The following is a 57,671-nucleotide window of genomic DNA, read 5'->3' on the forward strand; positions in this document are numbered from 1 at the left end:
TTCCTGTAACGCTTTAAGTTCCTTAAGATGTTGTGCATCCATTCCTCCGTATTTCTGCTTCCACTGGTAGAAAGTAGCTGCTGAAATTCCATGCTCACGACAAATATCTTTTGTCGCTTTCCCAGATTCATATTCTTTCAGAATATTGATAATCTGATGTTCTGAAAATTTGCTCTTTTTCATAATGTTTAACAAACTAAATTTAATAATTTTAATTTGTCTGAAAAACAGGGAAGTTTACCAAAACAATTAATAGGCCGATTAAATATTTCATAACTGATAGTTTCTTACTCAATACATCACTTTGATTTTATCCTGCTCTTATGAATATATCCTTCTTTTCCTTCTTTAGTTTTCACTAAAAACCAATCACCTGTATTATTCAGAACCTCAATATGTTCTCCTGATTTTACCTTTTGCAAAACCTCTGAGGAAGTATTTTTATCTTTTCTTAAATTGGTATAACCATCTGGATCTTGAATCTTCCAATATTCTTTTTCTACCTTGATTATATAGCTTTTAAAAAAAGGTTTATATTTCACATTATAAAGTAAAAGTTCATTCTTATCAAGATTAGTAATTGTGATTTCATTCATGTAATTATATAAATTATAATAAACAACTGTTTTACTCTTCCATTCTGTATCGTATGAGGGAGAAAAAAAAGCTTCAATTTTACTTGATTTTTGTTCTATTTGCTTTTTTAATTGTTCAATTGTAAAACGGTCTATAGAGTTTTCACTTATCAATAGTGCGTCCTCGTTGATTTGAATTTCAACTATATTGTCTTTAAAGTATTTTTCATTTGTTAAGAAAGCAGAGGGTAAACTTTGAATAATATATTCAGTAAGCTGATCTTGTTTGTATTTGTATTCTCCTTTAATAAAAAAATAAGGTTTATATAAAAACAATTGAAATAAATATAATTCATAATTTTCTAGGTAATACCCTAAATTCTCATTATTAAAAACTTGTGACAAGAGGTTATAAGATCTTATGTCATCAAGCTGTTGTACTCTGACTAACAATAATTTAATGAAAAATATCTGTTCATATTGGTTTTTGTCAAAATTTCGATTACTTAGATATTTAAAAAAGTCTTCTCTAAATGTCTTATCTTCTAGTGAACTTATACTTATTTGCTCTATATATTCTCCATTGTATTTATACTTATTAAAATCTAAACCATCTATAAATGATTTAGAAATATTTATCCCATCTTTTAACTTATCATCTATATGTACTATTTTTTCCATTTTTTTATTTTTTTCAATACTTGTATTTTTCTTGTCTTTGCATCCTACTATCAAAGGCAAAAAAAATAATAAAAAGAGTTTAATATATTTTTTCATACTATTTTTTTATTGTTACTTTTCCAGGTTTAACGTTTGGATTACTTTTTTTATAACCCACCCACCAATCATATAACGCTTTTGCATCACTATCCCAAACTCTTATACATCCTTGTGTTCTTTTTAACTGTTTTATTTCATATCCTTCCTGTCTCCCACCATGAATCCTAATAGCACTCCTTTTGCTTTTTGCTGCTTCATCATTATTACCATGAATTGGTTCAAAAACTAAACGTGGATGTGGTCCATAAGATTCTCTGTTCTCTTTATCAGAAGAATAAAATGGGGTACTCTCATTTATTTGAAATTCTCCGAAAGGAACGTCAGCATTAGTTTTCATATGATCCTCACCTGCTATTCCTTCTAATAGACAATCTTTAATAGTTAATACAATTTCTTGATTATGATTATATACAAAAATTTTTCCCCTTCTACAATTAGATCTAACTTTCGTTTTTTCTAAATGTGTACACTTATTTCCTGTGTACTGTTCAGTAATTATAATATTCCAAGTTCCTTTATCCAAAATAGGTTTTGTCTCGGATTTTTCTTTTTCGCACTCAAACGTTTTTGCAGTATTTAATTTTCCTTCTTCATAAAATTTTGTAATATTCTTCTCTATTTCCCAAATATAAGTTTTACCTGGACCATCATATTTATTTTCACCGTTTTCATACCATATTTTCATTTCATCATATAATTCTTTAAATGCTTGTACTTTACCAGAACTCTTTTTTACTTTTATATTCTTATGGATTTTCCCTTCATATAAAAAAGATGGATTTTGTCTGTAGCCGTAATGCCTGGATTTACTTAAATCTGTCAATTTCCCATTTTTATTATATACCAAAGGGTATTGATTATCAAAAACAACATGGTTGGGTTGATTTCCTCTTCCAACATCAACGGGCATTAATATTGATAAATAGAAATCTGTAAGGGTGTTTATTTTATCTTTCTTTTTTGCTAAATATTTCTCAACATAATCTAATTGCTGTATTGCCGTCATTTTTAATAAATCAGCTCTTGTTGTTCCAACGGATTCTGCCGCAGAATCTCCAAATTGTATTAATCCAACGTAATTTTTTCCTTTTCCTGCGGTTGGTGAAAATGTTCTTCCTGTTTCCAGCGCCATTCCTGCCATTAATAGATTAGGATCTTTACCTAATCTTTTAGCTATTTGTACAACCTTTTTTCTAAATTCACAACTCACTTTTCCTCCCCAAATCAAGTCTTTATACTGTTCTTTACAAATACAACTAGAAGGAGTTTTCCCTTGCTTCGGTTCTTTCACCATCGTTGCACTTCTCCCACTTGGTACTTCTGTAGGAGTAGCATCAGCACTCACAGGCATCACCGCAGATTTTACAGAAGTATCATTGTGTATCACTTCTATAAAATAATCCTGTCTGCTACTATCAGTTCCAAATTCTTTGGCTTTGTCAAACATTTGTTTTGTTAGCTGTACTCCTATAAAACTAGTATCACCTGCCAATACCCAATCCTTTTCATATATCAAATCATTACTCCATGTGAAATTATCTTCTTCCCATATTTTTACCTTCACTTTTTTGCCTTTCATCTCTTTTGCTGTAATCTTTATTTTTACAGTAGTTCCTACTTTGGAAGAATGAAGCCTGTTTCCGTTTCCATCAACAAATTCAGCACTTAGGATCTTTCCTTCTGGATCATCACTTTTTTTTCCGCCCGTAGTTACTGGGAATTTCGCTGAATTCCCATCAGGTTTAGGTTTGGGTTTTTCTGGAGCAGGAGTTGTTTTAGGCTTTGCTGGTGAGGGAGTATGCCCTTTAGGAACCTCTCTTTTTCTTGGAGGTTCTGGATTATGAGTAGGGTTAACTACATTGATGTTAGGACTTGCTTTTTGTATATGTTTACTCACTACATCAGCCGTTACATAATATTCGTGAGTGGCTCCCTCGCTTTTATCACCTGATGCAGTGCGTGCATTCGCAATCATTACAGCCATTGTGTAAAAAGGTAATCTGAAAACAGCTTCTGCCATTCCTTTTTCATTCACTCTACCCATTACAGGAACAGGATTGATTTTGTTGAAGGCATTGATTAAAGGATCGTGCCCTTTTCCCTGAGCATCATCTTCCCAAAGGGTAAAAGCAATATTCATCTCGAACATTTCTACACAATATGCCCTTGCAATAATAGTGTCTTTATAGCTCAGTTTCTTACCTTTTGGAATAGGTTTATAGTTGGCATCCAGAAGTTCCACTCTGGTTATTTTAGCTTCTTTAGCCCTTTGTGGATGTACAATCAGTTCTCCATAGTCTTCGCCCTGACGTACAATGATCTTTATTCCCTTATGAAATAAACTCTTCTGTCCGAAAATATAAGGAACCATTTGACCCTCTTTATCGCTTCCGCCTTTTCTCCAGCCTGTTTTGGTCTGTACCATCACTTCCCAATGGGGTTTGGGTACTTGTAAAGGGTTTTTAATAGGTTGTAAAGGATTCAGCCAGCCATTTATTGTAGAAACAGAATACATTTCCTGTTTTCCTATCACGGGTTTATCGTTTCCAATGATTGTTAATTTTCCCATATTTGTGTTTGTGTTTATTCGCAGATGTTTACATCTTCTTCCTGTTCATCCTGAAATTCTTTATAGTCAAGCAACGGGTTCATATTCTGTTGCTGTTTTGGATCTGCATTCCTAACATTCTGTTGGGTAACCTCCGCAGTTTGGCCATGTTCTTTTATGGTAATTTTCCCTCCTGTTGTACACATCAATTCGGAAAGTTCCGTAATACAACTTTTGTTCATAACCTTTACTTTCTCATAAGATTTCTGCCATTTTCCAGCAGGAGCAAAAGCACAAGGTAAATAACCGCCTGAGCTTGGTTTCAGCTTGCACTGCCCAAAGCTGGGGCCAGATGGTGTGAATTGTAGATCATCTTCTGTAACGGCTAAATAATCCGCTTGTCCTTCTTTGTTATTCCAATAATGTTTCTGGTGAGAGGTTACTTTAAACTGTGGAAACTGATTCCCTTGATTGCATTGGGCTTTTCCTTTTTGAATCACGAAATATTTACCATCGTGAGGGGATGAATTTTCTGACATCGTATTGTGATTTTGGTGGTTTTCAAATCTAATAATTATCTGTAATTCTTTCTAATAAAAAAACTTCTCTTTTGATGTTTTCATTCCCAAAATATTGAAATCTTGCTTCAATTTTATACAATGATAAATTTTCTCGATTAAAAAGATATTCTGCAAAATGTTCACAATCTATAGGTTTCTTTTCTATATCTGTTTTCTCATCGAACTTGGAATCTGTAAAGTGTAATCCTTCCAGATTTCGATTATCAATAGAGATTCCTTTTTGCCAAATCCTTACTCTTTCATCATCTACAATATCTTTAGATGATAATATGTTTTGAAATTCAAATCGTATCGGCTGAACATCAAAGATCCAGGGATAAAAATCATAGTAAACATTTGAATTCGTCCAGCTTCCTAGTTTAGTTCTGTAGAATTCACTAAACATAAAAGAGTTAAATAATGTATTTTTAAACTTGTGTGAAATGATTTCGGAGCTTCCTACAATACCTTTCATCTTTTCAATATAATCAGAGGAATATTGATCTGGAAAAAAGTTCTTTATGGAATCCAATTCAGAAACAATATCTTCTGTTTTCTTTGTTAGTACTATATCAATAAGCTTCCCCTCAGTATCTATAATATATCGAATCGGATAGATAACCTCTATGCACATTTTTGCAAGCGTATCTACTTTGGTATCGGAAGTATCCTCATTTTTTCTGAAATCAAATACTGAGAAGAGAAAGTGATAATGCCCATTTTTAATTCCTTCAAGATCTAATCTTACTTTGTTTTCATATTTCGCAAGGATTGTATCATCGGAATAGGAGATCTGGGTAATTTGATAAGTACCTTCCCAGAGCTTAAAGTCAAAAGGGAATTTTCCTTTAGCCGGAAAATCATAAAAGCTTTGATTATGATCTCTGATTTTTTTGTTGAGCTCAAAGATTTCAGTTGATGATGGAATATAGATTTTCATTCCCTGAACAATATCTCCCTCAAAACGTTCGGACAAAGAACAGTTTCGGTTATGAAACTCTTTTAAATACTCAGGATTTTCAAGCTGTATCTCATTACAGAGGTCAGCAAGAGTCTGTCCTGACTTAGTGTAATAAATCATCATTGGGGTTTGTGTTTTTTATTTCACTAAATTTAGATAAAATATAATACTTAGAAGTAAAGGTTAACGCTAAATTTTGAAAATTGTAGTAAAACTACGATTCGAATAATAAAGTCTAAATACTTTCTAAATAAAAAAAGCCTCCTACTTCTGATCACACAAATGTAGGAGGCATCGTCTTTTCTATTAAAAAAACGAAAATTATTCAAATTTTACGGTCTGGTCACAGATTAAAATTGATATATAAAAGCATTAATATTCATTCCTGCTCCTACCGAAGCAAACAATACAACATCACCTTTTGTAAGCTGATGATCTTCTAGCTCTCCTTTTAAAATCATGGCCAGCAAAGACGGAATTGTTGCTACACTGCTGTTCCCCAACTTATGGATAACCATTGGCATAATGTGTTCAGGAGTTGAAGTATTATACAGTTGATAAAATCTGTTAACAATTGCTTCATCCATTTTCTCATTAGCCTGATGAATAATAATCTTGTCCAATTCATCAATTGAGTATCCACTATCATCCAAACATTTTTTCATTGCTTCCGGAACATGCAGAAGAGCAAATTCATATATTTTCCGGCCATCCATTTTAATATATTTGGTATCCGGACATTTCTCATTATTATAGGATTTACCAAAGTATAAATAGTCCTTTTCTGTGAAGGTGAAAGATGCTGATAAATGAGATTTTATTCCAGATTCATTATCTGTATTAGTTTCAAGAACAGCAGCTCCCGCTCCGTCAGCATAGATCATACTATCTCTGTCATGAATATCCACCACACGGGATAATGTTTCAGCTCCAATTACCAGACAACGCTTGGCAATACCTGCCTTAATAAAGGCATTGGCCTGTATTACTCCTTCAATCCAACCTGGACATCCAAACAAAACATCATAGGCAACACAGAAATTGTTTCGTATTCCCAATAAATGCTTCACTCGGGCAGCAAGACTGGGAACTGTATCAGACTGGACAGTGCCAAAACGTACATCTCCAAAATTGTGAGCGAATATAATATAATCCAGTGTTTCAGGATCTATTCCTGCAGCTTCTATGGCAGCTTGGGCTGCTTTAAGCCCTAAATCTGAAGTAACTTGTGTACTTTTAGCATATCGCCTTTCTTCAATACCTGTAATCTTTTTTAATTTCTCTGTTATTAAGGCATTATTATCTTTTAATAAAGCTCCATTCTCATTGAGGAAAATATGCTTGTCAAAAAATAAATTGGTGATTGTTTCTGACGGGATATAGTTCCCCACTCCAATAATTCTGGTCATCATCTTTTTTATGTTGTTCATCCTGTTTTTATAGTACTTCAGGAATAATTCGATAAATATAACGATAATACTTATCAATATAGTATAACAAAAAGATAATTCTGATGAATTTACAAATACCACTACTTATACAAAAAGAGGGCTCCAAAATCGGAACCCTCTTTTTGTATTTTCAAAACTGAAAATTATACTTTCATAATTTCAGCTTCTTTCGTTTTAAGATGCTCATCGCAAAGCTTTACATACTTATCTGTATACGTCTGGATTTCTTCTTCCACACCTTTCACAACGTCTTCAGAAACTCCCTCAAGTCTTTTAAGCTCTTTCAAACCGTCTTGTCTTGCATTTCTAACTACGATTTTTGTCTGCTCAGTTTCGCTTTTAGCCTGTTTTGCTAACTCTTTTCTTCTTTCCTCTGTTAAAGGTGGTACATTAAGAATAATGTTTTCTCCATTGTTAGAAGGTGCAAAACCTAAGTTTGAATTAATGATCGCTTTTTCGATTGCGTTAATCGCTGTTCTGTCCCAAGGTTGAATAGAGATGGTCATTGCATCTGGAATAGAAACATTGGCAACCTGGTTGATGGGAGTCATTGCTCCATAATATTCAACCATTACATCCTGAACCATTGATGTAGAAGCACGTCCTGCTCTGATTCTTTGAAATGCATGGTCAAGGTGTTTTACCGCAGCGTCCATGTCCTGTTTTACAGATTCTAATATTAAATCTAATTCTTCCATTATTATAGTATAGTTTGATAAATTACACATTATTAAATCTCACTGAATATCAATATTTTAACAACTTAAAACACCTATAAAACCAGTGTTTTCCAACTGTTTTTTACTGTTTTTTTTACTATTCAGTGGTGCAAAAATAATGATTTTTGATATAAGGAAGCATAGCTTATCTATTTTTATTGAACATTCCATTGGATATTATCAATTACACAACATGAAAAAAGATAGAATGATCTGGTAATATAATTACTGAGAATATATTTTGGCTATTCCACTTAATGAGAAGTTATTTTTAATTCCATACTTTTTACTGAGAAAGAAAACACCAAACAAAACGTTGAAGCAGATCAATAAATGTAAAAACAATATTAAAATAAAAACACCTGTTATGGTACATTATCATAACAGGTGTTTATTATATTTTTTTACAAAGTTGATTATAAATCAACCAAAGTACCTACATTTTCGCCTTCCACTATTTTTACTAAGTTTCCGTCTTTATTCATATCGAATACAATGATAGGTAATTTATTTTCGTGGCTTAAAGTAAAGGCAGTCATATCCATTACTTTAAGGTTTTTCTCAAATACTTCATCGAAAGATAATGAGTTGTATTTTACAGCATCAGCATTTTTTTCAGGATCGCTGTCGTAGATTCCGTCTACTCTTGTACCTTTAAGGATTACATCTGCTCCGATTTCAATAGCTCTTAATGTAGCAGCTGTATCTGTTGTAAAATAAGGGTTTCCTGTACCTGCACCAAAGATCACTACTCTTCCTTTTTCAAGGTGTCTTACTGCTCTTCTTTTGATGAAAGGCTCAGCTACCTTATCCATTTCTATTGCAGACTGAAGTCTTGTTTTAATTCCAGCATCCTCCAATGCTCCTTGTAATGCCATTCCGTTGATTACAGTTGCTAACATACCCATGTAGTCACCCTGTACTCTGTCCATTCCTTTCGCTGCCCCTGCTACACCACGGAAAATGTTTCCTCCTCCAATGACGATCGCTACTTCACAGCCTTTTTCAACTACTTTTTTAATCTCTGCAGCATATTCCTGCAGTCTTTCGTTGTCAATACCGTATTGTCTGTTCCCCATTAAGGCCTCTCCACTAAGTTTCAGAAGGATTCTTTTATATTTCATCTTTTATTTTTAATAAACTTTTTACTTGAGTTGGTTTCCCAAAAATTTGATTTTGCAAATATAATCATTAAAAATATTGATAAAAGAAAAATATTTAATTAGAAATAATGTAAGAAATATTTTGAAAAGTACGAAAAAGGATTATTTTTGCATTAATTATAAATTGAGTTGAAGAAAATTATCATTTTTTCATTATTTCTATCAGGAATTGTTTCTTATGCGCAAACAGGAACAAATGTGTATCCGTTCTTAAATGTACCTGTATCTGCAAGACAGGCTGCCTTGGGTGGAGATGCAATTTCGATAAGAGATTATGATGTTTCCTTTGCTATTGCAAACCCAGCCCTATTAAATAAAGATTCCGATAAACAGCTTTCTGTAAACGCTACTGCTTATCTTGCCGATTCCAAATACGGAACCATTGCCTATGCCAAAGACTTTGAAAACGGTCACATGGCTACCATCAATGCAAGGTATATGAGCTATGGAAGTATTCCAAGAACCGATGAAAGCGGTTTTCAGGATGGAGAATATAAAGCTTCAGATGTTGCCATTGGTGCCGGATATGCTTACCAGTTTGAAGAAGACTGGACAATTGGCGGAGGATTGAATTTCGTTACCTCAAAAATAGACAACTATACATCTTCCGCAATCTCAGGAACTGCGGGAATTACCTATCATAATAAAAAGAATAAAGAAGTTCTTTCCCTAGTATTAAGAAACTTTGGTTTCCAGCTAAAGTCATTTAACGGAACTCGCGAGAATCTTCCATTTAGAATAGACATAGGATATACTAAAATATTAAAGAACTTCCCTCTTGCTATTACCATTACAGCACACGATCTTCAACAATTTAATATCTCATCCGAATATAATGTAGAAGGCCAGAAAGTGAATGCCGGAAGAAAAATTGCCGATCACTTCTCTTTGGGAGCGGAATTATTCCCGGAAAAAAACTTTAATATCAGATTGGGATATAATGTAAAAAGAGGAAATGAACTTGCTGTAGCTGATCAGAGAAACTTTTCAGGACTTTCCGGCGGATTTGGAATTAAAGTTTCAAGATTCCGTATAGATTATGCCCACATAAGATACCATAACGCTTCGAACGTCAACCAGATAGGTATCTCTATGGATCTTTCCAGCCACAGAGGAGAATAGAAAAATTCTTAAATACCTCTTAAAATTTCTTATTAGTTCTTGATTTTCTAAAAAAAATCTTGAAATTTGCAGTATGAAAAAACCTGTAATAGCTATCGATGGGTACTCGTCTACCGGAAAAAGTTCTATCTCCAAAATCATTGCTGATAAGCTAGGACTTATTCATATGGATACAGGAGCACTTTACAGAGGAGTTACCTGGTTTGCCCTACAAAATTGCCTGAATGAAGAAGGTAAAATTGATCTGAATATTTTATTTTCATCTTTAGATCAGATTCATCTTGAATTTAAAAATAATGACGGAACACTTGTTCTTTATCTTAATAATGTAGATATTTCCAAGGAGATTCGTACCAATGAGGTTTCTGATAATGTAAGTCTTGTCGCAAAACAAAAAGAAGTGAGAGATTACTTATTACAATCTCAGCGTTCTATAGCAGAAAAAGGCGGTGTTATTATGGACGGACGTGACATAGGGACAGTCGTTCTGCCAAATGCGGACTATAAATTCTTCCTTACTGCCAGTATTGACGAAAGAACCAACAGAAGATTTCTTGAATTAAAAGGCCTGGGCATTGAGGCCGATAAGGAACAGGTAAAGCAGAATCTTATTGAAAGAGATAAAATTGACAGTGAACGTGAAATTGCCCCATTGAAGCAGGCTGACGACGCTACAGTAATCGACAACTCTGAGCTTACTAAAGAAGAAACCATAGAACTGATTCTTTCTTACATCGAAAAGATTTAACAATTTTTAATAGGCACAAAGCCTCCTTTGGTATACAAATTGTAAGTTTTACTAGTGTAAAAACTAATCTATTATTAACTATTAAAAAACTTAAAATGTCTAAAAACGGAAAAAATACAGCAGGTATATTGGCGGGACTTCTTGCAGGTGCTGCAGCAGGTGTAATCTTAGGAATGTTATATGCACCGGAAGAAGGTAAAGAAACTAGAAAAAAAATCAAAAATAAAGCCAACGATCTGAAAGATCAGGCAAAAGACAAATACGGAGAGGTTTCTGAAAAAGTGAAAGACCAATATGGAAATATTTCTTCTACTTTTAAAGAAACAGCTAATAACGTAGCACATACTGTGAAAGACGGATATGACAAATACAAAGATCAAATTGTTTCTAAAACTGCAGATGTAGTAAAAGATGTAGAGGCTGAACTGAATGATCTTAAATCATAAGTAATTTATCTTTTTTAAGTAAATTACAGAAAGGAACTTTTGTGCGAAAGTTCCTTTTTTTGTAACTTTAAAAAAAAACAATGATAGAAACTATTAAAGAATACGCCTCAAAAAGAATCGATCTTCTGAAAATAGAAGCTACAGAAAAGTCGTCTCTTTCTGCCGGGCTCATTACCTACTTTGTAGTACTGCTTGTTGCTTTTGCTTTTTTTATTATCCTTTTCAATTTTGGAATCGCTTTTCTTATTGGCAAAGCACTGGATAATTATTCCTACGGTTTCTTAATTGTAGCGGCGTTTTACGCTTTAGTAATGGCTTTTGTCATTTCATTCAAAAATAAGATTGTGAATACTGTTGCAGATCAGGTTATTAAATTTTTAAATCATTCAAGCCATGAGTAGAAAATATGAAAGTATAGAAGAATTAAGAAGAAAGAAAAAACTGCTTAAAGGTGAAATTAGTGATCTGGAAAACCTTCTTACTTTTAAGAATACCAAAGAAAGCCTTAGTGCATTCACCAATGGTTTAAGTGATCAGTATCTTCAGGAAAAAGTAGACGAAGACGGTGATGAAAAAGTTGTCCTGCGAAAGGACGTTATTGCCAAGCAGCTTACTTCAGAAGTGAAAGATCTTCTGATCAGTAAAAATACGGCTGTAGGTCTTGCCAGTACAGCTTTTAAAGGAAATATCGCAGACAGTATTATTAAATTAGGTGTTACTGCTATTGTTGGCAACTACGCCAAAAAGAATATGAAAAGTTCTAATTGGAAAAATAAACTGGTAGGTGCTGCATTGATTTACCTCGCTCCTATTGCCTTGAAATATGTCAGAAAAAAACTGGAAGTATATCAAAAAAACAAAAGCGTTTCCAGTATGGAACAATTGATATAAAAGATTTTATAGACGTTAGATATCAGATTTCAGATCTATTAATTGGGTAATCAATCTTCCCACACAAATAATCTCTGAAATCTGATATCTGAAGTTTAAAATTTATTTAGAAAATAGCTGACCTAAAATAATTCCGGCTGCCATTGATACATTCAGGCTTTCTGTAGACTGGGATTTTCCAAACCTTGGAATACTGATGCATTTTTGCAGTTGTTTTTCTGTTTCAGGTCTCATTCCGTTTCCTTCATTTCCAAGAATCAGATTGATTTTTTCAGGTTTCTCAAAGGTATAGATGTTTTCTCCATCCATATCAGTTCCGATATTTACATTTTCAGTGTTAGAAAGATATTCCACAAGATCTGTATACACGACATTAACTCTTGTAAACGATCCCATAGTCGCCTGAATAACTTTTGGATTATAAACATCTACTGTATCTTCACTACAAATGATCTGTTCTATCCCAAACCAATCTGCCAATCGGATAATGGTTCCTAAATTTCCCGGATCCTGAATACCATCCAAAACAAGCTGTATTTTCTTATCTTCCCATCTTTCTTCCTCAGCCAGATAGCAAACGGCAACAGAATCTTTTGGGGTTTTAAGAAAACTAATTTTTTTTAACTCATTTTCAGAGATATGAGTAATAGGGATATCAGTATGATCCAATTTTTGTGGATCAGTTGATAATATTTCTTTAACTTTAAAGTTAGAATTGAAAAGTTCACAAATGATTTTATTACCTTCAACCAAAAACAAATTGTATTTTTGTCTGAACTTCTTTTTATCTAAAGATTGTAAAACTTTTATTGTATGAGCTGTAAGCATTATAAGAATTCTCCTCAAAAATATTATAAAATTATTTCATTTGCAACATTTGTTGGTCTCCTTTATGCTTGTAGTACCACAAAAAAAGTTCCAGATGGTGAATATCTGCTTACTAAGAACAACTTTGAGTTCGAAGATAAGAAAGAATTTTTTGATGAGGAATTAAAGGATTACGTACAACAAAAACCTAACAAGAAACAGTTTCTTTTCATGCCATTAGGCCTTATGTTCTATAATATGGCCAATCCAAAATACGACACGATTCTTAATGAATACATGACGTATCCGAGTGAAATGAGAAATCAGAAACTGAGAGATTCATTATTTATCAGATACAATATGAAAAACAGTGTTGGAAAAAATCTTTTTTTCGACCGACTATTGCATAGCTGGGGATCACCACCTGTTATTTTGGATCAGACAAGAAGTGAAAAAAGTGCAGAATCTATCAAAAAGAGACTCACATACAGAGGGTTTTGGGATGCAGAAGTGAAATATAAACAAAATATGGACTCTGCTTCTAAAAAAGCAACCGTAAACTATTTTGTTAAACACAATGAACCTACCTATATTAAAGATTATTTCTTTAATATTCCTGATGCGGGAATAAAACAAATCTATAATTATCATCTCAATAAAACTCTTGTAAGATCAGGTAAAATCCTTGATCAGACTGTTCTTGAAAAAGAAGTAAACAGGATTACAGACTTAATGAAAGAATCCGGGTATTACAGATTTAATAGTAACAATGATGAAGTTTATTTTGTCGCAGACTCATTAAAGAGCAAAAAACAAGTTCCTCTGACCTTGGAAATTCATAAAGATTCCTTAGACCGTCCTTATAAGAAAGCTACTTTTGGGAATATTGATGTCGCTATCGTAGATGATGCTAATGATTTCCCTAAGAACACTGTGAAAGACAGTTTAAGAAGAATCAGATTCCATAAAATGAATGATAAATATAAAACATCATCACTATGGAGAACCATTATTGTAGATAGTAAACAACTTTACGATCAGCAAAAATTGGATGTAACCAAGAGGAATCTCTTGACTATGAACAATTTCAGTATTGTAAAAGCAAGAGACTCACTAAGACGCGGAGGCATGACTTCCCCTAACGATAGCATTGTAGATGTTTTATATATATTGAAACCTCTTCCTAAATATGAGCTGAAAGTAGGAACAGACCTTAATTATTCCCAGATTCTGAATCTTGGAGTCTCACCGTCTGTAGATCTTACGACTCGTAATGTTTTCAAAGGTGCGGAAAACCTTTCTACAAGTCTTTCCGGTACTTTTGGATCTATTGCCAGTACAGAAAATACAGATAAAAGAGTATTAGCTTATGAAATATCAGCACAGGCATCCCTGAACTTTCCGAGACTTTTATTGCCTTTTAATTATTATAAATTTATTCCTAAAAGATACACCCCTACTTCCTCTATCCTGTTAGGTGCTTCCATACAAAATAACATTGGATTGGGAAGGGTCAACTTTAATACCGGATTAAATTATCAGGCGAATGTAAATGAACAGGTATATCATAAACTTACCTTATTCAATACCCAGATCAGTTTAACAAAGAATAAAAATGCTTATTACGATTACTTCGTCAATGATGAAGTCGTAAGACAGTCAATATTTGCAGACTATTACGCTAAAACAGGTGTTGATCTTCAACAACAAGTAAATTCTGGACAAATTAGCATTGATGATGCCTCTCAAAAGATCATCGATAATGTTGATTACCGTGCTGCACTTGATTCACAAGGATTAGATTTACTGACAACCTTTAGAGGAAGTCTTATCAATAAAGAAAGACAAACCCAGGATGTCTTTATTTCTTCTATGATCTACAATTTTGTGTATAATGAAATTGGAAAGAAAGATTACCCTAATGCCTTTTATTTTAATGGAAAGGTTGAGCTTGCCGGTAATATTTTAAGTCTTTTCAATAAGAAAAGCAATGACGGAGGAGTTGTTTCGGGACCGCAAAAAACAATTTTCGGAATTCCTTATGCTCAATTCGTAAAATTCGATATTGATACTAGAAAATATTTCAAATTCAATGGTAATCAAACCTTAGTTCTCCGCCAGTTTATTGGGATTGGTATTCCTTATGGGAATTCTGATGATATGCCTATTATTAAATCTTATTTCAATGGTGGTTCCAATGATATCAGAGCTTGGGTAGCGTTTGGAGGATTAGGCCCTGCCGACTCTCAGGTAGACGAAAGAATTCGTGCTTACATGACTAATGATATAAAGCTGACCACCAATATTGAATATAGAATCCCTTTTAATAATATGTATGAAGGGGCTATATTCACAGATATAGGAAACACCTGGAGTCTTCGTAATCACAATGACGCTCACCAGGATCAGTTCAGATTCAATAAATTCTTAGGACAAATGGGGATTGGTAGCGGATTCGGATTAAGAATCAACGTGGCATATATTACCTTGAGATTAGATTTTGCTTATAAAATCTTCGATCCAAATAAACCTGAGGGAGACCGTTGGAGATTCAAAACATTACAGCCTTTCAAACCTACGGTTAATTTTGCTTTCGGATATCCTTTCTAATCCGGAGATACTCCAAGAATAAAATATACTACAGCAATAACACGGGCGAGGATTTCCCTCGCCTGATTTCTGTAGAAACTTTCAGGTTTTGTTACATCCTGTGCATCAAATCCCAATGCATTCATATCATTATTTCTTGCAAAAAACAACGCGCGAAGGTTGTGGTATCCCTGAGAAACAATAATGACATTTTTCTTCTTATACACATCTTTACAACGAAGAATACTCTTGTAGGTATTAAAACCTTTCGGATCTTCAACGATAATATCTTCAGGAACTCCTTCCTGATAGATCAGATAATTTTTCATGGCAGCCGGCTCATTGTACCCTTTGCTCTTTTCACCACTTACAATAATTTTCTTAATTTTTCCATGGTGATAAAGAAGAGCCGCCGCATCCATTCTCTTAGTAAAATAAGGATTGGAAAGACCTGATCGCATTTTTGGGGAAGTTCCCAGCACCAAAGCGACCTCTCTTGGTGGGATCTTTGAAATTTTGGTATAGGTTCGTCCGTTGGTGAGTCCAAAAACCCACACATTACAGAAACATATCATTAAAATTCCTAATTCTAATGATACTCTTCCTAAGTTAAATATGTTCCTAATAATTCTCAACTAAGATCAAAGTTAAGCTTTATTTTTTTACTTTTCACTATTGACATGCAAGCTAATATATGTCCTTGTCCTTCCTCTTTTTCGGTAAGGTATTCATTCTCCAGCAGTTCCACTTCTCCTTCTTCTAAAGAACATTCGCAACTTCCGCAGATTCCTGATTTGCACGAATAAGGAACCGGAAACTTCTGAAGTAAAAGTTGCTGCAGAATTTTATCCTTATTATCAGGAAGTTGAGTTGTATATTTTTTTCCCAGCATTGTAAATTCCACTTCTATATTTTCAATAAGTGGAAATTCTTTTTCTACAGGATAAATATCATCATTATATTCTTCAAAAAGTTCAAAATGAATATTTCTTTTTGGAATTCCGTGGTGATAACAAGCATTTGCCAATGTTTTAATCATCTCTCCCTTTCCGCAAATCAATACTTCATCCACAGCATCCCAAATCGTAGATTCTTCGTCTGTATCATCTAAATGGAGAATCTGATTGATAATTAAGTTGAGTTTCTTTTCATCCAATCTGCCATAGAAGAACTGATCAGCAGTTTTTTCCTGTGAAAAGAAGTAAAAAATCTGAAGTCTGTCTCCACAAGTTCTGGCAAGATTGTCCAGCTGATCTCTGTATATCAGATCCTCTGAACTTTTATTTCCAAAAAATAAAAACAGTCTTGTTCTTGGTTCGTTATGGAGGATATTTTTAAAATGACTTAATATAGGAGTAATTCCAATACCGGCAGCAAAAGCAACAATGGTTCTGAATTCGCTGGGCTTAGAAACTATGGTAAATCTACCTGCAGGTTCACTTACCATTAATTCATCTCCTTCCTTATAGTTTTGAAACAGCTGAGAAGTAGCTCCATCAGGTGAATTAACTTTTATTCCTAAACATATTTTGCCCTCATAAGGAGCTGAAGTCATTGAATAATCATTAATAACCTCTTCCCCATGTGATTGAAATTTTACACTAACGAACTGCCCAGCTTCAAACGCAAAGTTTTCTTTCCAATTCTCCGGAATATCGAATTCCAGAGAAAAAGTATTTTTGGTCAGCTCTACCTTTTTCGCTATTTTTAACGGACGAAACTGTATCAGTTTCCCTTTATAGATTTGTTGTTCCATACTTCAATTCAAAAATAGATAAAAAATAATTTATGAAGAAGATAATTTTATCCACGTTGATTCTGACTGCTCTTTACAGCTGTAAAAAAGAAGCCTCAAAAACAGAAAACAACATCACTGCCGATTCTCTTTCTGTAACACAAAATACAACAGGTCAACCAGCTACGTATGTTCCCAAAGAACTTTCTCCTGAGAATGTTGGCCAACATCTGGCTAAAAACAATGATACTTTATATATTACAAATTTCTTTGCAACATGGTGTGGGCCTTGTATGAAAGAAATTCCAAGTTTTAAAAATAAAATGCAGGAACTAAAAGACAAACCTGTAAAATTTACCTTTGTCAATCTTGATGATAAAGCAGATTGGGATGGGGCTGTGAAAAATTTTGTAATAGAAAATAATCTGGGTGCCAACGTTATTTTATTGGATGGACAAAAATTAGATCAAAATTTCTTTACCCATAATTTTAAACAATGGGATGGCGGTTCGATTCCTTTTACTTTCATGAGAAAAGGAAGTCAGACAGATGAGTATCTGGGAATGATGACCGAGGAAGTATTGAACTCTAAAATCAATACTTTTCTAAAATAAAATATACATCTTTCTGAATAATGTCAAAAAGATTTAAGATCCTGTGTTTACTGTTGGTCATTGCAATCATTGGTGGGGTAATCATTAATCTAAACACAGGATTTTTGACTTTAAGTCTTCAGGATTTTCTCCAGGATTCCGCTCAAAGTCAAATTGCTGAAATACGTATTAACAGAGTTCTTGTTATGCTATTGGCTGGGATTTCAATTCCAACCTCTGGTTTTCTGATGCAGGAATATTTCCAAAATCCATTGGCTGGGCCTGACATTCTGGGCATCACTTCTGTTGCCAGTTTATCGGTAGCATTCTATATTTTCTTTTCCCATACCATTTTGCTTCCGGAATTTCTACAAAACAGTTTTCTAAGTTTGTCTGCTATTGGTGGGAGTTTATTATTGATGTTGATCCTGCTGTCCATGTCCAATAAATTTCAGGACAAATCTTATCTTATTATTTTTGGTTTTTTAGTATCTGCTTTTGCTGGAGCCATCGTCTCATTATTGCAGTTCTATGCTGAAAATCAAAGCCTGAAAAACTACATTTTATGGTCGTTTGGAGCGAATAATATGGTCACCAGAAATCAGATCTATGTTTTATCTATTTTGGTATTTATAGGGTTGTTCTTTTGTTTCAAATCTATAAAACCATTAATAGGGAATTCGTTGGGAACTTCCTATGCACAGAGTTTAGGTGTTAATCTGAAGCACTTAAAGCTTTTAATAATTATTGCCTCTTCCCTACTTTCCGCCTCTATTACAGCCTTTTTAGGGCCTATTCTATTCATTGGAATAATCGTTCCCCATTTTTGTCGATTGATCTACAATCCTTCCAAATTATGGCAGCAATGGATCTTAAATATGTTTTTGGGAATGCTGATCATGTTATTCTTTTCAGTGATTGCAGAAAAAACTCAAATTCCTTTGAATGTGATAAGTTCTATATTTGGGATTCCTGTGATCTTATTGATGCTTTTGAAGCAAAATAAGGTGTGATTTTTTGTTGGATAAACGCAAAGTCGCAAAATTATTTGCCTACATAATGCTTTAAGGCGCAAAGATTTTATCTACGATAAAATTGAATACCCATAAGTAAGCCCCTCTCTTGCTGAGAATCTTTGATTTTCTTGCGCCTTAAAACATACACAATACATGATAAACCTTTGCGACTTTGCGTTTATCCAACAATCCCTATATTTATAATTAAAAAACAACAAATGACAGAAAATGAATTATCAAAAATTGTTTTTGATGCTGGTTTAAAAATCCATAAAAAGATTGGTTCAGGATTATTTGAACATGTTTATGAGGAATGTATGTTCTATGAACTAACAAAATCAGGATTCTTAATGGAAAGGCAAAAACTACTTCCTATTATTTATGAGGATTTAAAAATTGAAAATGCATTCAGGTTAGATCTAATCATAGAAAATAAAGTTATTTTAGAAATAAAAACAGTTGACTATATCAGTCCAATTCATAAAGCTCAACTGTTAACGTACTTAAAAATGACAAAATGTAAACTGGGGATGTTACTCAATTTTCAATCTGATGTTTTCAAAAATGGAGTTTCAAGAATTGTAAATAATCTATAAAAATTTGATAAAGTCAAATTCCATGCGCCTTAAAACAGTATTTTTGTAATACACTTTGCAACTTTACATTTTTAACCAACATCAAGCATGCATATACAAATAAAACAAGCTAATATCGGGTACAATAAAACATTAATTTCAAATGCTAGTGCAGAATTGAAACTTGGTGATGTTTGCCTGCTGATTGGAAATAACGGGGTTGGGAAAACAACTTTAATCAAATCTATTCTACATCAGATTCCATTATTAGATGGTGAAGTTTTAATTGACAATAAAAATGTAAAAAAGTTTTCTGTAAAGGAAATTGCGGAAAACATAGCTATTGTCTTTTCAAAATCGGTGATTCCGCAGCATTATACTGTTGAGGATCTTATTTCGTTGGGAAAATATATCTATTATCCATTTTATTTTGAATTAAAAAAGGAAGATCGTGAAGAAGTTGCTCATATCATCGAAGAATTGGATCTTACCCAATATAGATATACACTCCTTAAAAACCTTTCGGACGGAAATCTTCAGAAAGCATTTATTGGACGAGCTATCACCCAAAACTCACCTGTTATTATTCTTGATGAACCCACTACCCACTTGGATGAAAAAAATAAAATCATCATTCTTAAAACTCTAAGAAGATTAGCAAAAGAACAGAATAAACTTATCCTCTTTTCTTCCCATGACTGGCGATTAGCCAAAGAGTTTGCAGACAAAATATGGTACGTAAAAGATAGGCAGCTTCATGCTGGAATTGTAGAAGATATATTACTACAGCATGGTGAACTTACCAATGCTTCTTTATTTCAAGTAAACGAGAGTTTTATCCCACCGCACATCACTGCACCGCAGGTTCACAAAGAAATGCTCTATTCTTTGCTTCAAAAAAACTTCTCAAAAGACCTTTCTTTCTTAAATTTTGAATTTCAGAACAACTTTTGGGTAATTACTAATGATTCTCAGAAACAACAATGCGAATCCTTTGAAGAAATCATAAAATTCATCGGAAACATTTATTAATCAGTAGTTTTCTTTGATTATTTCACATACTATGCATGCATAGTATTATGCAAATCATACAATTTAACACATTTATTATCAGCTTATTAACAAAATTTAACGTTAATAAATACTATGCATGCATAATATTTACTAAATTTGGGTAAAACCATTAGCGCAAAAATGATGGATAATAATAAGGAAAAAATAGAAAACGTAGATTTAATTTTAAAGCAGACCTGGTTGGCTGTTTCTAAAATGTACACAGAGTTGGCTCAGGAACATGATTCCACGGCAGTACAAGCACTTACTCTTCTTAAAATTGATCCCAAAGAAGGAACGCGAAGTACGAATCTTGGACCTAAAATGGCCATAGAACCCACTTCCCTCACAAGAATCATTAAACTTCTGGAAGATAACGGCTATATCTATAAGGAGAAGACCACCACTGATAAAAGAGAGGTGATTATTAAACTTACAGATAAAGGATTAAATTCCAGAAATATGTCTAAGGAAGTTGTTGTCAGCTTTAATAAAAGGGTAATGGAAAAAATTACTCCTGAAAAGATGGATACTTTTAAAGAAGTGATGACTGAAATTATGAAAATTGCCAATGAACTTCTCAACAACAGAAAGTAAATTATCATGAACTACACGGTTCATATAACCTTATAAATAATAAAAAAATAGATATGAAAAGAAGAATCAAACATGTAACGGTTCTTGGTTCAGGAATTATGGGTAGCGGTATCGCAGCTCACTTCGCCAATATTGGTGTGGAAGTGTCACTTTTAGATATTGTTCCTTTTGAATTAAATGAAGCAGAACAGAAAAAAGGTTTGACTAAAGAAGATAAGGTAGTAAGAAACAGAATTGCTACCGAGAACTTCGAAAAACTAAAAAAAGCAAGTCCTGCACTTCTTTATTCCCCGAAGTTTGCAGATAGAATCAAAGTCGGAAATTTCGATGATGATTTACCAAAAATAAAAAATACAGACTGGATTATTGAAGTAGTTGTTGAAAGACTTGACATCAAAAAGTCTGTTTACGAAAAAATAGAACAATTCAGAAAACCGGGAACATTAATTTCTTCCAATACTTCAGGGATTCCAATTCACTTCCTGACAGAAGGAAGAAGCGAAGATTTCAAAAAATACTTTGCAGGAACTCACTTCTTTAACCCGGTGAGATATCTTCCTCTTCTTGAAATCATTCCAACGAACGATACAGATCCTGAAATCATAGACTTCTACATGAACTATGGTGCTAAGTTCTTAGGAAAGACTACCGTTTTAGCTAAAGATACTCCAGCATTTATTGCCAACAGAATTGGGGTATTCTCTATGATGGATCTTCTTCATAATGTACAAAAATTAGGACTTACCGTTTCTGATGTTGATAAATTAACAGGCCCAGTAATCGGTCGTCCAAAATCGGCAACATTCAGAACTGCAGATGTTGTAGGTCTTGATACGTTGGTAATGGTAGCCAATGGCGTTCGTCAAAGCGGTGCTGAAGCCAATGATTTTAATGATGTATTTGCTCTTCCTGCCTATATCCAGAAAATGATGGATAATAAATGGTTAGGTTCTAAGACTGAGCAAGGATTCTATAAAAAAGTGAAAAATGCAGAAGGTAAATCTGAAATTCACGGATTAAACCTTGATACTTTAGAATATGAACTTCAAGGAAAATCTTCATTCCCTACTTTAGAATTAACAAAATCTATCGATAAACCAATTGACAGATTCAAGGTATTAATCGGAGGTAAAGATAAAGCAGGTGAACTATACAGAAAATCATTAGGAGCATTATTCGCCTATGTTTCTCATAAAGTTCCTGAAATTTCCGATGAAGTTTACAAAATAGATGATGCTATGAGAGCTGGTTTCGGATGGGAAAATGGGCCATTTGAAATCTGGGATGCCGTAGGTGTTCAAAAAGGTATTGAATTAGCTCAGGATGCAGGATATCAAGTTTCTGATTGGGTTAAAAATGTAGAAACGTTCTATAAAGTTAATGATGAAGGACAAAGCATCTATGTAGATAAGAACTCGGGAGAATACAACAAAATTCCTGGCCAGGATGCCTTCATTATCCTAGATAATATCAGAAAAAACAAGACACTTTGGAGCAATTCAGGTTCAGCTATTCTTGATTTAGGTGATGGTATCATCAACTTCGAGATCCGTTCTAAAATGAACTCTCTTGGTGGCGAAGTTTTAGATGGATTAAACAGAGCTATTGATTTAGCAGAAAAAGAATATGACGGATTAGTAGTAGGAAACCAAGGGGCAAACTTCTCTGTTGGAGCTAACCTTGCCATGATTCTTATGATGGCTATTGAGCAAGATTGGGATGATTTGAATATGGCGATTGCTTACTTCCAAAAATCGATGATGAGAGTACGCTACTCCTCTATTCCTGTAGTTGTTGCTCCTCACGGAATGACCTTAGGTGGTGGATGCGAAATGACAATGCACGCAGACAGAGTGGTTGCAGCAGCAGAAACTTACATCGGACTGGTAGAAACCGGAGTGGGTGTAATCCCTGGTGGTGGTGGTACTAAAGAACTTGCTTTAAGAACTTCCAGAGAATTCCATAATGATGATGTTAAAAACAACAGACTTCGTGACGCTTTCATGAACATTGCTATGGGTAAAGTAGCTACTTCCGCTTATGAAGCTTATGACATGGGAATCCTTGAAAAAGGAAAAGACATCGTTTCCGTAAGCAAAAACAGACAGATTGCTGAAGCTAAAAAAGTGGCAAAACTATTAGCAGAACAAGGATATACTCAGCCTATTGAACAGAAAGTAAAAGTTCTTGGTAAAGACGCATTGGGAATGTTCTATGTAGGAACAGACCAGATGTTAACAGGAAAATATATTTCTGAACATGATAAGAAAATTGCAGACAAACTAGCTAATGTAATGGTAGGTGGAAACTTATCTGAACCAACAGTTGTTACAGAGCAATATTTATTGAATCTTGAAAGAGAAACCTTCCTTCAGCTTTGCGGTGAAAGAAAAACCTTAGAGAGGATTCAGTATATGTTACAAAATGGAAAACCGTTGAGAAATTAATTTGTACAATGTAAAAAGTATAATGTACAAAGTATTTTAATAATGTTTTAATGTTCAAATTATGCACAATTTTAGAGAGTTGGAGGTTTGGAAAAAAGCGATCGATTTAACTACTCTTTATTATAAATTTTCAAAGTCATATCCTAAAGATGAGCTTTTTGGCTTAATATCACAATCCAGGAGATGCATGGTTTCAATACCTTCAAACATTGCTGAGGGAGCAGGAAGAGGTAGCGATAAGCAATTTGTTCAGTTTCTTTCTATTGCTCTTGCTTCTTCGTTTGAGTTTGAAACACAACTCATTGTTGCAAAAAATTTAGAATACATTTCAACTGAAAACTACGATTTGGTTTTTAACGAATTAAAACATATTCAAAATATGCTTGTCAAATTAATCAATAATTTTAAATAACAATCAGGGTACATTGTACTTTGTACATTGTACATAATACTATAAAAAAATGAAAACAGCATACATCGTAAAAGGATTCAGATCAGCAGTAGGAAAAGCACCAAAAGGTTCTCTACGCTTTACTCGTCCCGACGTAATGGCAGCTACCGTTATCGAAAAATTAATGGCTGAGCTTCCGCAATTAGATAAAAACAGAATTGATGACCTTATCGTAGGAAATGCAATGCCTGAGGCAGAGCAAGGATTGAACGTAGCCCGATTGATCTCCCTAATGGGTTTAAATACTGATAAAGTTCCTGGAGTAACGGTAAACAGATACTGTGCATCAGGAAGTGAAGCGATTGCGATTGCTTCTGCAAAAATTCAGGCTGGAATGGCTGATTGCATCATTGCAGGAGGTACAGAATCTATGTCTTACATTCCGATGGGTGGTTACAAGCCGGTTCCTGAAACGGATATCGCAAAAACTAACCCTGACTACTACTGGGGAATGGGTTACACTGCTGAAGAAGTTGCAAAACAATATAATATTTCAAGAGAAGAACAGGATCAGTTTGCCTTTGAATCTCACATGAAAGCTTTAAAAGCCAATCAGGAAGGTAAATTTGCTAATCAGATTGTTCCGATCCCGGTAGAATATAACTTCCTTGATGAAAACCAGAAATTACAGACTAAGAAGTTCGATTTCTCTGTGGATGAAGGGCCAAGAGCTGATACTTCTCTGGCAGGTTTAGCTAAGCTTAGACCAGTATTTGCTAACGGAGGAAGTGTAACTGCCGGAAACTCTTCTCAAATGAGTGACGGTGCCGCTTTCGTAATGGTAATGAGCGAAGAAATGGTAAAAGAATTAGGTCTTGAACCGGAAGCAAGATTAGTAGCGTATGCTGCTGCAGGTCTTGAACCAAGAATCATGGGTATGGGGCCAATCTATGCAATTCCAAAAGCATTGAAACAAGCAGGTCTTGAATTAAAAGACATTGACTTGATCGAGTTAAACGAAGCTTTCGCATCACAATCAGTGGCTATCAAAAAAGAATTAGGACTAAATCCAGATATCTTAAACGTAAACGGAGGTGCTATCGCTCTTGGTCACCCGCTTGGATGTACAGGAACGAAACTAACGGTTCAGCTTCTTGATGAAATGAGAAGACGCGGAAATAAATACGGAATGGTTTCTATGTGCGTAGGTACCGGACAGGGAGCGGCTTCAATTTTTGAACTGTTATAGACTAAAAGAGTAAAGAATAAAGAGCAAAGACTATAATGAAACATAATTTCAAACATCTTAACATCTGGAAACTGTCCATTGAATTAGCTGATGAAATTTATGTTATTACAGATAGTTTTCCAAAAAACGAAGAATTTGGACTTAAGTCTCAAATTAGACGATGTACAGTTTCTGTAGCCTCTAATATTGCAGAAGGTTCAAGCAGAAGTTCAAACAAGGATTTTAATCGTTTTTTAGAAATAAGTCTTGGCTCTCTTTATGAATTACAAACCCAAATTATTATTTCGGGCAACAGAAATTATCTTGAAATTTCCAGCACAGAAATAATAGAAAATAAAATCACAGAACTACAGAGAATGATTTCTGGCTTTCAAAAAAATTTAACATTATAAGTCTTTATTCTTTTCTCTTTGTTCTTTAATCTAAAAAAAACAAAATAATATATGGCTACATTAAAAGGAGGTGAATTCCTAATCAAGGAAATTCCTGCAAACGAAATTTTCAGTATTGAAGAACTGAATGAAGAACAAAAAATGCTTCGTGATTCTGCGAAGGAATTTATAGATAGAGAAGTTGTCCCTCAAAGAGAGCGTTTCGAAAAGAAAGATTATGCCTTCACTGAAGAAACAATGCGTAAGCTTGGAGATATGGGAATGCTGGGAATCGCAGTTCCTGAAGAGTACGGAGGTCTTGGAATGGGCTTTGTAACAACAATGTTAGCTTGTGATTACATTTCCGGAACGACAGGATCATTGGCTACAGCTTATGGAGCACACACGGGAATCGGAACGCTACCAATCGTTCTTTACGGAACTGAAGAGCAAAAGAAAAAATACCTTCCGGACTTAGCTACTGGAACAAAATTCGGGGCTTATTGCTTAACTGAGCCTGATGCAGGTTCTGATGCCAACTCTGGAAAAACAAGAGCTAAGCTTTCTGAAGACGGAAAACATTATATCATCAACGGTCAGAAAATGTGGATCTCTAATGCAGGTTTTGCAGATACATTCACATTATTTGCTAAAATTGATGACGATAAGAATATTACAGGTTTTGTAATCAACAGATCTGAATTGGAAAACCCTGAAAGCTTAACTTTCGGTGAAGAAGAGCACAAATTAGGTATCCGCGCCTCTTCTACTCGTCAGGTATTCTTCAATGATATGAAAGTTCCTGTAGAGAACCTTTTAGGAGAAAGAAACAATGGTTTCAAAATCGCTTTAAATGCATTGAACGTAGGTCGTATCAAATTAGCGGCTGCTTGTTTGGATGCTCAAAGAAGAATTTTAAACCACTCTCTTCAATATTCTAACGAAAGAAAACAATTTGGAGTTTCTATCGCTACATTTGGAGCCATCAGAAAGAAGCTTGCTGAAATGGCAACTGGAGTTTTCGTAAGTGAGGCTGGTTCTTACAGAGCGGCGAAAAACGTTCAGGATAAAATTGATGAATTGGTAGCAGGTGGAATGGATCACCAGGCAGCAGAACTTAAAGGTGTTGAAGAATTCGCTGTAGAATGTTCAATCCTTAAAGTATTCGTTTCTGACCTTGCACAGCACACTGCTGATGAAGGAATCCAAGTATACGGAGGTATGGGATTCTCTGAAGATACTCCAATGGAAGCTGCATGGAGAGATTCAAGAATTTCAAGAATCTATGAAGGAACTAACGAAATCAACAGATTATTAGCTGTAGGAATGCTTATTAAGAGAGCAATGAAAGGAGAATTAGACCTTTTATCTCCTGCAATGGCAATCAGCAAAGAATTGATGGGTATTCCTTCATTCGAAGTTCCTGATTATTCAGCATTCATGAGCGAAGAGAAAGCGATTATCGCTAACCTTAAGAAAGTTTTCCTTATGGTTTCCGGAGCTGCTCTTCAAAAATATATGATGGATATTGAAAAGCAACAACACTTATTACTGAATGCTTCTGAGATCCTTAACCAGATCTATATGGCAGAATCTGCAATATTAAGAGCAGAGAAACACTTCTCTCCTGATTCTGTAGAAGCTGCAATGGCTCAATTGAACCTTTACAAAGCAGTTGAAAAAATCATCGTAGCGGCTAAAGAAGGAATTGTTTCTTTCGCTGAAGGAGATGAACAGAGAATGATGCTTTCAGGATTAAGAAGATTCACTAAGTATACTAATCATCCGAATGTGGTAGCATTAACTGAGAAAGTGGCTGCTCACTATATTGAAAAAGGAGCTTATTAGTCTCTATAACATAAATTTGATTTCAAAACGTCCCATTTGGGACGTTTTTTTTATTTTAAAAATCAATTATCAAAATTTTATTTTATCATTGCAGAGATATTTAATATAAGCATCCCCATGAAAACGTTTTTACTGATCCTTACTGTAGTTTCTTCTATTTTTGTTAAAAGCCAGGTGACAAGTCATCCACCAGCCGGAAAAGATCCTTCAATTGAAGAAAAAATTTATGGCAACAAAAAACCTTACGAACAAGCAGATATCCTTCCGCAATTTAAAGGGGAAATTACTGAGTTCAAAAAACTACTTTTTGAAAAACTAGATCTTAAAAAATTTAATAATAACAATACGTTTTATTTTTCTGAGCTCAGCTTTATTATTGAAAAAAATGGTTCTGTAAGTTCCATAAAAGCAGAAGGTGATGAAAAAGATTTTAATGCAGAAGTAATCAATGGATTTAAAAAAATGAAAACCGAATGGATAGCTGCGGGGACAGGCAATTGGAAAGTAAGATATCATGTAAGTGTACCTATCAGCTATAGCAACCCCCCATTAGCTAAAGGAACTACTGACAAATATAATTTTTTTGGAAATAAAAAAGTAAGTACCCTTGAAGTATTCGAAAATGTAGAACAAAGACCTTTTTACCAAAAGGGGGTTGAGAGTTTTAAAAATATAATTTTGTCCAAAATTGGGTCTCTTGCAGATTCTTATCCATTTACGATGTCTTTCGTAGTAGAAAGAGATGGACTATGTTCAGGGGTAAAAATTTCCGGTACGGATGAAGAAAAAAATGAGAAGATAAAAAGAGCCATTTTACCCATTAAAGAAATCTGGATTCCTGCTAAAATAAGTGGGCAAGCTGTAAGATGTAAGTATGGAATTGATTTTAATTAATCAATAATGTTTATTGGTTATAACTTTTTATTTTTTTATCTTTAATTTAAAAGTAGAAGCAATTCTATTTAAATAATAACCAAACCACAACTCAAAAAACTATTATCATGGGAAAATTTATTATTTCTAAAAGATCCAACGGCGAGTTTCAGTTCAATCTTAAAGCCGGAAACGGTCAGGTCATTTTAACCAGTCAAGGATATAGTACAAAACCTTCTTGTGAGAACGGAATCAGTTCTGTAAAAACCAATTCACAGGAAGATGCCAAATTTGAAAGGAATACGGCAAGAGACGGCAGATCTTATTTTAACCTTAAAGCCGGAAATGGACAAATCATTGGAACCAGCCAAATGTATGAATCCGATAACGGGATGGAAAATGGGATAGAATCCGTAAAAAACAACGCTCCCAATGCCTCTGTAGAGGATGAAATAAATTTGTAGAACAATCTTAAATAATCTCGATAAAAATGTCTTATATTTTTAAGGCATTTTCTATTTTTGTACTCTATTTTCATAGAAAAATGACAAAAGAAGAATTACTCAATAAAGCGATAAAGATTGCCGATAAGGCTCATAAAGGACAAACTGATAAATACCATGCACCTTATATTGCCCACGTTATGCGTGTTATGGAATATGGTAAAACTATTGATGAAAAAATCGTTGGTGTGCTGCATGATGTTGTAGAAGATCACCCACTGGAATTCAGTCTTGATTATTTAAGAGCAGAAGGATTTCCCGAATACATTATTTTTGCCATCAGCTGCCTTACCAAATTCGATCCGGAAGAAGACTATGATGATTTCATTAAAAGAACAGAAAGATCCCTTCTTGCAGTCGCAGTAAAAATTAATGATCTTCGCGATAATATGGATCTTAGAAGGGTAAACCGAGAGCTTACTCCTAAAGACATTAAAAGATTCAATAAATATCTTAAAGCCTATCGTTATTTGATAGAGAAATATTAATAAAAAAAACACAAATGACTAATAACCTGCCCAAAATTTCACATGCTTATCAATCTAAGCTGACTTCTGCTATTATATCGGTCTCAGCTTTTTTTCTGATGTATTTACTACTTATCCTCACTTCTCTCCTAATGGTTTTTCTATTAGGCTATGGCGGCATTCAGCTATTGAGGATTAAGGTAAACTATTTCACTATTTTTGGTGCTGTAGGACTATTTAGCATAGGAATTTTTGTATTTATATTTCTTATCCGATTTATTTTCAGAAAAAACAATTACAATACACACCATCTGATAGAAGTAACACGCTCTCATCAGCCTGAACTGTTTAATATGATCGACGACATTGTAAGAGAAACAAAAGTTCAGGCTCCTAAGAAAGTTTTTCTTTCACCCGAGGTAAATGCCAGTGTAAGCTATAATTCTATTTTCTGGAGTATGTTTCTGCCTGTAAAGAAAAACCTTACTATAGGCATGGGACTCATTAATACAACAAGTACTGGAGAATTAAGAACAATTCTTGCTCATGAATTTGGCCATTTTTCACAAAGAAGTATGAAAGTTGGCGGCTATGTAAATCAGGCTGAAAAAATTATTTTTGAAACCGTTTACAACAATAAAGATTATGAAAATTTCATCATAGAGTTTTCAGGGGGCAATGCCTTTTTTAAAATTTTCGGTCTTATCTCTGTAAGCTTCATCAATGCATTTCAATATATTCTTAAAAGTATTTCAAATTTTCTTTTTAAAAATCATGCTTCATTACAAAGGGAAATGGAATATCATGCTGATGCTATCTCAACATATATCACCAATCCTGAGGAGCAGATCTCATCCTTATTAAGATTAGAATTAAGTGATTCAGCACTTCATTATGCACTTCATTTTTATATGGAAAGCAATCAGAAATATCTTCCTAAAAACCTCTATGAAAACCAAACTTCTTTAATGAAAATTTTCAGTGAAAGAAATAATCATCCTTATGTAAATGGTCTTCCAAAGGTAGATATGGAAGATCTTACCCGATATAACAAATCTAAAATTGAAATTGAAGACCAATGGGCATCCCATCCCGATATTGCCAAAAGAGTGGAAAGGATCAAAAAAAATGAAACCCGAAATACAAGCAAAGATCACCAGCATGCCGGGGAACTCATAAAAGGATATGAAAATATATGCGAAGCGCTAACGTCAAAATACCTCACTCTATTAAATATTAAAAATGTTGGGGAAGTCATTGATGGTAACTTATTCACAACACTTTATCTGGAAAATAATCATCAGGAGCTGAATTCTCACTTTAACGGCTATTATCAAAGACATCATCCTATTTTAGCAAATATCGAAGTCATCATTCCGAATGCTGAATTTGAACCTCAATCTGATTTGTTCAGCGATAAAAAAGTGTCTCTTGTGTATGAAAAAGCAGGGATAGAACAAGATCTTCAGACTTTAAAATATTTAGCTTCCCAACCAAAAGAAATAAAAACATTCAGATATAATGGCATCCTACACAAGTCAAAAGATGCAGGAAGCATTATTCCACAACTTGAAAAAGAGCTTATCAATGTAAAAACAGAACTTCATGAAAACGATAAATCCATCTTCCAATACTACTATCACATCTGCAATGATAGCCAGCGGATGGTTTTAATAAATCAATACAAAAAAATGGAGGCTATAGACAAAGAATTCGATGTGTTTCAGGAAAGCCTTAATGATTTTATCGGATACTTACAGTTTATGGCGACTACATTACCTTTTGAAGAAATCCGAAAACACAGAGCACAGCTTTTGAAGGCAGAAAAACCTTTTAAACAAAAGATCAGCAACCTTTTGGAAGGTTCAGCTTACAAAGAATTGATCACTGCTGAAGAAAATGATCTTCTTCAGCAATATGTAAATGCTGAGTATATCTATTTCAATAATGACCGATATCTTCAAAATGAAGTGGATTCAGTAATGTTATTGATTGAAAAATACCAGGCTCTTTTAACTACTTATTACCTTAATACGAAGCAGGAGCTATTAAATTTACAGTCAGATTTAGAGAAAGTATCTTAATCCGCTCCAGGGAAATCGTAGGTCTTCACATGGTGCCCCGTATCATCAATATTGATATTTAAAGCCAGATAAATAAAATGTAGATTTTTATTCCCTTTCGCTTCAAATTCACGTTGCCAAAGGTATCCTGTTGCGATTCCAAAATAATCATCGATCTGATAGCCGAAACCGCCATAAACTCTATTTCTGGCAAAAGTAGGCTTCATCGGGGATACAAAAAAGATCTCATCATAAGCATTTGCAAAAACAGTTCCTTTTTCTATCGTTTTAGAGTTTAACGGAACGCTTATATTCAGACGGTAACGGTAACGCATCCTTTGCGAAGTATTATCAGTTTGAGGCTCATAAAACCAGCTTTTTTCCACACGGAAACGGTTTTCAAATTTCACAATCCCCTTTTTGATATCAATAATATCCTGAAGCCATACCCTGAACTCTTCCTTGCTTAGCTTGTGATCTTTATAGTTCACATACCTTCCAAGTCCGATGAATGGTTTATGATTTTTGGTAAGGTTATACCCTAATCCTCCTTTCACTTCATAATAATCCGGATAAGAATACTCTTCGTTACCTCGAAGCTGGCCTTCACCATAGAGGAAAAATTTAGGATGAAATTTATAGGTTAAAGTCACTGCATTGAAGCTGGAAATATGTTCCTGTGCTTTGAAGAAAGATAGACTAAGAAGTAAACTTAAACCTATAAAACGTTTCATAAAAATTTTTTGCAAATGTAAATTTTTTAACAATTTCTTAATATTAACTTTAATTAATATTGAATTAACACTTACTTCATATTAATTATATAAGAAAACCCAATATGAAACCATCTTTGCGGCATTTCTACTCCAAAGGCTTCCGTGTATTTTGTATTGGTGACATTATTCACTAAAGCATATACAGAATAGTCTTTTTTATTAAAACTTAGTTTGTTATCTAACAGATGATAGCTTCCTAAATTCAGTCTTTCATTGTATCTGTAGACTAATTCATTCGTGAAACCTCTTAGGAATTTTACTTCCAGTTTACCAATGATCTGATGTTTCAGATTATCTAGGATATATCTTGAAGTCCATTCATTAGGCTCTTGATATTTGCTGTCAATATAGGTATATCCTGCTGTAGGTTTCAACCAATTTGTTATTTTGTAACTAACTTCTACTTCTACACCTTTCACCTTGATATCTCCAACATTCGCAGCTAGCCACGTTAAATCCTTAGGATCCTTTTTAACCCAATCAATTGAATTCTTTGAATCCCTTAAAAATCCACTCACCTTAGCCAAAATCTTCTTATTCTGATATTGATATCCTATTTCTGATGAAATGGCATTTTCAGGTTGCAAATCAGGGTTTCCATGTTCAGTAGGACTAATATAATACAGTTCCGTGAAGGTAGGAATACGATGTACTTTGGCAATATTTCCATAAACCTTGCTGTTAGGATTGAAATTATATCCCACATCCAATCCCGGATAGAAAAAGTTTCCTTCCTTGGAATAATTTGCCCATGAAATTCCTGGGCTAATGCTCAGTTTTTTATCTAATAATGAAAAATGGTGTTCAAAGAAAATCTGGGAGACAAAACGATTCGGATTTCCTAGATTACTGCTCACCAAAAACTCTTTTCTCAGCTCTACTCCTACTCCAGTCGTTCCTAATCCCCATTGATAGCTGGAGTTCACTTCACCACCTACATTATTTCCAATATGCATATTTCTATATCCGTTAGGATTTTGTCTGGTATACAGATACATATCCTGTCCTCTTCTCCAATAGACATTAGAGTTAAGCTTCAACTTTCCAAAAGTTTGCTGATGAGCCATACTTATAATGGAAGCCTGCATTTCCTCATACTGATTTATAGCAGCTTTAGATGCATAAAACCCATTGGCCCCGAATTTCTTTTCTGAAAAACCCGCCTGAAGTCTTACATCTCCATTTTTAATGTTCAGTTTCCCCTGATAGAATACATTTCTGATTTCATAGTCGGTATTATACATGTATCCTTCTGATCCTGAAGTATTCGCCTGAAGAGTGTTAGAAAATTTCTCATTTCCCATCTGAGCATTAAAACCCAGCCTGTAAGAGCTATAATCACCTCCTTCAGCACTTATTTTCACCTTTTTTCCTATTCCCGGTTTGGTAATCACATTAATCACTCCTGCATAAGCATTTTGTCCGAAACGTCTGGCAGCAGGTCCTTTAATGATCTCAATTTTTTCAACATCCTCAAGATCCACCGGGATATTCATGGAATTGTGACCTGTTTGGGAATCATTAATTCGAACTCCATTCAATAGTAGCAAAACCTGTTCAAAAGAACTTCCTCGGAAACTAATATCACTCTGTACTCCATTCGATCCTCTTCTTCTGATATCCATACCTGGAACCTGCTGAAGAATTTCATCAATACTTTTAGATGGAGCATTGGCAATATCCTCTTTCGTGATAACCGTAATATTTTGGTTAGCACTTTTGTAAGGGGTGGAGATAAATTTACCCTGAAATTCAACGCTTTCAATGTCTGTCGTCTTTTCCTGTGCATGTACCCAAAGCAGAGATCCCAGAAAAAAAGCACTTCCTATCTTTTTGATCATAATCGTTTCCGTAGTTTCTTTTAACAGGGTCAAAAGTAAGGGAGTTCATGAAGACAGGCAAATGATACTTGTCATAAAAAAAGACGCAGCATTGAATGCAGCGTCTATACTTTTTTGAGGGACTAATTCTATCTTTTTCTCATTAAATGTGTAACTAGATCTCTGAATAATTTTCTCATTTCTATATTACATATTTATGAATACAATTTTAAATAATTTTAAAACATAAAACAATACCATGGTAAAAAAACATACCACATGCGCTGAAAGCATTTAAAATTCAATAAAAATAAACACTAAAGCAAAAATAATTCTCTAAAATCGATGTCAAATCTTCTTTTTTGCATCCCCATTTTTGTTCGTCATCCCCCTCATTTTTATTTTTTATTTACAATTTTAGTCATAAGAGAAGCGTATAATTTTCACTAAAAAATTCGTAATTTTGTGGGTCTTAATTTTACGGCGAAAAACATTCTTTTTTAACTGTATTTTGGCATCGTTCTGGAAATAAGTTGCCTTTATCGGTTGAGTTTGAAAATAATTTGAAAGTTCAATTGATGACACCCGGAATATTCCGGAAAACACCATTAAACTGACCGCTTACAACACGGTACAGTTCCTTTTATGAATAAACAAAATATGGCTGATATAACAGAAATAGATATAAAAAAACAGATTTTCGTTAAGAATGCTCATCTTAACAATCTGAAGCATATTGATGTCCTGATTCCGAAAAATAAACTGATTGTTATTACCGGAGTATCAGGAAGTGGAAAATCATCTCTGGCTTTTGACACAATTTATGCAGAAGGACAGAGAAGGTATGTAGAAAGTTTAAGTTCTTATGCCCGTCAGTTCTTAGGGAAATTAGAAAAACCTAAAGTTGATGACATTAAAGGTCTTGCTCCATCCATTGCTATCCAACAGAAAGTAATTTCTTCTAATCCACGCTCTACAGTAGGTACTTCTACTGAGATCTATGATTATATGAAACTGTTGTTTGCGAGAATTGGGAAAACCTTTTCTCCTGTTTCGGGAGAGGAAGTAAAAAAGGATTCAGTTTCTGATGTGGTTGACTTTATTAAAGCTTCTAAAAAAGATACGTCCTTTTTATTAACAGCACCTTTGGAATATGACCCAGAAAACTTTAAAGAAACTTTAAATATTTTAAAACTTGCCGGTTTTACAAGACTTGAAATCAACGGAAATGTTGCAGGGATTGAAGATCTTGAAAGTTTTGGATTTGTTCCGGAAAAAGGAATGAAGATCAATCTTGTAATCGACCGTTTTTCTTATGAAGAAGATGAAAGTTTTTTACAGCGATTGGCAGATTCTATTCAAATGGCATTTTATGAAGGCCGCGGACATTGTTCATTAAAGAATACTGACACTGAAAAGGTAAAAGAATTCTCCAATAAATTTGAATTGGATGGAATGGAATTCCTTGAACCCAATGTTCATTTCTTCAGCTTCAATAATCCATACGGAGCTTGTCCGGCCTGTGAAGGATATGGAAAAGTAATAGGAATTGATGAAGATCTTGTAGTTCCCAATAAGACCTTATCTATCTATGAAGATGCTGTAGTCTGCTGGAGAGGCGAAACCATGAGCGAATGGAAAAAAGATTTCATCAAAAAAGCAGGTGACTTCCCTATTCATAAGCCTTATCATCAATTAACCAAGGAACAAAAAAACTTCCTTTGGAAAGGTGATGGCAAAAGCAATTTCCCTTGCATTAATAATTTCTTCAAAATGCTTGAAGAAAACCTTTATAAAATTCAGTACAGAGTAATGCTTTCCCGTTACAGAGGAAAAACTCTTTGTCCAACGTGTGAAGGATTGAGATTGCGTGAAGAAACCAGCTGGGTAAAAGTAGATGGACATAATATTCAATCGATGATTGAACTTCCTTTGGATGAACTTGCCCCAATGATCAACAGCTTACAATTATCAGATCATGATAAAGAAGTTGCTAAAAGATTATTATATGAAATCACAACCCGTCTTGAATTCTTATTAAAGGTTGGTTTAGGATATTTAACATTAAACAGAACTTCGAATACCCTTTCAGGAGGAGAAAGCCAAAGAATTAACCTGGCAACAAGCTTAGGAAGTTCGTTGGTGGGTTCTATTTATATACTGGATGAACCTTCTATTGGTCTTCACTCTAAGGATACGGAAAACCTTATTGAAGTTTTGAAAAACCTTCGTGACTTAGGAAATACGGTGATCGTAGTAGAACATGATGAGGACGTTATGCATGCAGCCGATTACATCATTGATATTGGCCCTGAAGCGGGTTATCTTGGTGGAGAGCTCGTTTTCGCAGGAGACTATAAAGACCTGAAAAAAGCCAATACCCTTACTTCAGAATACCTTACAGGAAGACTGGAAATAGAAGTTCCTAAGAAACGAAGAAAGGCAAAAGAATGGATTCATATCAAAGGAGCTCGTCAGAACAATCTTAAAAATATTGATGTAGACGTTCCTTTGGAAAGTCTCACCGTCATTTCAGGAGTTTCAGGAAGTGGAAAATCTACCCTGATGAAGGAGATCCTTACCAACGATATTCAGATTCAGTTGGGAATGGGAGGAAAAAAAGGAGATTATGATTCAGTAGAATTCCCGAAAAAATTGATCAAAAATATTGAACTGATTGACCAGAATCCTATTGGAAAATCTTCCCGTTCGAACCCTGTTACCTATCTGAAAGCTTACGATGATATTCGTGATCTTTTTGCCAAGCAGAAAGTAGCCAAAATGATGGGCTACAAGCCAAAACATTTCTCTTTCAACGTAGATGGCGGAAGATGTGATGAATGTAAAGGTGAAGGAGTTATCAATGTTTCAATGCAGTTTATGGCAGACATTGAGCTGGAATGTGAAGTATGTAAAGGAACCCGATTCAAAAGTGAAATCCTTGAAGTAAAATTTGATGAGAAAAGTATCTCCGATATTCTCCATATGACCGTGGATGAAGCTTTGGAATTCTTTAAAGATAATAATGAAGAAAAAATAGTTACCAAACTAAGACCATTACAGGAAGTTGGATTGGGCTACCTACAGTTAGGACAAAGTTCTTCTACCCTTTCCGGTGGTGAAGCACAGCGTGTGAAACTGGCTTCATTCCTGGTAAAAGGAGTTACAACAGATAAAACATTATTTATCTTCGATGAACCCTCTACTGGTCTTCATTTCCACGATATTCAAAAGTTGTTGAAATCATTGCAGGCTCTTATTGATCTTGGACATTCAGTGATTGTTATTGAGCACCAGCCGGACATTATCAAATGTGCCGACTATATTATTGATATTGGCCCGGAAGCAGGTAAACATGGTGGTGAAGTGGTTTTTGCAGGAACTCCTGAAGACCTTACGAAAAATAAAAAGTCATATACCGCAAAATACATCAAAGAAAAACTTGAAAAATAAATAAAGACAGAGAGCCATTGAGCTCTCTGTTTTTATATTGATACTATGGGGTATTTTAAGTATTGTATAGAAATGGACTTTTCCCAATATAACTGGGGTCTTCGATCTGGGAAACCAAAAACTCAGCAAGATCTGTAGCACTGATATTTTCCCCTTTACAATCTATCAGACTGGTTTCCGTACTAAAACTTTTATCTGTCATATTAATGAGTGGCAATCGTACTAAAGTCCAGTCCAAACTACTTTCCAACAGAAGCTGATATTCTTTCTGCTTATCTGAAGTAGTTTCAGGATAATGTTGATACATCCATTCAGTAGCCATTTGCACCCGCTCATTTTTATGGTCGTTTTCTGTATTTACACTTAAACCAGTGGTTACAATATATCTTTTGATTCCATGTTTGTACATCGCTCTCATGATATGGGTTGTTGCCTCACTGAATATCGACTTTTCTCCTTTCGGTTGTCCCAGGGTACTTATTACTACATCACAATCTTTAATCAATGAACATATCGATTGCTCATCTCTTGCATCTCCTTTTATTATTTCAATTAAAGGATTTTGAATGTCAAATTCTTCAGGATGTCTCCATAAAAGCTTTATTGGATATTCTTTTTCAAGGAGGTTTTGCACCAGATATTTCCCAGATTTCCCGGATCCACCAATAACGGCGATTGTATTTGTTTTCATAATGATCTTATTTAAAATATAGTTGATACTATTCACCCCAATTTAGCAATGAGCTGTTTTGTTGATTCACAATTAGGTTGAAATTTAGATAATATGATAGTAGATTCAGAAGTTCTGAACCATCATTTTCAAGCTTTAGAATAGCGCTTGATATCAGGCAATATTTATAACAAGATTTTAATGAAATAAAGATACTCTATTCTGAATTATGTTTGGTATAAAAATTCGTTTTTTTATTATAATACCAGATCATTTAAATCACTTGTAGGAGTATTATATTTTTCATATCTTAGTTGATGTAACAAACTAAAAATCAATACTATGAAAAATTTAAAAAAATTAAAAAGAACTCATCTTATCCTGATAAACGGCGGAGATTTCCCTTATGCAGATTGTGATATTGAAGGCCAATGTCCTGCTGTACCGGGCTCCTATTATTGCAGCGGAGGTATCTGTTACAGATCTTCCGGTGGCGGTAACCCCGATGGTGGTAATTGTCACGAGCCAATGCGTGATTGCATGCCATGGGAAACAGGATGTGGCTGTGTTTATTAATAATCCATTTGTCAGATACATTATAGAGCGGCTTTAGTCGCTCTTTTTAGTTAAAACAATGACGATATAAAAATCCAACAATAAATAATTTTATGTCTCAAAGAAAATTCAGATTTTTGTACTAAGCTCATCCCATCATGAAATATAGAAAAACAGGATATCTTCTTCTCAGCCTTCCTTTCCTTATCAACTGTTCAGCAAAGAAAAAAATCGTTTCCAATATAGATTATCCTATAAAACTGGATACTTTAACGTTATTGGATCAAAGCAGAAACCGGAAAATTCCTATTGCGATTTATCAGCCACAAGTCAAAAGAACAATACCTAATCAACAGGTCATTATTTTTAATCATGGATATGGTTTTAATAAAGGGGGTGATTATTTCGTGTATTCTTATTTAACGGAGAAACTGGCTTCCAAAGGTTATTTTACTGTGAGTATTCAGCATGAACAAACCACAGATGCACCATTGCCTGTAGAAGGAAATCTGCAAATGGTAAGAAGACCATTCTGGCAAAATGGTTCTGACAATATAACATATGTATTGAATGAACTAAAAAAGACAAATCCCAATCTAGATTACAAACATCTTACCCTGATTGGACATTCCAACGGCGGGGACATGGTAGCATTGTTTGGAAATCAGCATCCTAATCTGGTCTATAAAATTATTACCATGGATAACCGAAGAATGTTCCTGCCAAGAACCAGCATTCCTAAAATCTATTCGCTCCGCTCCAATGATTACCCGGCGGATGAAGGTGTTTTGCCTACAGAAGATGAACAAAAAAAATACCATATAACCATTCAGCCAACCTCTATCAATCATAGTCACATGGATAATAAAGGCAGTGATGAGGAGAAAAATATCTTGAATGCCTTTATACTAAAATACCTGAATGAACAGTAATATTAAGCATATCTTATCTAACTTTGTGGAATAACATCAGACTTATCCACAACAAAATGTGGATAACTTGTGAATTTTAACATTAAATTCATATTTCGTATTAAAAATATCACTACATTTACTATGTAATAAACATCGAAGTGGAAACTTTATTTGCTTTTCTTACTACTCTTGAAATTGCAATTAAATTTGAAATAAAAATTTAAGCACAGCATTGTCGGCTGTGCTTTTTATTGTTGTCTAATTAAAAAAATGAGATGTCTTATCTACTGAATCTGCCTCTAAAGGGCAGATTCTTTTATTATAAGGCATTCATCCACACCAACATCTACCCCACTCAATCTCCGAAAATCGTTTAAGTATTATGTTATTTGTGATAAAAAACGAATCTATTGATTTAAAATACATAGAAGAATAATTTGTAATTTTAGTTTTCTAAGGCCTTATAGTTCAATGGATAGAACAAAAGTTTCCTAAACTTTAGATCCAAGTTCGATTCTTGGTGAGGTCACAAGGCAAGAATAGGCTATTTTTCATCCATATTCCGAGAAAAGCATTTCCTCTGTTTCAGAAATCATTATTAAAGAAACAAGTAACATTATACGCTTAATCTAATATCATTTTCCAATATATTATCGAGCTGTTTGATATAATCTGACGGTTTCATGTTAACCCTGTCTTTAAATGCTTTTATAAAGGTCGTCGAGCTTTTATACCCTACTTCTTCCGCTATAGTTTGAATAGTATACTTTCTAAATTTTGAATTTTCCTGCAGTTCCCTCAATACATAATCTATCCTCAGATTATTACTATATTCAGAGAACGTAACCCCTTTATGATGATTAATAATTTGTGATAGATAGGCTGTGTTCGTATTTAATTGCTTGGCTACGTAAGAAAGTTTAAAATTATTGGATAAAAATTTTTGTGCAGCTTCCATCATTTCGAGTTTATAAAGAATACGATGTATTAATTCATCATCTAAAACAGGTTGTTCTCCCTTCTCACTTTTTTCATGACAATGTTCATTGAGGTCAATCGTATTTATTTCAGAAGGTATAGCCAAAACAAAACTTTTCTTCCTTTGATTCTGCCAATAAAAAATTCCCAACACCACTGAACATGAACTCAAAAGAACGAGAGCAATTAAAAATATTATATTCTTCTGATTCTCCTGAATCATTACTTTAGATACGGTTTCTATTCCATTTTGTTCGTACTTTCCGAGAAAATTACTGCTATTATTGTCCCATTGTTTCTTTCTGGCTATTTCAGCAAGACTAAGCTTTGCAAATTGATAGGCTTTCTTATTATCATTAATATTTTCATAGTTGATACTTAGCAAATGATATATTTTCAATCGGTTTTCATGAGTATTTGTAACCTGCCTATTCGTTTTATTTAAACGATCAATATAGAGAAATGCTGAATCCGGTTTATTGATAAACGTAAAAGCCTCCGCTTTGCCCAGCAATACGGCTTCCCTGGAAAAACTTTTTTTCATAAAAGCTGTATCTTTTTGGCAGTGATTAAAAAGGATTAAAGCTTTTGAATATTTTTTTCTCAACATTGCTATTTCTGCCTTTCTGCTTATGTGCAACGTTTTGGAGAATGAAGAAACCTGAGGAGAATCACTCATTAAAACACTAGCTTTCTTATAATTATAATAAGCCGAATCCAGCATTCGAACGTCTCCAACATCCCTAAACCATTTGATGAAACTTTCAGCTTTGTTATTGAAAGCAGCTGCTATTTCATGCTTTTTCAAAAATGGGCTGTACAGTTCGTTTTTTTTATCATTTTGAAGATCATATAGTCTGGTATTAAGAATATCAATACTCTTTCTGTAATTCCCCAATTCTCTGTAAGTAACTGCGATAAATAGACTTTGTTTCTTTTTGTATATAGGCCTCATCCCTTTGGAAAACAATTCAAGGTATTGAAGTCCCTGTCCAATATTTCCGAGTCTTTTTTCTATATAAAATAGACGGCTTATTCCAATATAATTTAATTCTTCATGGTGAGAATAGTTGAGTTTTTCTTTGTTTTCATCAATCTGTTTTAAAGTAGCCAATATACTTTGTCTGGATTCGATATACTTTTCTTTTTTGTACAATACTGAAGCAGAATCAAGCTTAATAAGGTAATGGTAAAAAAGTTCATATTTGGAGAGTCTTTTAAATCGGGTATCCTCATTACTCAATTTGAAATGTACCAGATCCCACCGATCCATCTTGATCAGGCTGTCAATTTCTTTAGACTCTTTAAGGTTAAAATTATTCTGAGAATAAATATTAATGCATAAAAAAATTAGAAAAATCAGTGTTTTTTTTGCCGAAATCATAGTTTTTTTTCTTGTGTAAATTAATCGAAATAAACCAATAAATCACCTGTTTTAATTCAAAAAAGAGGGAAAAATTTAATTAACAATCTTCTTTTTTTTATTAATTACACAATCTTTAAGAACCAATATCTCGTGAATATTTAAAAACAAAAGACATAGAAGAAAGACTGTACAAATGCCAGATTTTTAACATTTTAAAATAAAATAAAAAAATTAAAACGGTTCTTCAAATTTATAAATATGATGAGTAATTTCTTTCAAATCTATAAATGGCAATGTAATTTTAATTCAAAATTAATATACGCCTTCCATACCCATGATAGAGACTTCTCTTTTCAAATGTACAATGGATTATAAAAACTCTTCCTAATTCCATTTTCTATAAACTTTCTAATGAGAGAAACCGGTCAAAATTAAGCTCAAAGACATTTACTACGATCTTAAAAAATATGATGAGACCTACAAATGAAATTAAAAAATTGTTTTCAAATTAATACTAAATGATTAAACAGTATGAAAAAATTTTATCTGTTATTAGGCTTAACAACCTCATTTTTTTCAGCCCAAAGCTCAGGAAATCCAGGTCGTAGCTTCACACCACCACCACCGTCAATCTATGAAATGGAAAAATATACTACCTATAATGTCGGTTTACAAAACGGGGTAGTTCAATACAGTATACCATTATACACTATTAAATTAGGGAATACAGATATTCCAATTAGCCTGAATTATTATACATCTTCCTTGAAATATGGTAAAGGATCTGGTGAAGTGGGTTTAGGATGGCAGTTGTCTCCTCTCATTAATATTTCAAGAACAGTAAATGGAAGACCGGATGAAATGTTTCCAATGCCAAATGATCTTGATGTTAATACAATCAATGCCTTAGGAAGAAAAGAAGATATAGACTCTTATCTTAGTTCATTTGTTGGGCTTTCTGGTGGAGGAAGTGTTTTTCCACCTGTTAAAAACTATCCTTATCAAGATAGCGAATTTGACATTTTTAATTATAATCTGGGAAATAATTATGGATCTTTTATCATAACAAACAGACAAAATAAAACCATCCAGTCTACAGATCAGAATATTAAAATTGAATACAATCAAATTACTAATGACAAAATAGATTATATCAAGATTTTTGATGACAAAGGAGCCATATATGAAATGGGCAAGGAGAAAAATACTGATGAAAAGTTATTTTGCTACAGCAACTATTCTCTTCCCTTTGGTGGAGGCAGTGCCATTACAGCATGGTATGTTTCTAAAATAACAGATATCACAGGTAACTCTGCAAAATTTGATTATATCGATGGTAATGAATCTTATGAAAGTTCTTCTGGCTTATATATTCGCGATGCTGTACCTCCTTACTTCCCCAGTGTGATAAATTCTACACAAGGACGATCAGCATCTTATTCTACAAAAAGAATACAAAAGATCACCACAAAGAACGAAATAATAACTTTTAACAGAGAAGGGTTAACCTCCTCTATAGAGATAAGAGATCCATTTGGCCATCTCATTAAATTGGTTACTCTTGGGTACAAAAGAAATATGCTTACATCTGTAACCATAAAAGGAAAAGATGTATCATCTCCCCAGATCTATAGATTCAAATACTACAAAGAAGATGATTTAGGCCCTTTTTCAGCTGACTATTGGGGCAATTATACAGATTATTCTACAGGAACATTTCCAAAATATGAAGGTGGAGATAATATTTTTTTCTGTCTTTGGAATAATAAAAATGACTTGAATAATATTGCCAATACAGCTCTTAAAAGTGAAAGTGGACTTTCTAATCATTATTTACTGGAAAGAATAGAATTCCCTACCGGGGGCTACAGAAGATTTGAATATGAACCCCATGAATACAATGGGTATAGTGAACTTAATAAAACACATACACGAAAAACGATGGGAATCAGAATTAAAAAAATTACTTCCTATGATGGGAACAAAAATACCTTAATCAAGCAATACAAATACGGTTTAAATGAAGGAAATATAGGAATTGTGGTAGATGATATGGCTCGAAGTTTTTGGTTTGCATCAGAAGGAGTTGAACTTTTATCCAATGTATCCTCCATTGTAAAAAAAGGAAGGTATGTGTCACTCACCAGTACAAACCCCTTTGCAAGTCAATTAGAATCAGTAGGATCTATATACTATCCACAAGTAACAGTTTATGATTCTGACGAAAATGAAAAATATAGTGGTAAAATAGAATATTATTTTAAAAACAATTCATACATCCCTTATATTACGCCTTACTATTCGAATCGTTATTACGATTTAGAAAGTAATGGTTGTTCTTCTTTTACTCCTAACAGACAATTTGATTCATATCATATTCCACTTTTTAGTCTGGGACTTTCTAACAACAGTATTACTAAAACATTATATTATAAAAATTTAAATACCAATAGTCCTATCAATTCAAATAATTTTTCTCTTATAAAAAAAGAAGAAAATAAATATGAACACAAGAATTATAAATCTTATAAAGGGCTTCACATTAACAAATTTGCTACAGGTTATACCACTTCTGAAGCAGAATATTTTAGTAATGCTGTCGAGTCTTTTTTTGATTATGCTAATTATACCCTGGAAATAGGAAACAGTAAGCTGACTGACAAAATTGTTACTGATTATTTTCCTAATAAAGACTCAATTACTATACATACAAATTATACATATGCTAACCCCTTAACCAGTAATGTTACTACACAAAAAATAATTTCTGCTGATGGCCTTGTCTCTGAAACATCTTATCAATATGCCCATGATAAAAATAATCAATACCTCATTGATAAAAATGTAATAGGGATCCCTTTACTTACTACGGCTATTCAAAAACAAAGTTTAACTGATCCCGGAAAAATAATTTCCAAATCTGAAACTATTTATCCAACAACACAGACAGAAGCCAATAATACAACAGGAGGTCTTGCTCTCCCAAAATCCATACTGAATTTTGATCTGCAAAACCCTAATGCATCACAGACCGAATTTACTTATGATTTGTACAATAATAATGGTAACCTCCTTCAATACACAGAAAAAGATGGAAAAACTACAGCTATCATCTGGGGATATAACAATACCTTGCCTATTGCTAAAGTTGAAGGTTCTACATTCCCACCACTTACTCCTTATTTAAGAGCAATTATTCCCGCCTCAAATATTGATGCCAAAGAGGGAACCAATGCTTCGGAACAAGAGTTAATTATGCTTCTGGACGGATTCAAAATGAATCTAGCCCTCTCTAGATACCAGATTACCACATACACATATGACCCTTTAGTTGGAGTAACCAGCATCACACCTCCATCAGGAATCAGAGAGGTATATATTTATGACACAGCCAATCGTCTGAAAGAAGTAAGGCAAGATTCTTCTACTGGTAAAATCATAAAAACTTTTAAATACAATTATAAAAACCAATGAAAAAACTCAATATTCTGTTGTTGATACTTCCTGGGCTCTATTATGCACAATTATCAACTCCACAAGGACAGATTCAGGCAACGGTGAATCCGGAAACTGGAAACATTGGAATTGGTACCACAAGACCTGAAGCTAAACTGAATGTTACAGGAATGCATGGGGATACCACAATATTATTAAAATCTTCAGGAAACGGATCAGATGTACCTGCTTATTTAAACCTATGGGCTTCTGAACCAACTCTTACTTACAATGGTGTGGGAATAGGAAACAACGTCAGATTTTTTAACCCCCAAACTAATACACCAGGCTTATCCAGATTCGTAGAGAATTTTGGTGGATCTTATATACGTTTACTTGATAACTCTATTAACTTCAATCTAATCAATTCAAGCGGACAAGCCAAGACCGCTGTAAATATTGTAGACAACGGAAATATGGCTATAGGAACCCATATTCCTTCAACAAAATTAGAAGTTTACAATGAAGCCAGCATGGGACATCTGACATTGTCAGGGAATGATAATGGAGCCAGTGATTATTCACGAATTGATCTCGACTATAAAATTAAAAGTACCGGACATGTAGTGGGAAGAGTTTCTTCTTTCTATCTGGATTCAGGAAATGGAGGAAGTGGAGGATTGAGGTTCTTTACCAGAGACGCAGGCCAACTTAAAGAGAAAATGTGGATAGCCGCCAATGGCAATGTTTCCATCTCCAATAAGCTTGAAGCTAAAGAAATTAAAGTAACCAACTCTCCTACTGCCGATTTTGTCTTTGAAGATACTTATCAACTCCCTAAGCTGGAAAACGTAGAAAAGCACATCAAAGAAAAAAAGCATCTCCCTGAAATTGCTTCTGCTGCAGAAATGCGGAAAGAAGGAGTCAATATTGGAGAGTTACAGATTAAACTTCTGCAAAAAATTGAAGAGCTTACACTCTACTCTATTGAACAAAATAAAATGATTGAGCAAATGAAGAATGAGATAAAAATGTTAAAAACGAAATTATAATAATTCATGAAAAAGCTCTACATAGTCTTACTAATTATTCCAAGTCTTGGTTTTGCACAAATAGCATCCCCAAACGGACAAATTCAAGCCACCATAAATTCTGGAAGCGGAAATATCGGAATTGGTACAACAAATCCTCAGAGTAAACTCGATATCCGTGCGGATGAAAACATCCCCATTATCAGAGGAAATGGAGGTTATATTCCCACTGGTTTACGTTTTATAGATGATTCATATACGCAGCCTGGTCAAGTGAAAGAATGGGCTCTTTGGAAAGGGAATACTTGGGCAAAAGGTTTTGGTTTTTATCGCTATGATGTGAATGCTTGCCAAGGAGAGTTCCAGATTAAACTTCTGCAAAAGATTGAGGAGCTTACGCTTTATTCAATACAGCAAAACAAGAGAATAGAACAGCTGGAAAAAGAAATAAAAGCACAAAAGAAATAAAATTATGAAAACATTAAAATACCTTATAATTTTAGGACTTCTTGTCTCTTCATTAAAGTCATTAAAGGCTCAGAACTATACTCCTATTATTAATTATAATTTTAATGGCACTCCTTCTAATGGGATCAAAATAAAGACCAACATTCCATTTGTTCATAGTTGGGGAATGCCTACAATCATTATTGAAGGATATAATTATGCAGATTCAACTTCTATAGGCCTTATTATGAATTGGTATGTATATGACAATCAATTTATCAATTATGGAATATCATCATTTGGAGGATATACTCCTGAAGTAAAATTATCTCAGGAAAATGGAAAAGTAATTATTTTCATCAACGATAAAAAATACTATAATAGATTTACTGCCAGAGCTTTTGCTATAGACAAGGGAGAAGATTCCAGCTGGTTTTCCGACTGGAGTATCACTGATGAATCTTTATCTGGCACCAATACGGTTACTGTTCCATATAAAAATACTGTAGGTGAATTAAGGTTTCCAGGAGGAATTATTACAAACAGTGGACTTATAGGAATTGGAACCACCAACCCACAATCAAAATTAGAAATTTATGGAGGGGGGGATCTTACCTTAAAAGGGGCAACAGCAGATGCCGGAGACCTTATTTTTCAACAAAACACAGGAAAACAAAATGCAAGAATATGGTCGGATGATAATGGAGGCTTGAATTTCTCAGGTTCCGATAATAATCCCAAAATATCTTTAATCAACAATGGAAATGTAGGAATAGGAATTTCTAATCCACAAAACAAATTAGACGTTAACGGAACCATCCATGCCAAAGAAGTAAAAGTAGATATGTCCGGATGGGCAGATTTTGTCTTCCAAAAAGATTATCAACTTCCTACTCTTGACGAAGTCGAAAAATATATTAATGAAAAGGGACATCTTCCCAATATACCCAACGCAAAAGAAGTCACTGAAAACGGATTATCACTGGGGGAAAATCAAAAACGTCTTCTTCAAAAGATTGAGGAACTTACTCTTTACCAAATTCAACTGAACAAAGAAGTCAGAAACCTTAGACAAGAAAATAGGCTTCTAAAAGAAACCATGAGAAAAAACAAACACAGACCATGAAAAATATAACTCTACTTTTTATTTTACTATCAACAGGATTTCTTAATTCCTTAAAGGCACAGGCTATTCAAACATTTACATCTGCGGGAACTCAGGATCAATACGTACCGGTAGTATTTGGTTTTACCAATAAACCCTTTTCTATTTCCAGAGCTAGTATTCATGAAGACCGAACATGGTTGGCTTATGGAATAGCCACTATTAATGGCATAGGTTATGGTTGGGGATCTGGAAATACCATGATTAAACTTGAGAATTTCACCAATGGAATTAAAAATGCGGATAATACCGGTGAATGGTACAGCTATATCGGAAAAGTTCTCTGTGAATGGATCAAATCCGGAATTATAGTATATGTGAGAGGAGGTACAACGTATTACACAGACGGAATCATTCAAAGAAACGATGGCATTTATACCGCACAGGAAGGCACACAAAAAAACCTTACAGCCGTACCCCTTACCGAACCTGGGTTTAATATTCCAAGAGGAGTATATGTTGCTGATTGGGAGATTAATGCCAATACCCGAAGTTTGAATAACACCATGACCAATACTCAGAATATTTATTCTAGCAATGGGAATATTGGAATCGGTACAACAACTCCTGAATCCAGTCTTGATATCCGGGCAAATGGAAGTTCCCCTATCATAAGAGGTAATGGAGGTTATATTCCAACGGGCTTACGCTTCATAGATGATTCCTATACACAACCAGGCCAAATTAAAGAATGGGCTATATGGAAAGGCAATACTTTTACCAAAGGGCTTAGTTTCATGAGATATGATGCTGTGGATCGTTGTGGTGCTGGTATATGTGATATTGCTTTACAGCTTAGTGATAATGGAAACATAGGAATAGGAACCCCTAACCCACAAAATAAATTAGACGTTAACGGAACTGTCCATGCTAAGGAAGTAAAAGTAGATATGACAGGATGGGCAGATTTTGTTTTTCATAAAGACTATCACCTTCCTCCCCTTGCTGAAGTAGAAAAGCACATCATTGAAAAGGGACATCTTCCCAATATACCCAACGCAAAAGAAATTACAGAAAATGGTCTGTCAGTGGGAGAAAATCAGAAATTGTTGTTGCAAAAAATAGAAGAGCTCACTCTTTACTCCATTGAACAGGATAAAGAGCTAAAACAACAGAGAGCTCTTAACAAAGAAACCTTAGAACTTATTCAAAAGTTAGAAAACCGGATTAATATATTAGAAAATAAATAACAATGAAAAAGAATTGTATAATCATAACCTTTTTACTGGCAATAAGCTTCAATTCTCAGGAGATAAAATTTGATCGACTGATTGGAAATAATGATGGGGTTAATTACTATTTAGGACATTATCACGTACCTGGATCCGACGGGTTGGAAATAAAATGGTACGGAGGAATCAGATTAACAGAAGGAGGTTACAATAATGTATTACAACTGACTAACGGAAATGTGGGAATCGGAACCATTACTCCGAAAGAAAAACTGGATGTTAATGGAAGCTTCAGAGCGGGAACAGATGAGCGCTACTTTATTTATAACGGATCAGCAGATATTCTCCTTAAAGACATTTCCAGAGGAACCGGAGGTAGAGCTATTGTACATGATGGTAATAATAAACTTACCTTAAATTATGAGAATGATTTTACTGGAGGAACTCAGCTAGGGCAATCTTTTTTAGTGAAAGGAACTAATGCTATACTCGATGGTAAACTGGAGGCCAAAGAAATCAAAATAACCAATACCCCCACCGCAGATTTTGTATTTGAGAAAAATTATAACCTCCCTACTCTTGAAAGCATAGAGAAGCACATTAAAGAAAAGAAACACTTACCAGAAGTTGCTTCAGCTAAAGAAATGCAAAAAGAAGGGGTCAATATCGGGGACTTTCAAATCAAGCTTTTACAAAAGATCGAGGAGCTTACCCTCTACTCTATTAAGCAGAATAAACAACTTAAGCAACAAACAGAAATCAATAAGAAATTAGAACAACGTCTTTCAAAGCTAGAGAAAAAATGAAAAAACTCATATTAGTTCCTTTGTTATGGGCATGTATAATCAATGGACAAGCATTATCTGAAACCCAGAAACAAAATGCGAGAGCTACAGGATATGCCATTGTAGCGGCCAAAAATCCGGGAGTAGATTTTTCCATCTACATGATCCCTTGGGATGGTGTAAATAGCCTTGAAAATAATGCCAATAGTCAAATAAACCCAAGCTGGCATGCACAGGCAGCCGTCAAAGGAGAATACTTTGATCAGACTTTTGATAACACTCCTTTTACAGGCTATAGTTCTGTAGTGACCAGCCAGGAGGAATTTGATAAATTTAAATCCACTGGTACCCAATGGTGGATTGTATGCAGTACCTTGCCCTCCTATAGCTCAAATATTTATGGTAAAAATGGGAATATTGGTATAGGAACTATTAATCCGGTAGCCAAACTCCATATTGAAACCAACAAACAGGACGAAAGCTCATTTGGGGATCTTTACTTAGGCAATACTGAATTGAGCCTTCGCTTAGGGAATACTCCCAATTATTCATGGATTCAGAGTCATGCTGGTAGACCATTATTCATTAATAAACTTGGAAATAATACTATTCTCAATAAAGAAAAAGGAAATGTCGGGATCGGTGTAGAAGACCCTTTGGCTAAACTACATATTGCCACAAGCAAACAGAATGAAAGCTCATTGGGTGATATTTTTGTTGGTGATGCCAATGCCAATATGAGAATTGGTAATACACCCGAATATTCATGGATTCAAAGCCATGCCAGCAGACCTTTATTTATCAATACCCTCGGAAACAATATTATTCTTAATAAAAACGGCGGAAATGTAGGAATCGGAATGTCTAATCCTCAAAACAAATTAGATGTCAACGGAACCATCCATGCCAAAGAAGTAAAAATAGATATGTCTGGATGGGCTGATTTTGTGTTTCAAAAAGACTATCCATTGCCAAGCCTTGAAGAGATTGAAAAACATATTAATGAAAAAGGCCATTTAGCCAATATTCCGACAACAAAAGAGATCATGGAGAACGGATTATTGCTTGGAGAGAATCAAAAACTTCTATTGCAAAAAATCGAAGAGCTTACTTTATATACTATCGAACAGTACAAGCTTAATAAAATACAATCTGAACAGCTTCAACAGCAAATTCAGATTAATAAATCACTGGAGCAACGTCTTCACAAACTGGAAAAAACAAATCATAAGAAAATTATTAAACAGAAAATATGAAAAGTATTCAGCTCTTATCTCTTTTACTTCCGGCAGCTTTATTTGGACAACTAGCTTCCGGTATTGCAGTTCACAATACCCGGGATATCAACAATCCCCCATCAGACTTTGGCCATCAGGTACAGGCTGATTTTAAAATCAGAGGTGTTGTAGGAGCTCCCGGAGAAGGATATTATTCAGGAATGCTTACGATAGCTCCCTGGAGTGACAATAGTGGAGATAAGCATCATCAGCTTAACTTTAATAATGGTGGGATTTTCTATAGAATGGGACTTCCTCAAGGGCAATGGGAAGGTTGGAAAAAATTAGTCATTGCTGACTCGAACGGAAATGTGGGGATCGCAACAACCTCTCCTGATACTACTTTAGATGTTGGAGGAATAATTCGGTCTTCAATATCAAGTAATGAAGGGGGAACAATTGATCTGCTTAATCCAAGTAAAACAGGAGCTAGTGCCTCCGTATGGAGGATCTATAACATGACTGGAGGATATGGCAACTCTCTACAGTTCTGGAGCTATTCCGCAGATGGCAGTGCAAGCGGGGCCAAGTTTATACTTGGTGATAATGGAAACATTTCAACCTATGGCAAATTTGAAGCCAGAGAAATTAAAGTCACCAACACTCCCACTGCTGATTTTGTCTTTGAAGAAAACTATAACCTTCCCACTCTTGAAAGTGTAGAAAAACACATTAAAGATAAAAAGCATCTGCCGGAAATTGCATCTGCTACAGCAATGCAGAAAGAAGGTGTAAACATAGGCGAATTCCAGATTAAGCTTTTGCAAAAAATTGAAGAACTCACCCTTTATACTATTGAACAAAACAAACTCATTAAACAACAACAAAAGAACATGGAGAAAATGCAAGATGAAATTAATGCTTTAAAAAAAACAAATTAAAATAATTACGATACAACTTCATTTCAACTCTAAAAATATTTGAATTTAAAATTCGGATTATGAAAAAACTATACACCAGCACATGTATTCTGTGCACCATTGCCAGCCTGTACGCTCAGGATGTTGTATGGCAGAAGGACATCAAATCCAATTCACAGGATTTTTTGAGCGGAATTATCACCACCATCGATCAGCAGTATCTCATTACCGGAAGTAATATTCAGTCGGGAAAAGAAAAACAGGAAGCTGGAAAACAACAAAATAACGGCTATGATTTTCATGTGATCAAACTCAATCAACAAGGAGAACAGGTTTGGGAAAAATCTTTCGCAGGTCAAAATCATGATTACCTGTCCGCTTCTGTTCCCACACAAGAGGGAGGTTTTCTCCTGGCAGGAACATCCTATTCAGGCAAAGGATTAGATAAAAAAGATGATTCAAAAGGGGGCTCAGATATCTGGCTAGTCCGAATCAATGAATTTGGAGACGAACTATGGCAGAAAACATTAGGAAGCTCTTCCGATGAAGAAGCTAAAGCTGTTATCCAAACGACAGATTTAGGATTTTTTGTAGCCGGCAATACCCAAAACTCATCCAAAGGGTATGGTTCAAAAGATGCTTTGATTATCAGGTTAGACAAAGACGGAAAAGAAATTTCCCAATTGATTTTGGGAGGAAAAGGTCTTGATGAGGTGGAAAAAATGATTCCTACGAAAGACGGCGGAGCTCTTCTGGGGATTTATTCTAGGAGTTCCGAGGTTCGTGATTCGGGATCTGAGAAACGTTCCGGGACGCGAGATGCGGGATCCGCGTCAAACGTTCAAAACTCGAACCCCATATCCCGAACCGGAAAAGCAAGCAGCAACTTCGGTGAAGGCGACTACTGGATCGTCAAACTGGACAAAAATGGAAAAGTAGAATGGGAAAAAAATTTCGGTGGAAAAGATGATGACCATATCAGAACTTTAGCCCTTACCTCTTCCGGATACCTCATCGGTGGTGAATCCCGATCAGACAAAACTGGAAACAAAACCGTAAGCATTGAAGAAGGAACTGATCTTTGGTTGATATCCCTTAATGAAAGAGGTGACGAACAGTGGCAAAAATCCTACAACTTCGGTAATCGTGATATCCTTATGGGCATCAGTGTACTTCATTCAGCAGATGATAAGTCCTCTACGGGTATTCTTTTAGGAGGATATACTCAGGCTGAAGGCAGAATAAAAACAGACGATGAAACCTTCTGGATGCTCTATCTGGACAATAACGGCAATGAACAATGGAGAAAACACGTCAAAGGTGAATCCCGAAAAAAAGAAGAAAGACTTGCAGATCTGAAATTAAATCGAGACGGTTCTATCCTGGTAGCAGGAACCAGTGCTGATGAACTGGGAAAAGAAAACTGGAAAATTGTAAAACTTGGCGACCAGCAAATTAAACAAATGATCGCTACCTACGACATCAAAATTTACCCCAATCCTGTCTCAGACTATGCTTACGTAGAAATCGGTTTTGATTTCAAAGAAGCCGACATCATGCTTTATGACATGAGCGGACGACAAATCCAAAATCTGAAAACCCAAAATAAAGTGACTAAAATTAATATTCAGGCTTTGGTACAGGGAGCTTATCTGGTGGTCATTAAGACTGATACGAATAAAACTGCGAATGCTAAACTGATAAAGAAATAAATGAAAACAATATTATTAACACTTTTATCAATGACAGCAACTCATTATTTATTTGGGCAGAATTCTGAGTTAACAAGTGTACTGGTTGATAAAACAATAACACCTACTGCATCTGTAGCTTCTTTAGGAAAGTATGGAAATGATTCAGGCGTAGACAATAAGGGACGATATAATAACTCAATAAAGCTCTTTAGTCTATCATCAGGAAATCTAAAATATAACATGAACATTTCCTATTCCAGTAACGGATTAAAAGTAAATGACTGGGGAAGCAGAATAGGTTTACTATGGAATAATAATTTTACCTCTGTAATATACAGGCAAATCAGAGGACTTCCTGATGAAACTGGTACAAAACTAGAAAGTTTACAAGGAAGTCCCAGACATTATACGGTAAATGATTACCACACTATTGAAAATTTAAGCCAGGAAGTAGGAATAGATGGTGAATCTGATTTATTTTATTATAATATTTTTGGGTTAACAGGAAGCTTTGTAATTCTTAACGGAAAGGCTCAACAAGTCAATTATAACGAAAAATTAAAAATAGACATTGGAACAGATTTTTCTCATTTTATAATCACATTACAAGATGGAACAAAATATTATTATGGAACCAATAATAATATTGAATATACTGCTTTCAATACTTTATGTATGGAAGAAAGTCCTGCAACTCCTCAACTAAAAACAGCATGGTTTTTAACAAAAATGGAGAGTGCAACAGGTCAAAAAAACATTACTTTTTCTTATGAAAACATCTATAATTCATATATAGAAGACAAAAGTGAAACACTTACAATTAAAAATAAGGCTTATTCACAGGATCGCCCGTGTAATGGGCATATCATACCACGCGTCTACAATCACAATAATTGTACAAGAATTAAGATAGCACAAACAAAAAATCTCACTAAGGTGACATCTTCTGATTTTGTAGTTGATTATTCATATATAGCAAGGGAAGATATTACATCTGATAAACTTCTTGACAATATTGAAATCAAAGGGTCTAATAATATTCTTATTAATAAAATAAAATTTGATTATTCAAAATATGGAAACAATAGTAGTATAACAAGCTTGGATGATGTTGGAACTCCTATAAGATATTTTTTACAAAAAGTATCAGTAGGAAAGACATTAGAACAAAAATACTACTTTACATACAACAACGAAGCATTACTTCCACCTCGTTTTTCTTATAACCAGGACATTATGGGGCTTTATAATGGGATTACAAATAATTCGAACTTCTTTCCTGATGAATTTATCCCTAAAATACAAGCATTATTCACAATCTGGTACCCTGGTGATTGGCAAATTCCTCCTATTCCATCAGCCAACAGAGCTCCTCATTATCCTGAATCCTCCTATGGACTATTAACAAACATCCAATATCCGACAGGAGGCAACGAAAGTATCATTTATGAGCCTAATACCATTATTAAAAACCCTCAAAATCAAATAGAGTCAAATTATTATGGAGTAAGAACAAAAAAAGTTGAGCTATGGAGTAATGATACCGATAGAATTACAAAAGAATATATCTATAATAAAGCACAGTTTGACTCAATTGAAAACAAAATTAATTTTGCAAAAGTATCATCATTATTTTCTGACGATGATAATTTTGGAGGTCATGTAACTTCAGTATATCAATCAGGACATGATCCTAATTGCGCAGTTGGGGAATATGGAATAGCACCTTTTTACATTGATCAATTCTATAAAATCAATTCTAACAAAAGATACACAACACAACCATTTCAAGGAGATTTTATCGCATACGAAAATGTTACTGAACTCATCAATAACTCCAAATTTACAACAAAAGAATATTGGGCTACAGAAGACCGATCCACTCAAACCGTTCTTGGAGATTTAAGTTATTATACCCCAAATTCTGATTATTACTGGTTTGCCAACTTAATGTTTCATACCTATGAGGGAGAAGTAAGCGCCAATCAATTCCTTGTAAAAAGGTTTTTGGATTTGGAATATGAATTCAAAGACTACAAAATCATCAAAAATTATACAGCAAGAAGAGATTATTTACCTGAATTTTTCCAAAATGATTATTATTATGATCAAAATTTAGATGCTTATTCTGTGGGCGAATATTTACTTCCTAACAGATGGGTTAACACTAAGAAAAGAAAGGAAACTTTAGTTTTAAAAAATGGGCAGAAAATAAGTAAAGAAATAGTATCAAATTACAATGATATTACATTATATAATAATCTAAAAACTCAAACTACTTATTTTTCCGATCATTCTACTTCACAAACAAATTATCAATATTCCACTGAAAAGGGAAATCAATATTTAATTGATAAATATATGGTAGGTATTCCTTTAGAAACTCAAGTAACTAAAACAGAAAACGGGATTACAAAAATACAATCTAATGTAATCATTAATTATCCTTCCAACCAATCAGAAGCTAATGCTAATACCACAGGATTACCATTACCCAATTTCGTCAAAAGCATAGACCTGGAAAACCCAACAAGACTAAATACCGAAGCTACTTATGACCAATATGATAACAAAGGAAATATTCTTCAGTATTCAGAAAAAGGGCTTAAGCCTGTTACAATTGTTTGGGGATATAATCAATCCCAACCCATTGCTAAAATAGAAGGAGTAAAAATTTCAGATATTCCACAGTCTCTTATTAATACAATTGTTTCAGCAGCCGATACAGATGGGCAACAGGGGACAGATGATTCTGAGCAGACATTGCTCACTGCTCTCGATGCTTTTAGAAGTAATTCAAATTTGTCAAATTACCAGATTACAACTTACTCCTATAATCCTTTAATTGGGGTTACAAGCATTACTCCTCCTTCAGGAATCAGAGAAATATATATCTATGATTCAGCTAATCGACTGAAAGAGATTCGTCAGGACTCTGCTACCGGTAAACTATTGAAAACCTTCAAGTACAACTATAAAAACTAATTATAATGACAAAGATACTTCAATTCATAGTATGGCTGTTGGGAATTTCTTTATGGCCTTCCCAGATAAGTCTCAATACGGTAGTTACTGAACAAAACAAAGTAATTACTGCTCCTACCAGCATTAGGTTTCTGTCCGGATTCAGAGTGACCGCAAGTAATGTAGGAACATTTCATGCTTATTTAAGTCCCAATCAAGGAGGTGGCACTGTTACTCCCATAGATCCTACCCCGTCTACAGGAATGAGCCCCGGAGAAAATTACATATTGGCTACCCAATGTCTGGATGCCAATTGTACCAAGAAGACAGAAACCATTCAGTATTTTGATGGGCTGGGAAGACCTAAACAGGTCATCAATATCAAAGCTTCCCCTACAGGGAAAGATATTGTTACTCCTATTATTTATGACCAGTTTGGAAGACAAACACGAGATTACCTTCCTATACCGCAACAGTCCAGTTCTAATGGAACAATATACAATCAAAACTACAGCCTTGTAGACTTTCCTGTTGGAGATCCTACTGGGGTTTTTACAGGAGAAAAAGCCTTTTCAGAAAAAATTCTGGAAAATTCTCCTTTAGACAGAATATTTGAGGAAAAACAAGTCGGAAATGCATGGAGCAGTAAGCCGATAAAGTATGATTACGATGCTAATGCTACAGGAGAAGTAAAAAAATATGTGACTACCACAACTTGGTCAAATGGATCTTCCAATTCTGCTATCAGCCAGACAGGAACTTATAACGCAGGAGTATTATACAAAAATATAGTGACGGATGAAGATGGTAATAAAACTGTAGAATTCAAAAATGGTCAGGGGCAAACAATTCTTGTAAGAAAAGAATTAAATACATCTCAAACGGCAGATACTTATTATGTATATAATGAATATAATCAATTAGCCTATGTTATACCGCCCCTTGCCTCTGTAACAGACGAAGCAACATTAAACAACCTTTGCTATCAATATAGGTATGATGGTCAGAAAAGACTTGTTGAAAAGAAAATTCCTGGAAAAGATTGGGAATATATGGTGTATGACAAAGCTGACAGACTGGTTTTAACCCAGGATGCAAATCTTCGTACTCAGGGAAAATGGTTTTTCACCAAGTATGATATATTTTCCCGCCCTATCTATACTGGTAT

49 protein-coding genes and 1 tRNA gene (1 of these 50 running past the window's edge) are annotated in these 57,671 nt (G+C 34.3%); 35 read left to right on the forward strand and 15 right to left on the reverse strand.

All coding sequences use genetic code 11. The annotated features are described in order from the left end of the window. The 8 genes from GTR01_RS12860 to pyrH form a co-directional block, all read right to left on the reverse strand. Positions 1-183 (reverse strand): transposase (locus tag GTR01_RS12860; protein WP_160138245.1); only part of this gene is annotated, 183 nt, incomplete at its 3' end. A gap of 116 nt (positions 184-299) precedes the next feature. Then, positions 300-1,352 carry an SH3 domain-containing protein gene (locus tag GTR01_RS12865; protein ID WP_160138246.1) on the reverse strand — a complete coding sequence of 351 codons (1,053 nt, stop codon included), beginning with the start codon at positions 1,350-1,352 and terminating at the stop codon, positions 300-302. Position 1,353: 1 nt separating this feature from the next. Continuing rightward, entirely contained in the window at positions 1,354-3,924 is a 2,571-nt protein-coding gene (locus tag GTR01_RS12870) for a L,D-transpeptidase (RefSeq protein ID WP_160138247.1), read from the reverse strand. 14 nt (positions 3,925-3,938) lie between these two features. Further along, complete coding sequence (locus GTR01_RS12875) at positions 3,939-4,442, reverse strand: DUF4280 domain-containing protein (RefSeq protein ID WP_160138248.1); 504 nt, start codon at positions 4,440-4,442, stop codon at positions 3,939-3,941. Between the two features lie 28 nt (positions 4,443-4,470). Next, positions 4,471-5,547, reverse strand: a complete 1,077-nt coding sequence (locus GTR01_RS12880; protein ID WP_160138249.1) for a hypothetical protein — start codon at positions 5,545-5,547, stop codon at positions 4,471-4,473. Between the two features lie 227 nt (positions 5,548-5,774). Continuing rightward, on the reverse strand, positions 5,775-6,836 hold the full coding sequence (locus GTR01_RS12885; RefSeq protein WP_160138394.1) for a 3-oxoacyl-ACP synthase III family protein: 1,062 nt from the start codon (positions 6,834-6,836) through the stop codon (positions 5,775-5,777). Between the two features lie 182 nt (positions 6,837-7,018). Further along, positions 7,019-7,573, reverse strand: a complete 555-nt coding sequence (gene frr / locus GTR01_RS12890) for a ribosome recycling factor (protein ID WP_160138250.1) — start codon at positions 7,571-7,573, stop codon at positions 7,019-7,021. Positions 7,574-8,010: 437 nt separating this feature from the next. Beyond that, positions 8,011-8,718 carry a UMP kinase gene (gene pyrH / locus GTR01_RS12895; protein ID WP_068943145.1) on the reverse strand — a complete coding sequence of 236 codons (708 nt, stop codon included), beginning with the start codon at positions 8,716-8,718 and terminating at the stop codon, positions 8,011-8,013. Positions 8,719-8,886: 168 nt separating this feature from the next. On the opposite strand from pyrH, the gene porQ reads away from it, so the two are divergent. The 5 genes from porQ (at position 8,887) to GTR01_RS12920 (ending at position 11,964) form a co-directional block, all read left to right on the forward strand. After that, positions 8,887-9,879, forward strand: coding sequence for a type IX secretion system protein PorQ (gene porQ / locus GTR01_RS12900; protein WP_160138251.1), 993 nt, complete (start codon positions 8,887-8,889; stop codon positions 9,877-9,879). A 73-nt stretch (positions 9,880-9,952) separates the two neighbouring features. Next, positions 9,953-10,627, forward strand: coding sequence for a (d)CMP kinase (cmk, locus tag GTR01_RS12905; protein WP_160138252.1), 675 nt, complete (start codon positions 9,953-9,955; stop codon positions 10,625-10,627). A 95-nt stretch (positions 10,628-10,722) separates the two neighbouring features. Continuing rightward, positions 10,723-11,073, forward strand: a complete 351-nt coding sequence (locus GTR01_RS12910) for a YtxH domain-containing protein (RefSeq protein ID WP_160138253.1) — start codon at positions 10,723-10,725, stop codon at positions 11,071-11,073. An 80-nt stretch (positions 11,074-11,153) separates the two neighbouring features. Then, entirely contained in the window at positions 11,154-11,474 is a 321-nt protein-coding gene (locus GTR01_RS12915) for a phage holin family protein (RefSeq protein WP_068943141.1), read from the forward strand. Continuing rightward, the gene (locus GTR01_RS12920) at positions 11,467-11,964 is read left to right on the forward strand and encodes a phosphoribosyl-ATP pyrophosphatase (protein WP_160138254.1); all 498 of its coding nucleotides are present in this window, start codon (positions 11,467-11,469) and stop codon (positions 11,962-11,964) included. The genes GTR01_RS12915 and GTR01_RS12920 overlap by 8 nt, the downstream gene beginning before the upstream one ends. Before the next feature lie 102 nt (positions 11,965-12,066). Here the strand turns inward: GTR01_RS12920 and GTR01_RS12925 are convergent, their stop codons facing one another. Beyond that, entirely contained in the window at positions 12,067-12,792 is a 726-nt protein-coding gene (locus GTR01_RS12925) for a TrmH family RNA methyltransferase (RefSeq protein ID WP_160138255.1), read from the reverse strand. Here GTR01_RS12925 and GTR01_RS12930 point away from each other — a divergent pair. Further along, the gene (locus GTR01_RS12930; RefSeq protein ID WP_160138256.1) at positions 12,778-15,381 is read left to right on the forward strand and encodes a BamA/TamA family outer membrane protein; all 2,604 of its coding nucleotides are present in this window, start codon (positions 12,778-12,780) and stop codon (positions 15,379-15,381) included. The genes GTR01_RS12925 and GTR01_RS12930 overlap by 15 nt on opposite strands. Here GTR01_RS12930 and GTR01_RS12935 read toward each other — a convergent pair. Beyond that, complete coding sequence (locus tag GTR01_RS12935; RefSeq protein WP_410492580.1) at positions 15,378-15,935, reverse strand: vancomycin high temperature exclusion protein; 558 nt, start codon at positions 15,933-15,935, stop codon at positions 15,378-15,380. The genes GTR01_RS12930 and GTR01_RS12935 overlap by 4 nt on opposite strands. 56 nt (positions 15,936-15,991) lie before the next feature. Then, a complete protein-coding gene (locus tag GTR01_RS12940; RefSeq protein ID WP_160138258.1) occupies positions 15,992-17,116 on the reverse strand; it encodes a ferredoxin--NADP reductase in 1,125 nt (374 codons plus the stop codon). Positions 17,117-17,148: 32 nt separating this feature from the next. Here GTR01_RS12940 and GTR01_RS12945 point away from each other — a divergent pair, with 32 nt between their 5' ends. The 14 genes from GTR01_RS12945 to GTR01_RS13010 all read left to right on the forward strand — a co-directional run bounded on the left by GTR01_RS12945 (position 17,149) and on the right by GTR01_RS13010 (position 31,162). Continuing rightward, entirely contained in the window at positions 17,149-17,709 is a 561-nt protein-coding gene (locus GTR01_RS12945; RefSeq protein WP_160138259.1) for a TlpA family protein disulfide reductase, read from the forward strand. Positions 17,710-17,729: 20 nt separating this feature from the next. Beyond that, positions 17,730-18,701: a FecCD family ABC transporter permease gene (locus GTR01_RS12950; RefSeq protein WP_185155127.1), complete on the forward strand. Its 972-nt coding sequence runs from the start codon at positions 17,730-17,732 to the stop codon at positions 18,699-18,701. A gap of 221 nt (positions 18,702-18,922) precedes the next feature. Continuing rightward, positions 18,923-19,300 carry a GxxExxY protein gene (locus tag GTR01_RS12955; protein WP_160138260.1) on the forward strand — a complete coding sequence of 126 codons (378 nt, stop codon included), beginning with the start codon at positions 18,923-18,925 and terminating at the stop codon, positions 19,298-19,300. A gap of 87 nt (positions 19,301-19,387) precedes the next feature. Beyond that, the gene (locus tag GTR01_RS12960) at positions 19,388-20,311 is read left to right on the forward strand and encodes an ABC transporter ATP-binding protein (protein WP_160138261.1); all 924 of its coding nucleotides are present in this window, start codon (positions 19,388-19,390) and stop codon (positions 20,309-20,311) included. A gap of 165 nt (positions 20,312-20,476) precedes the next feature. Further along, entirely contained in the window at positions 20,477-20,929 is a 453-nt protein-coding gene (locus GTR01_RS12965; protein WP_160138396.1) for a MarR family winged helix-turn-helix transcriptional regulator, read from the forward strand. A 53-nt stretch (positions 20,930-20,982) separates the two neighbouring features. Then, positions 20,983-23,376: a 3-hydroxyacyl-CoA dehydrogenase/enoyl-CoA hydratase family protein gene (locus GTR01_RS12970; RefSeq protein ID WP_160138262.1), complete on the forward strand. Its 2,394-nt coding sequence runs from the start codon at positions 20,983-20,985 to the stop codon at positions 23,374-23,376. A gap of 61 nt (positions 23,377-23,437) precedes the next feature. Further along, complete coding sequence (locus GTR01_RS12975) at positions 23,438-23,788, forward strand: four helix bundle protein (RefSeq protein ID WP_160138263.1); 351 nt, start codon at positions 23,438-23,440, stop codon at positions 23,786-23,788. A 49-nt stretch (positions 23,789-23,837) separates the two neighbouring features. Further along, positions 23,838-25,016 carry an acetyl-CoA C-acyltransferase gene (locus GTR01_RS12980; RefSeq protein WP_160138264.1) on the forward strand — a complete coding sequence of 393 codons (1,179 nt, stop codon included), beginning with the start codon at positions 23,838-23,840 and terminating at the stop codon, positions 25,014-25,016. Between the two features lie 35 nt (positions 25,017-25,051). Further along, complete coding sequence (locus tag GTR01_RS12985; protein ID WP_160138265.1) at positions 25,052-25,408, forward strand: four helix bundle protein; 357 nt, start codon at positions 25,052-25,054, stop codon at positions 25,406-25,408. Positions 25,409-25,459: 51 nt separating this feature from the next. Beyond that, positions 25,460-27,235, forward strand: a complete 1,776-nt coding sequence (locus GTR01_RS12990) for an acyl-CoA dehydrogenase family protein (protein ID WP_160138266.1) — start codon at positions 25,460-25,462, stop codon at positions 27,233-27,235. Positions 27,236-27,352: 117 nt separating this feature from the next. Beyond that, positions 27,353-28,129 carry a hypothetical protein gene (locus GTR01_RS12995; RefSeq protein ID WP_160138267.1) on the forward strand — a complete coding sequence of 259 codons (777 nt, stop codon included), beginning with the start codon at positions 27,353-27,355 and terminating at the stop codon, positions 28,127-28,129. Between the two features lie 107 nt (positions 28,130-28,236). After that, positions 28,237-28,572 (forward strand): YegP family protein, encoded by a 336-nt coding sequence (locus tag GTR01_RS13000; RefSeq protein WP_160138268.1) that lies wholly within the window; start codon positions 28,237-28,239, stop codon positions 28,570-28,572. An 80-nt stretch (positions 28,573-28,652) separates the two neighbouring features. Continuing rightward, the gene (locus tag GTR01_RS13005; RefSeq protein WP_160138269.1) at positions 28,653-29,099 is read left to right on the forward strand and encodes a phosphohydrolase; all 447 of its coding nucleotides are present in this window, start codon (positions 28,653-28,655) and stop codon (positions 29,097-29,099) included. Between the two features lie 14 nt (positions 29,100-29,113). Continuing rightward, positions 29,114-31,162: a M48 family metallopeptidase gene (locus tag GTR01_RS13010; RefSeq protein ID WP_160138270.1), complete on the forward strand. Its 2,049-nt coding sequence runs from the start codon at positions 29,114-29,116 to the stop codon at positions 31,160-31,162. Here GTR01_RS13010 and GTR01_RS13015 read toward each other — a convergent pair. Both GTR01_RS13015 and GTR01_RS13020 read right to left on the reverse strand, forming a co-directional pair. After that, positions 31,159-31,875, reverse strand: a complete 717-nt coding sequence (locus GTR01_RS13015) for a DUF2490 domain-containing protein (protein WP_160138271.1) — start codon at positions 31,873-31,875, stop codon at positions 31,159-31,161. The two genes, GTR01_RS13010 and GTR01_RS13015, sit on opposite strands and share 4 nt — an antisense overlap. 71 nt (positions 31,876-31,946) lie before the next feature. Then, positions 31,947-33,758 (reverse strand): TonB-dependent receptor, encoded by a 1,812-nt coding sequence (locus tag GTR01_RS13020; protein ID WP_160138272.1) that lies wholly within the window; start codon positions 33,756-33,758, stop codon positions 31,947-31,949. Between the two features lie 639 nt (positions 33,759-34,397). Between GTR01_RS13020 and uvrA the strand changes: the two genes are divergently transcribed. After that, entirely contained in the window at positions 34,398-37,190 is a 2,793-nt protein-coding gene (gene uvrA, locus GTR01_RS13025; protein ID WP_160138273.1) for an excinuclease ABC subunit UvrA, read from the forward strand. 55 nt (positions 37,191-37,245) lie between these two features. On the opposite strand, the gene GTR01_RS13030 is transcribed toward uvrA, so the two are convergent. Then, complete coding sequence (locus GTR01_RS13030) at positions 37,246-37,881, reverse strand: NAD(P)-dependent oxidoreductase (RefSeq protein ID WP_160138274.1); 636 nt, start codon at positions 37,879-37,881, stop codon at positions 37,246-37,248. A gap of 321 nt (positions 37,882-38,202) precedes the next feature. Between GTR01_RS13030 and GTR01_RS13035 the strand changes: the two genes are divergently transcribed. The 3 genes from GTR01_RS13035 (at position 38,203) to GTR01_RS13045 (ending at position 39,858) form a co-directional block, all read left to right on the forward strand. Continuing rightward, a complete protein-coding gene (locus tag GTR01_RS13035) occupies positions 38,203-38,436 on the forward strand; it encodes a hypothetical protein (protein ID WP_160138275.1) in 234 nt (77 codons plus the stop codon). 137 nt (positions 38,437-38,573) lie between these two features. After that, positions 38,574-39,347: an alpha/beta hydrolase family protein gene (locus tag GTR01_RS13040; protein WP_160138276.1), complete on the forward strand. Its 774-nt coding sequence runs from the start codon at positions 38,574-38,576 to the stop codon at positions 39,345-39,347. 439 nt (positions 39,348-39,786) lie between these two features. Then, positions 39,787-39,858: transfer RNA gene (locus GTR01_RS13045), tRNA-Arg, on the forward strand. Positions 39,859-39,945: 87 nt separating this feature from the next. Here the strand turns inward: GTR01_RS13045 and GTR01_RS13050 are convergent. Beyond that, positions 39,946-41,691: a helix-turn-helix domain-containing protein gene (locus GTR01_RS13050; RefSeq protein WP_160138277.1), complete on the reverse strand. Its 1,746-nt coding sequence runs from the start codon at positions 41,689-41,691 to the stop codon at positions 39,946-39,948. A gap of 513 nt (positions 41,692-42,204) precedes the next feature. Between GTR01_RS13050 and GTR01_RS13055 the strand changes: the two genes are divergently transcribed. The 11 genes in view from GTR01_RS13055 to GTR01_RS13105 are tightly spaced (at most 59 nt apart) and all read left to right on the forward strand, a layout consistent with a single transcriptional unit that may run on beyond the window. Then, a complete protein-coding gene (locus GTR01_RS13055) occupies positions 42,205-45,147 on the forward strand; it encodes a hypothetical protein (protein WP_160138278.1) in 2,943 nt (980 codons plus the stop codon). Continuing rightward, on the forward strand, positions 45,144-46,160 hold the full coding sequence (locus GTR01_RS24505; protein ID WP_185155128.1) for a hypothetical protein: 1,017 nt from the start codon (positions 45,144-45,146) through the stop codon (positions 46,158-46,160). The genes GTR01_RS13055 and GTR01_RS24505 overlap by 4 nt, the downstream gene beginning before the upstream one ends. A gap of 6 nt (positions 46,161-46,166) precedes the next feature. Continuing rightward, positions 46,167-46,607 carry a hypothetical protein gene (locus GTR01_RS13065; RefSeq protein ID WP_160138279.1) on the forward strand — a complete coding sequence of 147 codons (441 nt, stop codon included), beginning with the start codon at positions 46,167-46,169 and terminating at the stop codon, positions 46,605-46,607. Between the two features lie 4 nt (positions 46,608-46,611). Next, a complete protein-coding gene (locus GTR01_RS24610) occupies positions 46,612-47,712 on the forward strand; it encodes a hypothetical protein (RefSeq protein ID WP_228452232.1) in 1,101 nt (366 codons plus the stop codon). Further along, entirely contained in the window at positions 47,709-48,941 is a 1,233-nt protein-coding gene (locus GTR01_RS24615; protein ID WP_228452233.1) for a hypothetical protein, read from the forward strand. Before GTR01_RS24610 ends, GTR01_RS24615 begins: the two co-directional genes overlap by 4 nt. Before the next feature lie 2 nt (positions 48,942-48,943). After that, entirely contained in the window at positions 48,944-49,729 is a 786-nt protein-coding gene (locus tag GTR01_RS13080; RefSeq protein ID WP_160138280.1) for a hypothetical protein, read from the forward strand. Then, positions 49,726-50,964, forward strand: a complete 1,239-nt coding sequence (locus GTR01_RS13085; RefSeq protein WP_160138281.1) for a hypothetical protein — start codon at positions 49,726-49,728, stop codon at positions 50,962-50,964. Before GTR01_RS13080 ends, GTR01_RS13085 begins: the two co-directional genes overlap by 4 nt. Further along, positions 50,961-51,866: a cell wall anchor protein gene (locus tag GTR01_RS24510; RefSeq protein ID WP_185155129.1), complete on the forward strand. Its 906-nt coding sequence runs from the start codon at positions 50,961-50,963 to the stop codon at positions 51,864-51,866. The genes GTR01_RS13085 and GTR01_RS24510 overlap by 4 nt, the downstream gene beginning before the upstream one ends. A 59-nt stretch (positions 51,867-51,925) precedes the next feature. Next, entirely contained in the window at positions 51,926-53,557 is a 1,632-nt protein-coding gene (locus GTR01_RS13095) for a T9SS type A sorting domain-containing protein (RefSeq protein WP_160138282.1), read from the forward strand. Next, on the forward strand, positions 53,558-56,524 hold the full coding sequence (locus tag GTR01_RS13100; protein WP_160138283.1) for a hypothetical protein: 2,967 nt from the start codon (positions 53,558-53,560) through the stop codon (positions 56,522-56,524). It abuts the gene before it with no gap. Between the two features lie 5 nt (positions 56,525-56,529). Then, on the forward strand, positions 56,530-57,671 hold the start of the coding sequence (locus GTR01_RS13105; protein WP_160138284.1) for a DUF6443 domain-containing protein. 2,320 nt of this gene lie beyond the right edge of the window; only the first 1,142 of its 3,462 coding nucleotides appear in the window; it begins with the start codon at positions 56,530-56,532; its stop codon lies off the right edge, out of view.

This window comes from Chryseobacterium sp. c4a (genome assembly GCF_009900745.1).
Taxonomy (GTDB): Bacteria; Bacteroidota; Bacteroidia; order Flavobacteriales; family Weeksellaceae; genus Chryseobacterium.

Coding starts and splice junctions, on each gene's coding strand:
- GTR01_RS12920 (WP_160138254.1), top strand. CDS start 11,467: ATGAGTAGAAAATATGAAAGTATAGAAGAATTAAGAAGAAAGAAAAAA.
- GTR01_RS24505 (WP_185155128.1), top strand. CDS start 45,144: ATGAAAAAACTCAATATTCTGTTGTTGATACTTCCTGGGCTCTATTAT.
- frr (WP_160138250.1), bottom strand. CDS start 7,573: ATGGAAGAATTAGATTTAATATTAGAATCTGTAAAACAGGACATGGAC.
- GTR01_RS13035 (WP_160138275.1), top strand. CDS start 38,203: ATGAAAAATTTAAAAAAATTAAAAAGAACTCATCTTATCCTGATAAAC.
- GTR01_RS13095 (WP_160138282.1), top strand. CDS start 51,926: ATGAAAAAACTATACACCAGCACATGTATTCTGTGCACCATTGCCAGC.
- GTR01_RS13040 (WP_160138276.1), top strand. CDS start 38,574: ATGAAATATAGAAAAACAGGATATCTTCTTCTCAGCCTTCCTTTCCTT.
- GTR01_RS13015 (WP_160138271.1), bottom strand. CDS start 31,875: ATGAAACGTTTTATAGGTTTAAGTTTACTTCTTAGTCTATCTTTCTTC.
- GTR01_RS12865 (WP_160138246.1), bottom strand. CDS start 1,352: ATGAAAAAATATATTAAACTCTTTTTATTATTTTTTTTGCCTTTGATA.
- GTR01_RS12940 (WP_160138258.1), bottom strand. CDS start 17,116: ATGGAACAACAAATCTATAAAGGGAAACTGATACAGTTTCGTCCGTTA.
- GTR01_RS12980 (WP_160138264.1), top strand. CDS start 23,838: ATGAAAACAGCATACATCGTAAAAGGATTCAGATCAGCAGTAGGAAAA.
- GTR01_RS12965 (WP_160138396.1), top strand. CDS start 20,477: ATGGATAATAATAAGGAAAAAATAGAAAACGTAGATTTAATTTTAAAG.
- pyrH (WP_068943145.1), bottom strand. CDS start 8,718: ATGAAATATAAAAGAATCCTTCTGAAACTTAGTGGAGAGGCCTTAATG.
- GTR01_RS13020 (WP_160138272.1), bottom strand. CDS start 33,758: ATGATCAAAAAGATAGGAAGTGCTTTTTTTCTGGGATCTCTGCTTTGG.
- GTR01_RS13030 (WP_160138274.1), bottom strand. CDS start 37,881: ATGAAAACAAATACAATCGCCGTTATTGGTGGATCCGGGAAATCTGGG.
- GTR01_RS13065 (WP_160138279.1), top strand. CDS start 46,167: ATGAAAAAGCTCTACATAGTCTTACTAATTATTCCAAGTCTTGGTTTT.
- GTR01_RS13010 (WP_160138270.1), top strand. CDS start 29,114: ATGACTAATAACCTGCCCAAAATTTCACATGCTTATCAATCTAAGCTG.
- GTR01_RS13000 (WP_160138268.1), top strand. CDS start 28,237: ATGGGAAAATTTATTATTTCTAAAAGATCCAACGGCGAGTTTCAGTTC.
- GTR01_RS12935 (WP_410492580.1), bottom strand. CDS start 15,935: ATGATATGTTTCTGTAATGTGTGGGTTTTTGGACTCACCAACGGACGA.
- GTR01_RS12875 (WP_160138248.1), bottom strand. CDS start 4,442: ATGTCAGAAAATTCATCCCCTCACGATGGTAAATATTTCGTGATTCAA.
- GTR01_RS24510 (WP_185155129.1), top strand. CDS start 50,961: ATGAAAAGTATTCAGCTCTTATCTCTTTTACTTCCGGCAGCTTTATTT.
- GTR01_RS13085 (WP_160138281.1), top strand. CDS start 49,726: ATGAAAAAACTCATATTAGTTCCTTTGTTATGGGCATGTATAATCAAT.
- GTR01_RS13050 (WP_160138277.1), bottom strand. CDS start 41,691: ATGATTTCGGCAAAAAAAACACTGATTTTTCTAATTTTTTTATGCATT.
- GTR01_RS12950 (WP_185155127.1), top strand. CDS start 17,730: ATGTCAAAAAGATTTAAGATCCTGTGTTTACTGTTGGTCATTGCAATC.
- GTR01_RS12945 (WP_160138259.1), top strand. CDS start 17,149: ATGAAGAAGATAATTTTATCCACGTTGATTCTGACTGCTCTTTACAGC.
- GTR01_RS12915 (WP_068943141.1), top strand. CDS start 11,154: ATGATAGAAACTATTAAAGAATACGCCTCAAAAAGAATCGATCTTCTG.
- GTR01_RS13005 (WP_160138269.1), top strand. CDS start 28,653: ATGACAAAAGAAGAATTACTCAATAAAGCGATAAAGATTGCCGATAAG.
- GTR01_RS12955 (WP_160138260.1), top strand. CDS start 18,923: ATGACAGAAAATGAATTATCAAAAATTGTTTTTGATGCTGGTTTAAAA.
- GTR01_RS12970 (WP_160138262.1), top strand. CDS start 20,983: ATGAAAAGAAGAATCAAACATGTAACGGTTCTTGGTTCAGGAATTATG.
- GTR01_RS12990 (WP_160138266.1), top strand. CDS start 25,460: ATGGCTACATTAAAAGGAGGTGAATTCCTAATCAAGGAAATTCCTGCA.
- uvrA (WP_160138273.1), top strand. CDS start 34,398: ATGGCTGATATAACAGAAATAGATATAAAAAAACAGATTTTCGTTAAG.
- GTR01_RS12960 (WP_160138261.1), top strand. CDS start 19,388: ATGCATATACAAATAAAACAAGCTAATATCGGGTACAATAAAACATTA.
- GTR01_RS13080 (WP_160138280.1), top strand. CDS start 48,944: ATGAAAAAGAATTGTATAATCATAACCTTTTTACTGGCAATAAGCTTC.
- GTR01_RS24610 (WP_228452232.1), top strand. CDS start 46,612: ATGAAAACATTAAAATACCTTATAATTTTAGGACTTCTTGTCTCTTCA.
- GTR01_RS12885 (WP_160138394.1), bottom strand. CDS start 6,836: ATGATGACCAGAATTATTGGAGTGGGGAACTATATCCCGTCAGAAACA.
- GTR01_RS12910 (WP_160138253.1), top strand. CDS start 10,723: ATGTCTAAAAACGGAAAAAATACAGCAGGTATATTGGCGGGACTTCTT.
- GTR01_RS12975 (WP_160138263.1), top strand. CDS start 23,438: ATGCACAATTTTAGAGAGTTGGAGGTTTGGAAAAAAGCGATCGATTTA.
- GTR01_RS12985 (WP_160138265.1), top strand. CDS start 25,052: ATGAAACATAATTTCAAACATCTTAACATCTGGAAACTGTCCATTGAA.
- GTR01_RS12930 (WP_160138256.1), top strand. CDS start 12,778: ATGAGCTGTAAGCATTATAAGAATTCTCCTCAAAAATATTATAAAATT.
- GTR01_RS13100 (WP_160138283.1), top strand. CDS start 53,558: ATGAAAACAATATTATTAACACTTTTATCAATGACAGCAACTCATTAT.
- GTR01_RS13055 (WP_160138278.1), top strand. CDS start 42,205: ATGAAAAAATTTTATCTGTTATTAGGCTTAACAACCTCATTTTTTTCA.
- GTR01_RS12925 (WP_160138255.1), bottom strand. CDS start 12,792: ATGCTTACAGCTCATACAATAAAAGTTTTACAATCTTTAGATAAAAAG.
- cmk (WP_160138252.1), top strand. CDS start 9,953: ATGAAAAAACCTGTAATAGCTATCGATGGGTACTCGTCTACCGGAAAA.
- GTR01_RS12995 (WP_160138267.1), top strand. CDS start 27,353: ATGAAAACGTTTTTACTGATCCTTACTGTAGTTTCTTCTATTTTTGTT.
- GTR01_RS12870 (WP_160138247.1), bottom strand. CDS start 3,924: ATGGGAAAATTAACAATCATTGGAAACGATAAACCCGTGATAGGAAAA.
- GTR01_RS12880 (WP_160138249.1), bottom strand. CDS start 5,547: ATGATGATTTATTACACTAAGTCAGGACAGACTCTTGCTGACCTCTGT.
- GTR01_RS24615 (WP_228452233.1), top strand. CDS start 47,709: ATGAAAAATATAACTCTACTTTTTATTTTACTATCAACAGGATTTCTT.